42 protein-coding genes and 1 pseudogene are annotated in these 41,264 nt (G+C 71.6%); 16 read left to right on the forward strand and 27 right to left on the reverse strand.

The features are described from left to right. The 3 genes from FJ108_08535 to FJ108_08545 form a co-directional block, all read right to left on the reverse strand. A partial coding sequence (locus tag FJ108_08535) for a sodium/solute symporter (protein ID MBM4335946.1) occupies positions 1-1,474 on the reverse strand: 1,474 nt, incomplete at its 3' end. A 37-nt stretch (positions 1,475-1,511) separates the two neighbouring features. After that, positions 1,512-1,805 carry a DUF485 domain-containing protein gene (locus FJ108_08540; GenBank protein ID MBM4335947.1) on the reverse strand — a complete coding sequence of 98 codons (294 nt, stop codon included), beginning with the start codon at positions 1,803-1,805 and terminating at the stop codon, positions 1,512-1,514. Continuing rightward, entirely contained in the window at positions 1,802-2,164 is a 363-nt protein-coding gene (locus tag FJ108_08545; protein ID MBM4335948.1) for a lactoylglutathione lyase, read from the reverse strand. The genes FJ108_08540 and FJ108_08545 overlap by 4 nt, the downstream gene beginning before the upstream one ends. Positions 2,165-2,190: 26 nt before the next feature. On the opposite strand from FJ108_08545, the gene FJ108_08550 reads away from it, so the two are divergent. Further along, positions 2,191-2,574 (forward strand): RidA family protein, encoded by a 384-nt coding sequence (locus FJ108_08550; GenBank protein ID MBM4335949.1) that lies wholly within the window; start codon positions 2,191-2,193, stop codon positions 2,572-2,574. Further along, positions 2,571-3,428, forward strand: coding sequence for an aminopeptidase (locus FJ108_08555; protein MBM4335950.1), 858 nt, complete (start codon positions 2,571-2,573; stop codon positions 3,426-3,428). The genes FJ108_08550 and FJ108_08555 overlap by 4 nt, the downstream gene beginning before the upstream one ends. 10 nt (positions 3,429-3,438) lie before the next feature. On the opposite strand, the gene FJ108_08560 is transcribed toward FJ108_08555, so the two are convergent. Together FJ108_08560 and FJ108_08565 are read right to left on the reverse strand one after the other, a co-directional pair. After that, entirely contained in the window at positions 3,439-4,212 is a 774-nt protein-coding gene (locus FJ108_08560; protein ID MBM4335951.1) for a glucose 1-dehydrogenase, read from the reverse strand. An 18-nt stretch (positions 4,213-4,230) separates the two neighbouring features. Next, a complete protein-coding gene (locus FJ108_08565; GenBank protein MBM4335952.1) occupies positions 4,231-6,063 on the reverse strand; it encodes a response regulator in 1,833 nt (610 codons plus the stop codon). 96 nt (positions 6,064-6,159) lie between these two features. Between FJ108_08565 and FJ108_08570 the strand changes: the two genes are divergently transcribed. After that, positions 6,160-7,734: a peptide chain release factor 3 gene (locus tag FJ108_08570; protein MBM4335953.1), complete on the forward strand. Its 1,575-nt coding sequence runs from the start codon at positions 6,160-6,162 to the stop codon at positions 7,732-7,734. On the opposite strand, the gene FJ108_08575 is transcribed toward FJ108_08570, so the two are convergent. Genes FJ108_08575 through FJ108_08585 form a run of 3 tightly spaced genes read right to left on the reverse strand, consistent with a single transcriptional unit; the run spans position 7,727 to position 11,471 of the window. Then, positions 7,727-8,911, reverse strand: a complete 1,185-nt coding sequence (locus FJ108_08575) for an MFS transporter (GenBank protein MBM4335954.1) — start codon at positions 8,909-8,911, stop codon at positions 7,727-7,729. The two genes, FJ108_08570 and FJ108_08575, sit on opposite strands and share 8 nt — an antisense overlap. Next, on the reverse strand, positions 8,908-10,683 hold the full coding sequence (locus FJ108_08580; protein ID MBM4335955.1) for an MFS transporter: 1,776 nt from the start codon (positions 10,681-10,683) through the stop codon (positions 8,908-8,910). Before FJ108_08580 ends, FJ108_08575 begins: the two co-directional genes overlap by 4 nt. Beyond that, entirely contained in the window at positions 10,680-11,471 is a 792-nt protein-coding gene (locus FJ108_08585) for a hypothetical protein (protein MBM4335956.1), read from the reverse strand. The genes FJ108_08580 and FJ108_08585 overlap by 4 nt, the downstream gene beginning before the upstream one ends. On the opposite strand from FJ108_08585, the gene FJ108_08590 reads away from it, so the two are divergent. Continuing rightward, positions 11,412-12,722 (forward strand): GNAT family N-acetyltransferase, encoded by a 1,311-nt coding sequence (locus FJ108_08590; GenBank protein ID MBM4335957.1) that lies wholly within the window; start codon positions 11,412-11,414, stop codon positions 12,720-12,722. The two genes, FJ108_08585 and FJ108_08590, sit on opposite strands and share 60 nt — an antisense overlap. Positions 12,723-12,730: 8 nt before the next feature. Here FJ108_08590 and FJ108_08595 read toward each other — a convergent pair whose 3' ends face one another. Next, positions 12,731-13,171, reverse strand: a complete 441-nt coding sequence (locus FJ108_08595) for a nitroreductase family deazaflavin-dependent oxidoreductase (GenBank protein ID MBM4335958.1) — start codon at positions 13,169-13,171, stop codon at positions 12,731-12,733. Positions 13,172-13,260: 89 nt separating this feature from the next. On the opposite strand from FJ108_08595, the gene FJ108_08600 reads away from it, so the two are divergent. Next, a complete protein-coding gene (locus FJ108_08600) occupies positions 13,261-14,451 on the forward strand; it encodes a thiolase family protein (protein ID MBM4335959.1) in 1,191 nt (396 codons plus the stop codon). Here the strand turns inward: FJ108_08600 and FJ108_08605 are convergent. Continuing rightward, positions 14,418-15,695, reverse strand: coding sequence for an alkaline phosphatase family protein (locus FJ108_08605; GenBank protein MBM4335960.1), 1,278 nt, complete (start codon positions 15,693-15,695; stop codon positions 14,418-14,420). The genes FJ108_08600 and FJ108_08605 overlap by 34 nt on opposite strands. Then, positions 15,676-16,542: a hypothetical protein gene (locus tag FJ108_08610; GenBank protein MBM4335961.1), complete on the reverse strand. Its 867-nt coding sequence runs from the start codon at positions 16,540-16,542 to the stop codon at positions 15,676-15,678. Before FJ108_08610 ends, FJ108_08605 begins: the two co-directional genes overlap by 20 nt. A 114-nt stretch (positions 16,543-16,656) precedes the next feature. On the opposite strand from FJ108_08610, the gene FJ108_08615 reads away from it, so the two are divergent. Further along, on the forward strand, positions 16,657-17,028 hold the full coding sequence (locus tag FJ108_08615; GenBank protein MBM4335962.1) for a PPOX class F420-dependent oxidoreductase: 372 nt from the start codon (positions 16,657-16,659) through the stop codon (positions 17,026-17,028). 7 nt (positions 17,029-17,035) lie between these two features. On the opposite strand, the gene FJ108_08620 is transcribed toward FJ108_08615, so the two are convergent. Then, positions 17,036-19,120 carry a hypothetical protein gene (locus tag FJ108_08620; GenBank protein MBM4335963.1) on the reverse strand — a complete coding sequence of 695 codons (2,085 nt, stop codon included), beginning with the start codon at positions 19,118-19,120 and terminating at the stop codon, positions 17,036-17,038. A gap of 155 nt (positions 19,121-19,275) precedes the next feature. Between FJ108_08620 and FJ108_08625 the strand changes: the two genes are divergently transcribed. Then, positions 19,276-19,827, forward strand: coding sequence for a gamma-glutamylcyclotransferase (locus tag FJ108_08625; protein MBM4335964.1), 552 nt, complete (start codon positions 19,276-19,278; stop codon positions 19,825-19,827). Here FJ108_08625 and FJ108_08630 read toward each other — a convergent pair. Next, complete coding sequence (locus FJ108_08630) at positions 19,824-20,243, reverse strand: aminoacyl-tRNA hydrolase (protein ID MBM4335965.1); 420 nt, start codon at positions 20,241-20,243, stop codon at positions 19,824-19,826. The genes FJ108_08625 and FJ108_08630 overlap by 4 nt on opposite strands. A 50-nt stretch (positions 20,244-20,293) precedes the next feature. Between FJ108_08630 and FJ108_08635 the strand changes: the two genes are divergently transcribed. After that, positions 20,294-20,731: an acyl-CoA thioesterase gene (locus tag FJ108_08635; protein MBM4335966.1), complete on the forward strand. Its 438-nt coding sequence runs from the start codon at positions 20,294-20,296 to the stop codon at positions 20,729-20,731. On the opposite strand, the gene FJ108_08640 is transcribed toward FJ108_08635, so the two are convergent. The 5 genes from FJ108_08640 to FJ108_08660 all read right to left on the reverse strand — a co-directional run bounded on the left by FJ108_08640 (position 20,728) and on the right by FJ108_08660 (position 25,741). Then, entirely contained in the window at positions 20,728-21,933 is a 1,206-nt protein-coding gene (locus tag FJ108_08640) for an FAD-dependent oxidoreductase (GenBank protein ID MBM4335967.1), read from the reverse strand. The genes FJ108_08635 and FJ108_08640 overlap by 4 nt on opposite strands. Positions 21,934-21,950: 17 nt before the next feature. Beyond that, entirely contained in the window at positions 21,951-22,625 is a 675-nt protein-coding gene (locus tag FJ108_08645; protein ID MBM4335968.1) for a peptidylprolyl isomerase, read from the reverse strand. Positions 22,626-22,639: 14 nt separating this feature from the next. Further along, entirely contained in the window at positions 22,640-23,797 is a 1,158-nt protein-coding gene (locus FJ108_08650) for an acyl-CoA dehydrogenase (protein MBM4335969.1), read from the reverse strand. Positions 23,798-23,882: 85 nt separating this feature from the next. Then, entirely contained in the window at positions 23,883-24,812 is a 930-nt protein-coding gene (locus tag FJ108_08655) for a zinc-binding dehydrogenase (GenBank protein ID MBM4335970.1), read from the reverse strand. Positions 24,813-24,859: 47 nt separating this feature from the next. Continuing rightward, the gene (locus FJ108_08660) at positions 24,860-25,741 is read right to left on the reverse strand and encodes an aldo/keto reductase (GenBank protein ID MBM4335971.1); all 882 of its coding nucleotides are present in this window, start codon (positions 25,739-25,741) and stop codon (positions 24,860-24,862) included. A gap of 109 nt (positions 25,742-25,850) precedes the next feature. Between FJ108_08660 and FJ108_08665 the strand changes: the two genes are divergently transcribed. Continuing rightward, positions 25,851-26,660 carry an SDR family oxidoreductase gene (locus tag FJ108_08665; protein ID MBM4335972.1) on the forward strand — a complete coding sequence of 270 codons (810 nt, stop codon included), beginning with the start codon at positions 25,851-25,853 and terminating at the stop codon, positions 26,658-26,660. Positions 26,661-26,673: 13 nt separating this feature from the next. Further along, on the forward strand, positions 26,674-27,996 hold the full coding sequence (locus tag FJ108_08670) for an FAD-dependent oxidoreductase (GenBank protein MBM4335973.1): 1,323 nt from the start codon (positions 26,674-26,676) through the stop codon (positions 27,994-27,996). Between the two features lie 11 nt (positions 27,997-28,007). Here FJ108_08670 and FJ108_08675 read toward each other — a convergent pair whose 3' ends face one another. Together FJ108_08675 and FJ108_08680 are read right to left on the reverse strand one after the other, a co-directional pair. After that, the gene (locus FJ108_08675) at positions 28,008-28,508 is read right to left on the reverse strand and encodes an N-acetyltransferase family protein (protein MBM4335974.1); all 501 of its coding nucleotides are present in this window, start codon (positions 28,506-28,508) and stop codon (positions 28,008-28,010) included. A gap of 36 nt (positions 28,509-28,544) precedes the next feature. Next, positions 28,545-30,571, reverse strand: a pseudogene (locus tag FJ108_08680) (APC family permease). Between the two features lie 324 nt (positions 30,572-30,895). Between FJ108_08680 and FJ108_08685 the strand changes: the two are divergent. Beyond that, positions 30,896-31,456 carry a hypothetical protein gene (locus FJ108_08685; GenBank protein MBM4335975.1) on the forward strand — a complete coding sequence of 187 codons (561 nt, stop codon included), beginning with the start codon at positions 30,896-30,898 and terminating at the stop codon, positions 31,454-31,456. Further along, on the forward strand, positions 31,216-32,538 hold the full coding sequence (locus FJ108_08690) for an acyl-CoA desaturase (protein ID MBM4335976.1): 1,323 nt from the start codon (positions 31,216-31,218) through the stop codon (positions 32,536-32,538). Before FJ108_08685 ends, FJ108_08690 begins: the two co-directional genes overlap by 241 nt. Here the strand turns inward: FJ108_08690 and FJ108_08695 are convergent. Further along, positions 32,535-34,220, reverse strand: coding sequence for a SulP family inorganic anion transporter (locus FJ108_08695; GenBank protein MBM4335977.1), 1,686 nt, complete (start codon positions 34,218-34,220; stop codon positions 32,535-32,537). The genes FJ108_08690 and FJ108_08695 overlap by 4 nt on opposite strands. Positions 34,221-34,314: 94 nt before the next feature. Here FJ108_08695 and FJ108_08700 point away from each other — a divergent pair, with 94 nt between their 5' ends. Both FJ108_08700 and FJ108_08705 read left to right on the forward strand, forming a co-directional pair. Beyond that, a complete protein-coding gene (locus FJ108_08700; GenBank protein ID MBM4335978.1) occupies positions 34,315-35,040 on the forward strand; it encodes a hypothetical protein in 726 nt (241 codons plus the stop codon). Positions 35,041-35,078: 38 nt separating this feature from the next. Next, positions 35,079-35,663, forward strand: a complete 585-nt coding sequence (locus tag FJ108_08705; GenBank protein MBM4335979.1) for a carboxymuconolactone decarboxylase family protein — start codon at positions 35,079-35,081, stop codon at positions 35,661-35,663. On the opposite strand, the gene FJ108_08710 is transcribed toward FJ108_08705, so the two are convergent. The 3 genes from FJ108_08710 to FJ108_08720 are packed head-to-tail and all read right to left on the reverse strand — an operon-like array spanning position 35,660 to position 38,147. Further along, entirely contained in the window at positions 35,660-36,118 is a 459-nt protein-coding gene (locus FJ108_08710) for a DUF4281 domain-containing protein (protein ID MBM4335980.1), read from the reverse strand. The genes FJ108_08705 and FJ108_08710 overlap by 4 nt on opposite strands. After that, a complete protein-coding gene (locus tag FJ108_08715) occupies positions 36,115-37,293 on the reverse strand; it encodes a hypothetical protein (protein ID MBM4335981.1) in 1,179 nt (392 codons plus the stop codon). Before FJ108_08715 ends, FJ108_08710 begins: the two co-directional genes overlap by 4 nt. Next, a complete protein-coding gene (locus FJ108_08720) occupies positions 37,290-38,147 on the reverse strand; it encodes a ferritin-like domain-containing protein (GenBank protein MBM4335982.1) in 858 nt (285 codons plus the stop codon). The genes FJ108_08715 and FJ108_08720 overlap by 4 nt, the downstream gene beginning before the upstream one ends. Positions 38,148-38,269: 122 nt before the next feature. Here FJ108_08720 and FJ108_08725 point away from each other — a divergent pair, with 122 nt between their 5' ends. Beyond that, complete coding sequence (locus FJ108_08725; protein MBM4335983.1) at positions 38,270-39,205, forward strand: hypothetical protein; 936 nt, start codon at positions 38,270-38,272, stop codon at positions 39,203-39,205. Here FJ108_08725 and FJ108_08730 read toward each other — a convergent pair. Continuing rightward, positions 39,202-39,948 carry a glycosyltransferase family 2 protein gene (locus FJ108_08730; GenBank protein ID MBM4335984.1) on the reverse strand — a complete coding sequence of 249 codons (747 nt, stop codon included), beginning with the start codon at positions 39,946-39,948 and terminating at the stop codon, positions 39,202-39,204. The genes FJ108_08725 and FJ108_08730 overlap by 4 nt on opposite strands. A gap of 58 nt (positions 39,949-40,006) precedes the next feature. On the opposite strand from FJ108_08730, the gene yhbY reads away from it, so the two are divergent. Continuing rightward, complete coding sequence (gene yhbY / locus FJ108_08735) at positions 40,007-40,360, forward strand: ribosome assembly RNA-binding protein YhbY (protein MBM4335985.1); 354 nt, start codon at positions 40,007-40,009, stop codon at positions 40,358-40,360. On the opposite strand, the gene FJ108_08740 is transcribed toward yhbY, so the two are convergent. Together FJ108_08740 and FJ108_08745 are read right to left on the reverse strand one after the other, a co-directional pair. After that, the gene (locus FJ108_08740; protein ID MBM4335986.1) at positions 40,318-40,602 is read right to left on the reverse strand and encodes a hypothetical protein; all 285 of its coding nucleotides are present in this window, start codon (positions 40,600-40,602) and stop codon (positions 40,318-40,320) included. The genes yhbY and FJ108_08740 overlap by 43 nt on opposite strands. Positions 40,603-40,605: 3 nt before the next feature. Continuing rightward, entirely contained in the window at positions 40,606-41,166 is a 561-nt protein-coding gene (locus FJ108_08745) for a hypothetical protein (GenBank protein MBM4335987.1), read from the reverse strand. Positions 41,167-41,264: the final 98 nt, after the last annotated feature.

A 41,264-nucleotide genomic window follows, 5' to 3' on the forward strand; every position in this document is an offset into this window, starting at 1 on the left:
GCTCGACCTCGGCGAAGCGCGCGGCGGTCTCCGATTCCCGCGCGCCGAGGAGCGAGACGGCGATCGCGGTCAGGAACGACAGAGGGATCGTGACCAGCGCCGGGTTCTTCAGCGGGAACCAAGCCGACTCCGCGTGCAGGATGTCGACCTGCACCGTCGGCGAGAGCCAGATCAGCAGCGCCGTCGATAGCGCCCCCACCACCATGCTCGAAACCGCGCCCGCGGTGCTGAGCCCGCCCCAGAAGATCGAGAGCAGAAGGGCCGGGAAGTTCGCGCTGGCCGCGATCGCGAACGCGAGCGAGACCATGAACGCCACGTTCTGGCCCTTGAACGTGATGCCGAGCGCGATGGCGAGCAGGCCGAGCAGGATGGTCGAGACGCGCGCCACGAAGAGCTGCTCGCGCGAATCGGCGTGGCCCGCGCGCACGACGCTCACCCACAGGTCGTGCGAGAGCGCGGCCGCGCCCGAGAGCGTGAGCCCGGCCACCACCGCGAGGATGGTCGCGAACGCGACCGCCGAGATGAAGCCGAGGAACGGCGTGCCGCCCAGCAGCTCGGCCAGAAGCGGCGCTGCCATGTTCCCGCCCGCGTCGACGGCGCGGATCGCGTCGGGCCCGACCAGCACCATGGCGCCGAAGCCGAGCACGAAGGTCATCAGGTAGAAGAAGCCGATCAGTCCGGTCGCGTAGAACACGCTGGTGCGCGCCGCGCGCGCGTCGGGGACGGTGTAGAAGCGCATCAGGATGTGCGGCAGGCCCGCGGTGCCGAACATCAGCGCCATGCCGAGCGAGATCGCGTCCCACGGGTTCGAGACGAGCTTTCCCGGCGCGAGCACCGCCTCGCCGTAGCGCTCGGCCGCGGCGGCGAAGAGCGCGAGCGGGTTCATCTGGAAGCGCGCCAGCACCAGGACCGCGAGCAGGCTCGCGCCCAGGAGCAGCAGCACCGCCTTCACGATCTGCACCCAGGTGGTCGCGATCATGCCGCCGAAGAGCACGTACGCGAGCATGGCGACACCGACCAGGATCACCGCGGTCTCGTACGAAATGCCGAAGAGCAGCCGGATCAGCGAGCCCGCGCCGACCATCTGCGCGATCAGGTAGAAGACCACGGTCGAGAGCGTCCCGATCGCGGCGCCGATCCGGATCGGCGTCTGGCGGAAGCGCAGCGCCAGCACGTCGGCGAAGGTGTAGCGGCCCAGGTTTCGCAGCGGCTCCGCGATCAGGAACAGCACGATCGGCCAGCCGACCAGCCAGCCGGTCGAGTAGATCAGCCCGTCGAAGCCCGACGTCGAGACCAGCCCCGCGATGCCCAGGAACGAAGCCGCGCTCATGTAGTCGCCCGCGAGCGCGAAGCCGTTCTGCCCGGCGCTGACGCTGCGCCCGGCCACGTAGAACTGCTCGGTGGTCTTGGTGCGCCGCGCGGCCCAGTACGTGATGCCGAGCGTGATGGCGATGAACGCGAAGAAGAAGCCCATCGCGACCGCGTTCGGCTCGCCGATCCGAGTCTCCACGCTAGCCCCGCAGCCGCGAGAGCGCGCCGTCGTAGTTGCGGTTCATCCAGCGCACGTAGAGCCAGGTCGAGAGCCACGACAGCACGATCACGAGCGCCCCGAGCAGGATGCCGAGTGAGAGCCCGGGCGCGACGAGCCCGGCCAGCCGCGGCTTGTCGAACGCGACCAGCAGGATGAAGCCGAAGTACGCGACCATGACCGCGGCCGTGAGCCAGAGCGCGATTCGCAGGCGCAGCGCGGACAGGTCGCGGAGCTTTCGGGCCGCGCCGGCCGCCGCTTCGTCGCCTTGGCTCACGCGCCCGGACCCGGCTGGTTCAGCTCGATCAGGTTTCCCGACGGGTCGCGGAAGAACGCCTGGCGCCCTGCTCCGGGGAGGGTCCGCGGCGGGCTCACCGTGACGCCGCGAGCGGCGAGCGCGGCGCAGATCGACTCGATGTCGTCGACTTCGAACGCGAAGTGCTGGCCCTCGGGAGCCACGTGACCGGCGACCTCGATCAGGTGGATCTGCTGGCCGCCCGCGCGCAGCCACAGGCCCTTGAACGGGAAGTCCGGGCGCGGGAGAGTCTCGAGCCCGAGCACGTCGGTGTAGAAGCGCCCGACCAGATCCGCGTCGTGGACGTTGATCGACACGTGGTGGACGCCGCCGAGCTTCATGCGCGCGATGGTATCATCGCGCTCCCATGACGGACATCCGCAAGATCGACGTTCCCGAGCTCGGCAAGCTTCCCGCCTTCTCGCACGCCACGCGCGCCGGCGGCTTCATCTTCGTCTCTGGCACGCTCGGCACGAAGGCCGGCTCGTTCGAGCTCGTGGCCGGCGGCGCGAAGGCCGAGACGCGCCAGACGCTCGAGAACATCCGAGCGATCCTGCGCGGCGCGGGCGCGGACCTTTCGGACGTGGTGAAGGTGAACGTCTTCGTCACCGACATGGCGCGCTTCGCCGAGATGAACGAGGCCTACCGCGAGTTCTTCCCCAGCGATCCGCCGGCGCGAATCACCGTCGGCTGCTCGGCGCTGGCGCTCGGCGCGTTCGTCGAGATCGACTGCGTCGCCTACAAGCCGTGAGGGTCTGGATCTCGGTCGACATGGAGGGCATCTCGGGCCTGGTGCGCTGGGCCGACGTGATCTCGACCGGGATGGACTTCCAGCGCAACCGCCGGCTGATGACGCAGGACGCCAGCGCGGCGATCGCGGGCGCGTTCGACGGCGGCGCGACCGAGGTCGTGGTCGAGGAGAACCACGGCGTCGAGGAGCTCTGCGACCTGGTGCTCGACGAGATCGACCCGCGCGGCCGCGTGATCCGCGGCCCGGGCCGGCCCGGCGCGACCACCATGGCGGGGCTCGATTCGTCCGTGGGCGTGGCGCTCTTCGTCGGCCACCACGCGCGCGCGGGATCGTTTCCGGGGATCATGGCGCACACGGTCTCGTACGAGCGCTTCAAGAGCGTGCGCGTGGCCGGAGCTGCGGTGGGCGAGTCCGAGATCATGACGATCCGCGCGGGCGAGCTCGGCGTGCCGGTGGGGCTGGCCAGCGGCGACCAGGTGCTGATCGCGGAGCTCTCCAAGCGCGCGCCGTGGGTCGAGCGCGTCGAGGTGAAGCGCGCGCTCTCGAACGCGGCCGCCGACGTGATCCCGCCCGCGCGCACGGCCGCGCTGATCCGCGCCGGCGCGCGGCGCGCGGTCGAGCGGGCGCGGGCCGGCGAGCTTCCCGTGTACCGCGACCAGCCCGCGCCGCACGAGATCGAGGTCGAGCTGCGCGCGCCGATCGAGGACGCGCTGCGCGAGAACCTGTCGAAGCTCCCCGAGTTCGAGATCGCCGACGCGCACACCGTGCGGACCCTGGCCGACGACATGGAGCTCGGCTTCCGGCGCATCGCGTTCCTGGGCTACGCGAACCGCCCAGGTGTCGTTCGGTACTAGCCAGACGTCGCTAGCTCGGCGTCACGTACGCGGCGGTGATCCCGCCGTCGACCAGGAAGGTCGCGCCGGTGGTGAACGAGGACTCGTCGCTCGCCAGCCAGAGCGCCGCGCGCGCGATCTCCTCGGCCTCGCCGAAACGGCCCATCGGCACGTGCACGAGCCGGCGCTGGCGTTTTTCTTCCGTGTCCAGGTACTTCATCAAGAGCTCCGTGCGCAGCGGCCCCGGGCAGAGCGCGTTCACGCGGATCTTCTCGCGCGCGTGGATCACGGCGAGCTCGCGCGACATCGCGAGCACCCCGCCCTTGCTCGCAGTGTAGGCGAGCTGCGGCGTGGCCGCGCCGAGCACCGCGACGAACGACGCGACGTTGATGATCGAGCCGCCGCCCGCGCGGCGCAGCGCGGGAATGCCGAACTTGCAGCCGAGGAACGGCCCCTTCAGGTTGACGCGCATGGTCAGGTCCCAGACCGACTCCTCGGTGTCGACCGCGCCGTTGTCGTCGATGTGCGAGATGCCGGCGTTGTTCATCAGCACGTCGAGCCGGCCGAACTCGCGCTCGGCCGCCGCGACCATCCCGCGCGCGTCGTCGGGCTTGGAGACGTCGGCGCGCGCGAAGTGCGCCCGGCCGCCGGAGTCCCGCACCTCGCTCGCCACGCGCTCGCCCGCATCCGCGTCGAGGTCGGCGATCACGACGCTCGCGCCCTCGCTCGCGAAGAGCTTCGCGGTCTCGCGGCCGATGCCGCTTCCCGCGCCCGTGATCAGCGCGACCTTGCCCGATAGACGCATGCGCCCTGCCCCCCCGCTCTAGTCGGACGGCGAGGATACGGGTTTGGACAGCTGCTCCGCGAGCAGCTCGAGCAGCGCGCGCCGGTCGATCGGTTTGGGCGCGAACGCGTCGCAGCCGACCTCGAGGCAGCGCTCGCGGTCCTCGCGCATCGCGTGCGCGGAGAGCGCGATGATCGGCCGCGCGTAACCGCCGTCGCGCAGCGCGCGCGTCGCGGCGTAGCCGTCGAGCTCGGGCATCTGCATGTCCATCAGCACCGCGTCGAAGGGCGCGCCGCTGCGCTCCGCTTCGAGTGCGCGCTCCAGCGCCCGCCGGCCGTCGGCGGCGATCTCGACCTCGAGCCCGGCGCGGCCGAGAAGCCGCGCGATCAGGCGCTGGTTGTCCGGGCCGTCCTCGGCCACGAGCACGCGGCCGCGGAGCACCGGAAGCGGTCCGAGCGAAGCCGCCGGCGCGTCGCCCGTCTCGGGACGCGCGAGCGCGCCCGCGCCCGCTTCGCGCTCCGCCTCGCTCGGAGCGCCGATGGGAAGGACCAGGCTGAACGTCGAGCCCACACCCTGGGCGCTCGCTACGGTCAGGTCTCCGCCCAGGCTGCGCGCGAGCCGCAGCGAGATCGCAAGCCCCAGCCCCGTGCCCCCGTAGCGCCGCGCCTCGCTGGCGTCGACCTGCGAGAACGGCTCGAAGATTCGCGCGCGGTCGGCGTCCGCGATGCCGATGCCCGAGTCGATCACGTCGAAGCGGATCCGCGGCGCGGGCGGGCCCGGCTCGAGCGACACGGAAACGCGTATGCCACCCTGCTCGGTGAACTTGATCGCGTTCCCGATCAGGTTCACCAGGATCTGCTGCAGCCGGACCGGATCGGTCCAGATGGCCTGCGGCAGGTCCTGCGCGAACTCCGCGTCGAGCGGGTTCCCCCGCACGCGCGAGCGATCGCGGAGCAGCGCCACCACTTGGCGCACCAGCGCGGTCGGCGAGACCTCGCGCTTGCGCAGCTCCAGCGCGCCGGCCTCGATCTTCGACAGGTCGAGCATGTCGTTGATCAGCGCCAGGAGCTGGCGGCCATTCCGGCGCAGGGTCTCGATCGCCTCGGCGCGCTCGGCCTCGCCCAGGCCCGGCTCGGCGAGCACGTCGGTGTAGCCGAGGATCGCGGTCATCGGCGTGCGGATCTCGTGCGACACGTTCGCCACGAACACGCTCTTCGCGCGGCTCGCCTGGGTCGCGGCGTCCCGCGTCGCGACCAGCGCCGCCTGCGCCTCCTGCTCGACGACCCCGTTCATGTACACCAGGCCCGAGCACAGGATCGTGGCCGCGCAGATCGCGACGATCTGCTTCACGACCAGCGCCGCGCCGGTCGGCGCGGGCGGAACCGGCAGCCCGTAGGTCGAGAGCAGCACGAAGCCCAGCACCACGATCAGTGATGCCGCCGCGAAGATCAGCGCGGCGCGGCTGCCGATCAGCGCGCGCGCCACCACGGGCAGGACCACGAACCAGGGCAGCCCGGGCGCGTGCTGTCCGCCTTTGGTGTAGGTGATCGCGGTGATCACACAGAAGAGCGTGATCATGGCGGTCCAGGCCGCGGCGTGGCTGTCCGCGCGCCGGCGCAGCCAGACGATCGCGCCCAGCCCGAAGGCGCTCGCGACCACCAGCAGGCCGATGGTGAAGATCGCGCGCTCCCGCGACTCCACCGCGATCTCCATCGCGCCTTGGAACACCCCATAGGCGAGGAAGACGCTGGTGTTGAAGACGACCATTCGCGCACGCCGGCGCTCGATCGGGTCCGCATGGTGGAGCGACGCAGGGACGACGCGGTCGACCAGCCCGAGCCCGCCGCGCACCCAGCGCGAGATCGCCGACATCTGCCGTCCTTCGCGACCGGAACGCCGCGTCCGTTCCGATCGGCGCCCCCGGGAAAGACCTTGATGATCCGGGGGTTTCGGTTAGAAACACGCCGCATGGAAGCCAGCCCGCGGCGGATTCGCAGCGAAGTCGAGCGCCGCCGCACGTTCGCGATCATCTCGCACCCGGACGCCGGCAAGACCACGCTGACCGAGAAGCTGCTGCTCTTCGGAGGCGCGCTTCGAGAGGCGGGCGCGGTGCGCGCCCAGCGCGCCGCGCGCCACGCGACCAGCGACTGGCTGGAGCTCGAGAAGCAGCGCGGCATCTCGGTCTCGAGCTCGGTGATGCACTTCGACTGGGAGGGCTACCGCGTCAACATCCTCGACACGCCCGGCCACAAGGACTTCAGCGAGGACACCTACCGCACCGTGATGGCGGCCGACGCGGCGGTGATGCTGATCGACGCCGCGAAGGGCGTCGAGGCGCAGACGCGCAAGCTCTTCGAGGTCTGCCGGCTGCGGCACATCCCGATCTTCACGTTCGTGAACAAGATGGACCGGCAGGGCCGCGACCCGCTCGACCTGATGGGCGAGATCGAAGAGGTGCTCGGCATCGACGCGGTGCCGGTGAACTGGCCGATCGGCGCGGGCCACGAGTTCCGCGGCGTCTACGACCGGATCGGCGCGCGCTCGCTCTACTTCGCGGGCGGCAAGCACGGCACGCAGAAGGTCGAGCAGCGCGAGGTCGCCGGACCGCCCGAGGAAGCCGCCGTTCGCGACGCGCTCGCGCTCCTCGACGGCGCGGGCGCCGTCTTCGCCGCCGACGCGGTGCGCGCGCAGGCGCAGACGCCGATGTTCTTCGGCAGCGCGCTCACGAACTTCGGCGTGCTGCCGTTCCTGGAGCGCTTCCTCGAGCTCGCGCCCTGCCCCGGCCCGCGCGAGTCGAGCGCGGGCGTGATCGATCCGATCGAGGACGGCTTCTCGGGCTTCGTGTTCAAGATCCAGGCGAACATGGACCCCGACCACCGCGATCGCGTCGCGTTCCTGCGCATCTGCTCGGGGCGCTTCGAGCGCGGCGCGACGGCGATCCTGGCGCGGACCGGAAAGCCGGTGCGGCTCGCGAACTCGACGCTGCTCATGGGCCAGGGCCGCGAGGAGGTCGAGGAGGCTTTCGCCGGCGACGTGGTCGGCCTGTTCGATCCCGGCCTGTTCCGGATCGGCGACACGCTCGCGGAGCGCGCGGGCGTGGAGTACGCGGGGATTCCGATCTTCTCGCCCGAGCACTTCCGGCGTGTCGAGCTCGCGGGCGTGGAGCGGCGCAAGGCGCTCGCGAAGGGGCTCGAGCAGCTCGCGCAGGAGGGCGCGGTGCAGCTCTTCAGCGACGCCGGCGCGGGAACCGCGGCGCAGATCCTCGGCGTGGTCGGCCCGCTGCAGTTCGACGTGATCGTGGCGCGGCTCGCGTCCGAGTACGGCGTGGAGCTTCGGCTCGCGCCGCTCCCCTACAAGGTCGCGCGCTGGATCCACGGCGCGGTCGCCGCGGATCTGCTGCGCTACTCGGAGAGCATGAAGCTCGTCAGCGATCGGGACGGAAAGCCGGTGCTCCTGGCCGAGAGCCCCTGGCACGTCGAGCGCGCCGTCGCGCGCCACCCCGAGCTCGTGCTCAGCGAGACCTCGGACCCGCGGCTCAAGTAGGCCGCGGCGGCACGGCGCGGAACTGCCAGAGCAGGAGCCCGTCGTAGACGAGCTTCGCGGCGCCCGCGAGCACCAGCGGCCAGCCGAACGACGAGAGCTCGAGCAGCGCGCCGGCCAGCAGCGGAGCGATCGCGGACGCGAGGCTGCGCGGAACGTTGGTGACGCTCGCCGCCGCCGCGCGCTCCTCGGGCGGGACCACGGCCATCACGTAGGACTGCCGCGCCGCCACGTCCATCTGCGAGAGCGCCGAGCGCAGCAACAGGAAGGTCAGCGCAAGCGGAGCGCTGGGCATGAACGCGGCCGCGATCAGGAACAGGTTCGCGGGGACGTGCGTGAAGACCATCGTCTCGATCAGGCCGATCCGCGCCGAGAGCCACGCGGACGCGAGCTGCGAGAAGGCGGACAGCGTGCCCGCCACGGCGAAGAACGCGCCCGCCTCGGCGAGCGAGAGCCCGAAGCGTCGGAACAGCCAGAGCGCGAGCAGCGACTGCACCGCGAAGCCGCCGCCGAACGAGTCCAGGCTGAACAGCGCCGTGAGTCGCAGCACGATGCGCCGCGAGCGCAGCAGCGGCGAGCGAGACGAGGCCCGCGGCGCCTCCGCGAGCGGGCCACGCAATCCCGTGTAGAGCGCCAGGGTCACGAGCCCGCAGAGCGCGTAGAGCGCGAAGACCGAGCGCAGCGCCGACTGGAGCGGAACGCCGAGACGAGCGACGGCGAGCTCCGGCAGCCCGGTCGCGAGACCGCCGAGCGCGCCGAGCAGCGCGCCGGCCAGGTTGTAGCGCGCGAACAGCGCGGTGCGCGCGCGGGTGTCGCTCTCGCGGCCGAGCAGCGCCTGCTCGGTCGGCAGGAACACCGACACGTCGCCGGCCGTCGGGTTCAGCGTGCCGACGAACGCGATCGCGACCAGCAGCGCGAGCGACTCCGCGCTCGCGAAGCCGATCCCCGTCGCGATCATCAGCGCGCAGGCGCCGAGCAGCACCTGACGGGACGTGAAGCGGCTCCCGAACAGACCGACGCCGAGCGTGAGCAGCGCGCTCCCGAGCAGCGCGCTGGTCGCGAGCGCGCCGATCTCGAGCGCCGAGAAGCCGAGCAGCGCCAGGTAGCTCGGCAGCACGACGCTCACGAACCCGTCGGCGAATCCGCGCAGGCCGCGCGCGGCGACGATGCGCCCGTTCATCCCATGGACGCGGCGACCACGCCCGAACCGTTCGCATCGCCGAGGTGCGCGCGAAGAGTCTCGGCCGGGACCGCGGCCTTGCGCAGCCGCAGCGCGGGCGCGACGCGCATCAGGTGGAAGGCGAACGCGGTGAACGAGAATCCGGCGGTCACGATCGCGAGCACGGCGAACGGGCCGGGATTGCCGCTGGTGGCGGCGAGGTCGTAGACCACCCAGACCGCGACCCCGACCGAGAGCGCAAGCGACGCGAGCGCGACGCGAAGGACGTCGGCGAGCGCGCGCTGCGGGCCGTGGCGCAGCACGCGCAGCAGCTCGCCGCGCGAGAAGTTGTCGAGGAACCATCCGGTGCGCTCGTCCACGCGCTTCTCACCGGGCGGCATCACGAGTTGGTTCGTGAGCGGATCGAGCGCCGGCTCGCCGCGCCGGTGCGCCTGCACGCCGAGCAGGATCTGGCGGTGCACCTCCTCGCTGATCGGGAAGCGCCAGGCGATGAAGAACGCGGCCGCGGAGAAGACCGCCGGCGTGAGCGCGAAGATCGCCTTGATCGCCAGGATCACCTCGGGCGTCTGCGGCTGGTTCGGGGTGTAGCCGAGCCAGGCGAGCACCGAGAGCGGCACCGACGCGCTCGGGATCACGATGAACTTCGGCACCAGGCCCCAGAACGCGAGGTACTGCGCCTCGCGACGCTTTCCGGTGTGGAGCTCGTCGTAGTCGGTGACGTCGGCCTGGATCGCGGGCGGCAGGAACATCCCCGCGCCGAAGGCCGAGCCCGACCACGCGATCAGGAACAGCAGACCGACCGTGTCGCCTTTTCCCAGGAAGAACATCGCCGACCCGCCGGTGATGCCCATGACGAAGCTCGCGAGCCACGCGTTCAGCTTTCCGAAGCGCCGCGCGGCCACGAGCCAGAGAGGCAGGCAGAGCAGGCCCGAGCCGAAGTACGTCAGCAGGAACACGCCGAGCCAGCGCTCCGGGTGCTCGGGCTGGATCACGTACTCGTTGAAGTACGGCATCAAGAGGCCGGGGATCGCGCCCGGGATGCTCGAAACGATGTAGCAGGCGAAGAGGATGAAGAACGGCCGGTTGCGCAGCGCGCGGCGCACGCCGGGCACGAGCGGATTCGACTCGCGCCGCGCGAAATCCGGCCGCTCGCGGATCACGCCGACCAGAAGCCAGTAGAGCGCGATCATCAGCGCGGCGTAGGCGATCGCCATCAGCGCGAACTCGCGACGCGGATCGCCGAAGACCTCGTGCAGCAGCGAGGGCGCGACCGCGGCCAGAATCGTCCCGATCAGCGCGAAGCCCTCGCGCACCGAGAACAGCGTCGAGCGCTCGTGGTAGTCGAGCGTGAGCTCCGGCCCGAGCGCCCCGTGGGGCAGGCCGTAGATCATCTGCAGCGTGAAGAAGAGCATGAGCGCCGTGCCGAACCAGACCGCGGCCTCGGTCGAATCGAGCGACGCGGGCGGCGTGAAGAGCGCCACGAACGCGAGCGCCGCGAGCGGCGCCGCGACCGCGATCCAGGGGCGGCGGCGTCCCCAACGCGAATGCGTGTGGTCGCTCATCCAGCCCACGAACGGGTCGAGGATCGCGTCGAGCACGCGCGCGAGCGCCATCGCCAGGGCCACCCAGCCCAGCGGCACCAGCACCTCGTCGGTGTAGAACTTCGGCATGTGCACGGCGACGGGAATCGCCATCGCCGCGCCCGCGAAGCTCGGCGCTCCGTAGACGAGCTTCACGCCGAGCGAGAGCTTCTCGCTGCCGGGCTCGCTCACGGAAACCGCGCGCGCAGCCAGGAAGCCGTGAGCTCCATCGCCTCTGGCCGGCGCCCTTCCAAGTAGTGCGGCGCGCCCGCGAGCTCGTGGTACTCGACGTCGGGCGAGCCGCACGCGGCGCGGATCGCGCGCGCCTGTGAGAGGCGGATCTCCGTGTCGGCAGTCGGGTGGAGGATCAGCGCGGGCACCTTCACGCGCGGCATCGTGTCCTCGAGCTTCGCGTGCGACGAGAGGCCCGACCAGGTCGAGAGCCAGCCGCGCGCAGTCATCACGCGGCCGAGCCCGAAGCGACCGTAGTTGCCGTCGAACGGGTCGGGGAACGCGAAGAGCGAGCCCATCGGCCGGTCGTCGGGGTCGATCGTGAGATCGAGGTACGCCGGATCGGCGAGCGTGCGGTAGATGACCAGGTGCTTCGCGTGCACCGCGCGCTGTCGCCAGTAGCGCCACGCCTTCGGGTCTTCGCGCTTTTCGATCGGCTTGCAGACCCGCGCCGCCTGCTCGGCGTCCGCGATCGCGCTCCTCGCGATCGCGTCGATCCGCGCGACGCGCGCGATCTGCGCCGCGCGGTAGCGCGAGAGCCAGCCGCGATCGTATCGGCAGGGCTCGGGCCAGGGACGCCAGCCGTTGTCCGGGTCGTACATGTCGAGCTCGGCGATCACCGATTCCGGATCGTTCTCGTCGGCGACCGACGGATCGATCACCTGGTTCATGAACACGCCCTCGCCCGGATGAGCGGCGATCGCGATCCAGCCGTCGCCGACCTGCTTCTCCACGTGCGCGAGCGCCATCAGCGAGCCGCCGCCGCTGTTGCCGAGCAGCACCACCGCCTGCGCGCCGCGCCGGCGCATCTCGGCGACGGCCGCCTCGACGTCGATCGTGCAGCTCTCGTGCAGGCAGTCCATGTCGTTGTTGATGTAGCGGGTCGCGAAGCCGAGCACGGCGTAGCCCGCGGCCGCGAGCAGCGGGCAGGCGTAGTGCACCGAGAAATCGCCGCGCGGGTGCGAGAGCACGACCGCGGTCTTCCACGGCTGCCCCAGCGGCGGCGTCCAGACGATGCCGCGCACCAGCGCGCCGTCGGGCGTCACGATCCGCACGTCCTCGCGGCGGATCGCGACCTTCGGGTCGTCTTCGGGCAGCGGCCAGAACGAGAGGCCCAGCGGCCGTCGGGCTCCCATCGCGTGCGGCATCTCGGCGTCTCCCTGGCTCGAGGCGGGAGAATAACCGTTCGGCTCTGCGTTAGGCTGATCGGAATGTCGGAGCTCGTCACGCGCGCGTACCAGACGCTCGAGCGCTGGCTCGCGCTCGGCCACGAGTCGATCGAGGCCAGCGGGGCACGCTTCGTGCGCCAGCCTCGGACGCCGCAGATCTACGACGCGAACTTCGCAGCTGGCGTTCGCGCGGAGTCCCCGGACGAGATCGACGCGCTGCTCGAGACCGCGGACCGCGTCTTCGCGGGCCTCGGCCACCGGCACTTCCTCTGGGATCCCGAGACCCCCCTGCCCTTCGAGGCTCGGCTGCATCTCGACGGCTACGAGGCCGAGGATCAGGTCGTGCTCGTGCTCGAGGGACCGCTGCGCGCGCGCCCGCCGGCCATCGAGCTCCGCGCCGTGGAATCCGACGCCGACTGGGACTCCCTAACCGAGCTGTGTTGGCTCGACCACCAGGAGGAGGCGGTCAAGGGCTTCCACGAGCCGTGGCCGCGCTCGATCACGGAGCAGCTCGTCGCCACCAAGCGCATGAAGGCGCCCGCCGTGCGCTACTTCCTGGCGCGCGCCGACGGAGCCGACGGCGCGTTCTTCTCCTCCTTCCCCGGCGAGAACGGCGTGGGAAAGGTCGAGGACCTGTTCACGCGCGCGAACCTGCGCGGCCGCGGGATCGCGACCGCGCTGATCCACGCCTGTGTCGAGGATGCGCGCTCACGCGGCGCGGGCCCGGTCCTGATCGGCGCGCGCCTCGACGACACGCCGAAGCAGATGTACGCGGCGCTCGGCTTCCGGCCGCTCTGCTACCAGCGGAACTACCTGCGCACCGGCCTCTGAGGCGCGCCCTACGACCGGGCCGGCTCGTCCGACAGAAGCACGACCGGGATCTCGCGGCTCGTCTTGCGCTCGTAGCCGGCGTAGAAGGCGTTCTCCTGCTTGATCCGCGGCCAGAGCCGCTCGCGCTCGGCGGGCGACGCGAGGCGCGCGCGAACGCTTCGGATCCGTGAGCCGACCTGCACCTGTGCGAGCGGCGTGGCCTTCAGGTTCTCCCACCAGAGAGGGTCGCGGGGATCGCCGCCCTTCGAGCCGATGACCACGAGCCGATCGCCGTCCTCGAAGTACACCAGCGGCACCGTGCGCGGCTGCCCGGATCTCCGCCCGGTCGTGGTGAGCAGGAGCACGCGCAGGCTCCCCATCGTCCCGCCGATCCAGCCGCCCGTCGCCCGGTAGAGCGCGAGATGCGCGCCGATGAATGCACGCCCCAGGAGTCGCTGGATCGGGGTCATCGAGGCCCTCCTTGCGCTCGCGTCGCGCCTGCCTGCCCAGTCTAGTATGATGGCTCGCGTTCGATTCCCTGATAGCCGGAGGACTGCCCATGTCTCGTGAAGCCGTGATCGTCGACAGCGTCCGCACCGCCCTCGCCAAGGCGCACCGCGGCTCGTTCAACCTGACGCGTCCGGACGATCAGCTCGCGCACTGCCTGTCGCAGCTCTTCGTGCGCAACAAGAACGTGGACAAGGCGGAGGTCGGCGACGTCGTCGCCGGCTGCGGCATCCCCGAGGGGGCGCAGGGCATGAACGTCGCGAGGATCGCGACGATCGTGGCGGGGCTGCCGACCTCGGTCGCGGCGACCACCGTGAACCGCTTCTGCTCGTCCGGCTCGCAGGCGATCATGATGGCCGCGCACCAGATCATCCACGAGGGCGTGGACGTCGCGATCGGCGCAGGCGTCGAGACGATCACGATGATCCAGGACGGAACCCAGAACACGAAGCGCCTGGTGAATCCGGTCGCGATCAAGAAGGCGCCCGGGCTGTACATGGCGATGGGCGCCACCGCCGAGGTCGTCGCCGAGCGCTACAAGGTCTCGCGCGAGGACCAGGACAAGTACGCGCTGATGAGCCAGCAGCGCACCGCCCGCGGCCAGGAGCTCGGCTACTTCGACGACGAGATCGTGCCCATGAAGACGCGCCGGCTGGTGCAGAAGAAGGGCGAGGAGCCGCGCGAGGAGGACTGCGTCGTCGACAAGGACGAGTGCAACCGCCCCGACACGACCATCGAGGGCCTGCGCAAGCTGCCGCCCGCGTTCAAGCCCGAGGGCGGTACGGTCACGGCGGGAAACGCCAGCCAGCTCTCCGACGGTGCGTCGGCGACGCTGCTGATGTCCTCCGGGCGCGCAAACGCCCTGGGCATCGAGCCGATCGGGATCTACCGCGGCTCCGCGGTCGCCGGCTGCGAGCCCGACGAGATGGGCATCGGCCCGATCTACGCGGTGCCGAAGCTTCTGAAGCGCCTCGGCATGAGCCTGGACGACATCGACCTGATCGAGCTCAACGAGGCGTTCGCGTCACAGGTGCTTCGCGTGCAGCGCGTGCTCGGGATTCCCGACGAGAAGCTGAACGTGAACGGCGGAGCGATCTCGATCGGTCACCCGTTCGGAATGACGGGGTCGCGACTCACCGGCACCCTGCTCCGCGAGCTGCGCCGGCGCAAGAAGCGCTACGGGATCGTCACGATGTGCATCGGCGGCGGTCAGGGCTTCGCGTCGCTGTTCGAGTCGGTCTGAAACAGCGCTCGGCCCTCGGACTGCTCCGGGGGCCCGATGCCGAGCAGCGCGGCCGCGGTCGGCGCGACGTCGATCACGCGGATCGCGCCGAGCTTCGCGCCCGCGGGAACGCCGCGCCCGAGCGCGAAGAAGATCGCCCCCATGTCGGGGTGCTCGGGGTCGTAGCCGTGCGCGCCGCGTGATCCGCCGCGCAGGCGGCGAAGCGCCGCGAGCGCCTTCTGCCCGAACGTCGGCCGGGCGAAGACCCGCGGCGGCTCCGCGACGAGCGTGAGATCGCCGCTGCGCCCGGGGAAGTGACTCCGGTACGAGAGCGGCAGGGTCTCTGCGCGGTAGGCGCGGATCCCCTCGACCCGCGCGAGCGCGGCGAGCGCGGCATCGCTCTGTGAGGCGTCGCCCAGGTAGACCTGCGCGTCTCCGCCGCCCGACGCGACGCGCGCCGGAATCCCGCTCGCCGCGAGCGGGGCGTCCGCGTCGGCCAGCGCCTCGAGCGCGGTCATGCCGTGATCGCTCGCGACCATCACGGTGGTGTGATCCCATGCCTTGCGCGAATCGAGCCCTGCGAGCAGCCGCAGCAGCTCGGCGTCCTGGGCGAGAAGCTGGGCGGCGATCCCGGGACTGTCGGGTCCCTCCTCGTGGCCCAGGTGATCGCAGCCGTGCCACCAGGCCATGATCAGCCCCGGACGCTCTTCGGGCGGCAGATCGAGCCACGCGAGGATCTGATCGACCTTGGCCGCCTCGCCGATCGATTCGTCGAAGGGCGTGATCCGGTAGCTCGCTCCACGCCCGCGCCAGTCGGTCTCGGACCCGACCCAGAAGAACGTCGCCGCGCGCACGCCCTGCCGTTCGGCCGCGACCCAGAGCGGCTCGGCCTCGATCCAGCTCGCGTCGTTGCTGTAGTCGAAGCGGCGGCCGGCGCGGTCGGTGAAGCGATTGCCGATGATCCCGTGGCGGTCGACGTAGGTTCCCGTCGCCAGCGAAACGTGATTGGGAAACGTGCTCGACGGGAACACCGGGATCAGCCGCTCGGCGCGCGCTCCCTCGCGCTGCATCCGCGCCAGCGCCCGCGTCTGCGCCCGCTCCGGATAGTCGTGCCGCACGCCGTCCCAGGAGAGCAGGATCACGACCGGGCGCTCGGCCGCGAGCACGGAGGCGAGCGGCGCGACGGCGAGCAGGAGCGCCAGAGCGAGACGCCGGAGCGGATCGAGCCGGAGCGACGTCACGGCGCTACAGCCCCTCGTACGGATCGGTCGGCAGGTCGGGGCTGTGCCGGAAGCGGCGGTGGCTCCACATCCACTGCTCGGGGCTCTCGCGGATGAACGCCTCGAGCGCGGCGTTGCCGCTCGCGGTCAGGAGCTCCGCATCCCGCCGCCGGTCGCCGGTGTCGGGAACGTCGAGCGCGGGCCTGAACACCATGCGGTGTCGATCGGGGCCGATCCGCACGAAGGCCCCCGGGATGATCGGCGCGCCGGCGCGAAGCGCGATCAGCGCGGGTCCGGGCGAGGTCGAGACCCGCACGCCGAAGAACGGCACGAAGACCCCCTTCGAGCGGCGCGTGTACTGGTCGTTCAGCACCGTGACCACGCGCCCCTTGTGCAGCGCGCGGAGCATCTGCGGCGCGACGTTCCGGTGCAGGAGCAGCTCGGCGCCCGTGCTCGTGCGCTGCGCGAGCATGGCTCGGCGCAGCAGCCGGTTCGTGAGCGGTCGTCCGATCACCGTGACCGGGAGCCCGATCGCGGGAGCGAGCCGCATCGACATCTCGAAGCTGCCGAGGTGCAGCGTGAGTCCGATCACGCCGTGGCCCTTCGCGCGGGCGGCGTCGACGTGCTCGCGGCCCTCGACCTCGACGCGCGCGATCAGCTGCTCCGGTCCCCAGCTCGCGCTGCGCGCGACGTCGATCAGGTTCCAGGCGAAGTGCACGTAGCTCTCGCGCCCGATCTGGCTGCGCGCGGCCTCCGAGAGCTCCGGAAACGCCACGCGCAGGTTCGCGATCACGTAGGCCACGCGCTTTCCGCCGAGATCGAAGAGCCGGCGCGCGGCCGCTGCGCCGAGCTTCTGCGCCTGAGCCAGCGGCAGGGCGCGAAGCGCGGCCATGCCGCTGCGGAACGCGGCGTATTCGGCAAGCTCCCGCGCTGTGTACACGCGACCTCCCGGGCGGGCGCGAGAATAACGCAAGGCCGCGCGCGCGCACCGCCGGACTGGCGTAGACTGCGCGACGTGCTCGAAGGCGAGAGCTACGTGAGTCTTGCGACCTTCCGCCGCGACGGGCGCGCGGTCGCGACCCCCGTCTGGTTCGCCGAGGGCGATGGAGCCGTCTGGGTCTTCACCGCCGGCGACTCCGGAAAGGTGAAGCGCCTGCGGAACTCGCCAAGAGCACGACTCGCCGCCTGCGACGCGCGGGGCAAGGTCCACGGCCCCTGGCACGAGGCGCAGGCGCGGATCGTCTCGGCGCCCGACGCGATCGCGCGCGCCAACGAGCTCCTGCTCGCGAAGTACGGCTGGCAGGTGCGCCTGCTCGACCTGTTCTCGCGCCTCTCCGGCCGCTACTCCCGACGCGCCTACCTGGAGATCCGCGTCTAGAGTCGGCTTAGCGCGTCGGGCCGAGCGACACTTCCGCGCGTAGAGGGACGCGCGCGCGGAAGTACCGTCCCCGGCTGGCGCGAACGAGCGGGGGCAGCAGCGCGAGAACGCACGCCGCAGAGATCAGCGGGGTGGCCGCGGCGACGACGCCGGCTCCGACGGGCTCGGACCAGAAGGCCGCGAGGGCCGCGACGAGCGACGCGGCCGCGAGCGACGCGCTCGCGAGCGCCGTCCCCGCCTCGCGCTGCGCGAGCGGGAGCGCGACCTCGAGCTGGGTTCCGGCTTCGAGCAGGCCGCGCGTCCGGTCCAGAAGGACCAGGCCCAGGCCGGAAGCGAGCGAGGCGCAGAGCGGCGCGAGCGCGGCCGCGTCGCTCTGCGGACCCGCGCCGACGCTGCTTGCCAGTACGAGCGCGATCGCGCCCGCGGTAGCCGCCGGCGCGGCGCAGAGCGCAAGCGCGCGCGCGCTGCGGAACACCGCCGCGCCGAGCAGGGCCACGAGCGCGACGGCGAGCGCCGTGCTCGCGAGGGCGGCGGGCGTCCTGGGCGCGACGGCCGCGGCGCTCGGGTCCACGAGAAGCTCGACGCGGACCCGCCGGCGCTCGGGATCGATCTCGCGCGCGAGGCTCTCGCGCGCGGTCCGCTCCCACGGGCGAAGCGCGCGCACGACCTCCGCCCGCGTGAGCGGGACGGTCGCGAAGAGCGAGTCCCCGTCGTGGAGCGCGCGGTTGGCCGGTGCGATCGCGGTGTCGACGATCGAGCTCGACCAGAGCACGCCCGGGCGCGCCTCCGCCTCGCGCTGGAACGCGCGCACGCGCTCTAGGAAGGCCGGCTCGAGCGCCCCGCCCTCGGTCCCTGAATCGAATACCACGGCTCGAAGCTCCGAGACGCCGGTCGCGGGCGCGAGCGCAGCGAGCGCGACGGTGACGAGAGCGAGCGCCGCAAGCGCAACGCACGCGACCCGGCGCGGGCGGGCGAGAACGCGCTCCACGCGCCGCGAAAGCGCGGCCGCGAGCTCGCCGGGAGGACGTGCCAGGAGCATCGGCCAGGCGATCAGTCCCGGGAGCGTGACGCCGACCGGGTAGGCGACGAGCGCCGCCGCGAGCGCCGCGCCCGCGGCAAGCCCCTGCGAGAGCGACGCCCCGGGAGCGAGCGCGAGGAGCGCTGCGAATCCGGCCGAGGACGCGAGAGCGGAGAGCGCGAGCGCGGGCCCGAGCGCAGCGAGCGCTGCGGCGACCGAAGCGCGCGCCGACGCCTCGCGACGCTGCTCGAGGCGGGCGCGCGAGATCAGCGCGAGGCTCGAGGCGAGCGCGGCCGCGGCGAGCGTGCCGGGGAGCCAGCCACCCGACGCGCGCGCTGGCTCGCCGAGCAGGCCCACGAGCGCGTGCGCGAACACGCCGAGCACGAGCGCGCCCGTGCCTGCCAGCGCCGCCGCTCGAGGTCCACCCGGCGCGAGCGCGAACGCGAGGGCCGCGAGCGCGAGTGCAGCGAAGAGCCACGGCGCGCGCGATCTCTCGATCGGATCGACACCGACGAGCGTCACGCCGAGCAGCGGCGGGCGCTCGAACGAGGCGCGAAGCGACTCGGCGAGCGCGCGCGAGTCCCGCGCTCCACGCTCGCGCGCGAGCTCTGCGTACACCCAGGTGGTGCGCCCGTCGGGAGCGACGAAGCGGCGCTCGAGCGCGGCCTCGCCGCGCAGCCGAGCGCGAAGCTCGCGCAGCGCGGCCTCGCTCTCGGGCAGCGGCCGCGCGAGCGCGTCGAGCCGGAGCGCGCCGTACTGCGCGCGCACCCGCCGGGCACGGACGAGCGACTCGACCGGCCCGGTGACCTCGGCTCGGCCCTCGAGCGCTTCGGTCACGCGCGAGACCAGCCGCAGGCAGGCTTTGGTGAGGACGCCCTCGCGGCAGTGCAGCGCGAAGACCGCGACGCCGCGCTCGGCGAAGCCGGTCGCCGTGCGGAGCGGCTCGAGGCCGTGATCGGACCGCTTGGAGACCCCGACGAATCCCGGCGAGACCAGAAGCGAGAGCCCGACCAGAGCGATCACGACGAAGCGTGGTGCGTCGACCATGCGCCGCGCGAGCCGCTCGATCCGCAACACGGTCCTCCTGGTGGCCGGGGGCTACAGGCTCGCGCCGGCCGTTCCGAAACCGTTCGTGTCGAGAGACTCTTCGGCCCGCGCAGGCCGCGCGCTTTACGCCGCGCGGCGCTCGTCTACCCTTCGCGCGCCGATCTCGGGAGCTGGCAGAAACGATGCGAACCGCGCTCTGGATCTTCGGATACGGCTCACTGGTGTGGCGGCCGGCCTTCGCTTTCGCAGAGCGCCGGACCGCCTGGATCGGCGGCTTCGCGCGGCGCTTCTGGCAGGGATCGACGGACCACCGCGGCGTTCCGGGCGCGCCGGGCCGGGTGGTGACGCTGCTGCCCGAGGCCGGGTCGCGCTGCTTCGGCGTCGCCTATCGCGTGCCGGAGTCGGACTCCGCGTGCGTGCTGGCCGACCTCGATCACCGCGAGCGCGAGGGCTACGAGCGCCATCCGGTCGAGCTGCGCTTCGCCGACGGCGGTGCAACGACCGGGCTGGTCTACATCGCCACGCCCTCGAACCCGAACTACCTCGGGCCCGCGCCGCTCGATGCGATCGCCGCGCAGATCGCGCGCGCGCGCGGGCCGAGCGGCCCGAACACCGAGTACGTGCGCGAGCTCGCGCGCTCGCTCCGCGAGATGCCCGCCGACGACGAGCACGTCTTCGCGCTCGACGGACTTCTTCGCGAGCACGGCGCCGGTCCCGAAGCGATGCGCCCCTAGTCCTCCGCGGGTCGGCGTCGCTCGCGCTTCGCGCCGCCGCGGCGCTTCTTCTCGACGATTCGCCGCTCGACCGCGCCGCGGCTGGGGCGGGTCGGCCGGCGCTTCAATCGCGGCTTTGCGACCTGGCGCAGCATGGACTGGAGCTTCTCGAGGCAGTCGTCGATGTTCCGGAGCCGATCGCGGTGGCGCTGGGACGAGATCACGAGCTCCCCGTCCGTGGTGATCCGGGTCGCGAACGTGCGCACGAAGCGCGCTCGCACGTCGGCGGGGATCGACGGGCTGCGCGACACGTCCCAGCGCAGCGTCGCCTTGGTCTCGGTCTTGTTCACGTTCTGCCCGCCCGGGCCGGAGCTTCGCGCGAAGCTGAAGACCAGCTCGCGCTCGGGAATCTCGAAGACCGGGGCCGCCGGAGCCATCGCCCGAGGATAGCCTTGACCCGACCCGCATCGCCCGGAACACTGCGCGCGTGCCACGCCCTCCGAGTGATCCGCCGCCCGGCGCGAAGACCGCGACGATCGCCTACCGGGTGCCGTTCTACGACACCGATGCGATGCGCGTGGTCCACCACGCGCGCTACGTGCACTACCTGGAGCTCGCGCGGATCGAGTATCTCGACCTGCACGACCGCCCCTACCGCGAGTACGTCGCCGAAGGGCTGCACTTCGCCGTGACCGGCCTCGAGGTGCGCTACCAGCAGGCGGCCCGCTACGACGACCGGCTGCAGGTCACCTGCTGGCTCTCCTGGCTGAAGCGCGTGTCGCTGGCGATCGGCTACGCGGTCCGTCGCGGCGACGAGCTGATCGCCACCGCGACGACCGAGCACGCGCTGGTCAGCGACGACGGCAAGCTCGTGGCGATTCCGCCCGCGCGCCGGGCGAAGTTCGCGGCCGCGCTCGCGCCCTAGTCGGAGGCGGCGGCGATCGCGTCATCGAGCGAGGCCCGCGCGGCGATCAGCCGCCGGTACTTCGCGAGGTCGCGCGGCCGGCTGAAGCAGAGCGCCCCGGTGAGCCGCCCCGCGCGACCGTAGAGCGCGGTGAACCTGCGCTCGGCCGGCGAGCCGGCGACGATGCGGATCTCGTCGTCGCCGCGCATCCGGCCGGCGAACTGGATCTTCACGCCGAACTGATCCGACCAGAAGAACGGAACCGGCGCGAACGGCTCCGCGCCGGCCGCGCTGCCCGCCAGGCGCTCGGCCACGTACACGCCCTGCTCCACCGCGTTGCTCCAGTGCTCGACGCGCATCGTCTCGTCGAAGAGCGGATTGCGCCAGCGCGCGACGTCGCCGGCGGCGAACACGCCCGGCGGGCCGGCCGCGCAGTGCTGGTCGCAGACCACCCCGTCGTCGAGGCGCAGACCCGAGCCACTGAGCCAGCCCGTCTCGGGAACGGCGCCGATCCCGACCACGACCACGTCCGCCGGGACGCGCGTCCCGTCGCTGAGCACCACGCGCTCGACTCGCCCGTCGCCCTCGATCGCCGCCACGCCGACGCCGCAGCGCAGGTCCACGCCGTTCTCGCGCTGCAGCTCCGCGCAGAGCGCGCCCATGCGCAGACCGAGCCCGCGCAGGAGCGGCACCGCGAGCGGCTCGATCGCAATCACTTCGAGGCCGCGACTCCGGCACGCGGCCGCGACCTCCGCGCCGATGAATCCGGCCCCGACCACGAGCACGCGCGGCGAGCGCTCCAGCGCTGCGCGCAGGGCGAGCGCATCATCGAGCGTGCGCAACAGGTGCACGCCGGCGAGATCGGGCTGATTCGGGAGCCTTCGCGCGGCGGATCCGGTCGCGATCACGAGCGCGTCGTAGCGCTCGCGACGGCCGTCGGCGAAGGCGACCGTTCGCGCGGCGACGTCGAGCGCGGTGGCGCGGAGCCCGAGGCGCAGGTCGAGGCGCAGGTCGGCGAACGGCTGCCTTCGCAGCGGCAGCTTGTCCGCGTCCCAGCGCCCTTGAAGGATCTCCTTCGAGAGCGGCGGGCGATCGTACGGAAGGTGTTTCTCGGCGCCGGCCAGCAGGATCTCGCCGCCGAAGCCGAGCCGCCGCAGCGACTCGACCGCGCGAAGCCCCGCGAGCGACGCGCCGACGACGACGATCCTGTCGAGCCCGGACATCGCGCCGAGCGTAGCGGCTAGTCGACCCGGATGGTCGCCTTCTTGATCTCGAGCTTCTCCTTGGTCGTGCCGCTGGGCGAGCCCGCCTTCTCGAGCGCCCCGACGGTGTCCATGCCCTTCACGACCTCGCCGAAGACGGTGTGCTTGCCGTCGAGATAGTTCGTCGGGACGAAGGTCAGGAAGAACTGGCTGCCGTCGGTGCCGGGGCCCGCGTTCGCCATCGAGAGCATGCCGGGCTTGGAGTGCGACGCGCCGCCGAACTCGCCGTCGTAGCGGTAGCCGGGTCCCCCGCGTCCCGAGCCGGTGGGATCGCCGCCCTGCGCCATGAAGCCGGGAATCACGCGGTGGAAGATCACGCCGTCGTAGAAGCCGAGGTTCGTCAGGTAGATCGTGCTGGTCACGTGCATCGGCGCCGAGTCGGCGAAGAGCTGCACCTCGATCGGACCCTTGTTGGTGTCGAGCACCCAGACGTACTTCTTGCCCTTGGTGAAGCTCACCTGCGCGGGCTTGGGCAGGCGCTCCTTCCAGCGGTCGGCGTTCTTGTCGATCTTGGCGCTCGCGATCTGTGCGTCGACTGCGGCGATCGCCGGGTCCGTTGCGGCCATGGGCTTCTCCTCTGCGGCGATTGCCGGCGTGATGGATCCGAACAGGCTGAGTGCCGCGACGATCGCGGCGAGAATCGATCGGTGCATGCGTAGCGTCTCCTTCAGGTGAGGTCGAGCCCGAGATTTCGCGCGATGATGCGCTTCATGATCTCGTTGGTGCCGGCGTAGATCGACTGCACGGCCGCGTCGGCGTAGTCGGTCGAGATCGGGTACTCGAGCATGAAGCCGTATCCGCCGTGCAGCTGAAGGCACTCGGAGGTGAGGCGCTTCTGCAGATCCGTGGTCCACCACTTCGCCATCGAGACCTCGGTCACGATGTTCTCCTTGCGCACGTGCGCGGCGAGGAGCTTGTCGGTGAAGGCCTGGCCGACCTCGACCTCGGTGGCGAGCTCGGCCAGCCGGAACTGGATGTGCTGGAAGCCCGCGATCGGCTGGCCGAACGCGCGACGCTGCTTCACGTACTCCATGGTGTCGTCGAGCGCGCGCCGGCACGAGGCGATCGACGCGACCGCGATGCAGAGCCGCTCCTGCTGCAGCTTCTGCATCAGCTGCTTGAATCCGCGGCCTTCGTGGCCGCCGAGCAGGTTCGCCACGGGCACGCGGCAGTCCTGGAAGAACAGCTCGCTGGTGTCCTGGCCGCGCAGGCCGAGCTTGTCGAGCTTGCGCCCGCGCACGAAGCCGGGCGTCTTCGCCTCGACGAGGAGCAGGCTGATGCCGCGGTGCGGCGGGTCGGACGCGGGGTCGGTCTTGGCGACCACGACGAACAGGTCGCCGATCTGTCCGTTCGAGATGAAAGTCTTGGAGCCGTTCAGGACGTAGGCGTCGCCGTCGCGGATCGCGGTCGTCTGCACGTTGGCCAGGTCCGAGCCCGTGCCCGGCTCGGTCATCGCGATGCCGAGGATGATCTCGCCGCGGATCGCGCCGGGCAGGTACTTCGCCTTCTGCTCGGGAGTTCCGAACTCGGTGATGTACGGCATGCAGATGTCGGCGTGCAGCGACGCCATCAGCGCGTGCGCGCGCAGGTACGAGAGCTCCTCCATCACGATCGCGTCGAAGAGGAAATCGCCCCCGGCCCCGCCGTACTCCTCGGGCGCGTCGCCGCCGAAGAAACCCTCTTCGCCCATGCGCCGCCAGCTCTCGCGGTCGCTCATGCCCTTCTCGTTCCAGCCCGCGATCTTCGGCTCGATCTCGCTCTTGGCAAAGCGTTTGAACTGCTCCCGGAACAGCTCGTGCTCGTCGCTGAAGATGTCTCGCTTCATGGGGGTGGCCTCCGGACGGGTGGCGCGATTTTGGGAGAATTCCGCCGTGGCCGCTAGTCGGCGCGGGCATGCGCGACCGCGGCGACTACGGCTCGAGCACGACCTTGATCGCCCCCGAGGCTCGGCTCGCGGCGGTGGCAAAGGCCTCGGCCGCGGCGTCGAGCGGGAAGCGGTGCGTGATGATCGCGCGCGGCAGCTCGGGCGTGGCCGCGAGCGTGGCGGCCGCAGCGTCGATGTCGCGGCTCACCGCGCCGCGCGAGTAGAGGAAGGCCGGCATCAGCGTGACTTCCTTCATGCCCATCGCGAGGCCCGGCATGCCGACCGGCTGCCAGTAGATTCCCGGGATCGAGACCTTGCCGCCGGGCTTTGCGAGCTCGACCGCCTGCGCGAGCGCACTCTCGCTGCCCGCGGCCTCCACCACCAGGTCGTACTGCCCGCTGACCTGTGTCGCGCCGAGCCGCTCGCCCGCCGCACGCTGCGCGTCGTAGCGGGCCACGAGCGCGACTTCGGCGCCGCTCGCGCGCACCGCCGCGACGGCGCAGAGCCCGATCGTTCCGCCTCCGACCACCGCGACGCGCTGGCTCGCGCGCAGCCCAGCGCGGCGCAGCGCGTACACCATCACCGCGAGCGGCTCGACCAGCGACGCGTCGCGAAGCGGCAACCCGCTCGGGAGCGGCACCAGCGCGCGCGCAGGAACGAGCATCTCGTCGGCCATTCCGCCGTCTCGCCCCACGCCGTGGAACATCGCAGCGCCTTCGACGCAGAGGTTGTAGTCCCCGGCCCGGCACGGCTCGCAGCGCCCGCAGGGCGACATCGGCTCGACGGCCACGGGCTTTCCGTCGTCGGTGACTCCTGCGATCTCGTGTCCGAGCGTGACCCCCTGCACCTGCCCGAGCATGTGCAGGTCCGAGCCGCACACCCCCGCCGTCGCAACGCGCACTCGCACGCCCGGCCCCGACGGCTCCGGCAGCACGACGACCCGGACTTCACGTCCCGTGCAACGCACCGCGCGCATCGCGACTCCCCTCTCGTGCGAAGCGTACACGAGTCCTGCCCGGCGGCTCAGATCGAATCGGAGACCCCGCGAACGAAGAGCGGCTCGACGCCGAGCGCGCGGGCGTCCGCGCGCATCTCCGCGTCGGCTGGCAGCGCGATCGGCTGCGACGCCGCTTCGAGCACCGCGTCGAGCAACGTCGCGTCACTCGAGGTGTCGAGGAAGAGTCCCGGACGCGCGAGCACGTAGTGGACCGCCCGCCGCAGCGCCTCGCGATCCCGGATCGGCATGTACCAGCTGAAGCGCTTTTCGGCGTCGGCCTCGGTCCAGCGACGGCGCGCGATCGACTTGATGGTCTGCAATGCGACGCCGTTCTCGCGGCAGAGCACGTACAGCGCCTCGAAGTCCCGCGCGTACTCGGCCTGCTCCATCATGGAGTGGTTGTAGGGGGCCAGCACGGAGTCGAAGGGGAACCGCTCGAGGCTCTTCAGGTGCATCGCGGCGGCGCGCGTGCCGTGGCCCGTCACGCCGATGAAGCGGACGAGCCCTTCGGCGCGCGCCTCCACCAGCGCGTCCAGCGCGCCGCCCGGCCCGAGCGCCGTCTCCCACTCGACCTCGTCGACCAGGTTGTGCATCTGGATCAGGTCGACGGAGCGGACGTCGAGGCGCGCGAGCGAACGCATCAGCTCGTTGCGGGCGGCGTCGGCGGTGCGCTGCCCCGTCTTGGTCGCGAGGAAGAACGCGCTTCGGTGACGCTTCAGGAACGCTGCGAGGCGCAGCTCCGAGTCGCCGTAGCTCGCCGCCGTGTCGATGTGATTCACGCCGAACGCGAGCAGCTTCTCGAGCACCGCGTCGGCACGCGCCTGACTCATTCCGCCGAGCGCCGCTGCGCCGAACAGCGTCCGGCTCGAGAGGTGGCCGGTGCGGCCGAAGGGAATCCGTTCGATCATGGCAGCGCCTTCCCCGGAGGTCGACCCAAGCAAGCCTACTCGATCGAGAGCTCCGCTGGTGGAATCCCCCTCGTGCGTCGTATCCTCGATTCCAAAGAGGAGGGGTTCCATGCCAATGCCAAAGGTCGTCCTCGTCACCGGCGCGTCGTCCGGGTTCGGCCGTTGCATCGCGCGAACGCTCGCCGCGCGCGGGCACCACGTGTACGGCACGAGCCGTGCGCCTGCGGGTGACGACGGCGCGGTCCGAGTGCTGCCGCTCGACGTCGCCTCCGACGACTCCACGCGAAGCTGTGTCGAGGCGCTGCTCGCCGCCGAGGGCCGCATCGACGTTCTGGTCAACAACGCCGGCGTCGGCCTGTGCGGCTCGGTCGAGGACACCGGACTCGACGAGGTCCGCTGGCAGATGGAGACGAACTTCTTCGGCGCCGTGCGAATGATTCGCGCCGTGCTTCCGCAGATGCGCGCGCAGCGGGCCGGACGACTGATCGCGATCGGCTCGCTGGGAGGCCTGGTCGGCATGCCGTACCAGCCGTTCTACAGCGCCAGCAAGTTCGCCCTCGAGGGTCTGAACGAGGCGCTGCGACTGGAGCTCGCGGGAAGCGGAATCGACGCCACCTCGATCACGCCGGGCGACTTCAAGACGGGCTTCACCGCCGCTCGCGTCTTCGCGCGCGAGTCGCGCTCGCCCGCGCACCGGGAGCGCATGGAGCGGGTCGTCTCGATCTACGAGCGCGACGAGCGAAACGGCGCGGATCCGCAGCGCGTCGCCGATCTGGTGGCGAAGCTCGTGGCGGCGCCGCGCGTCGGCGTCCGCTACTCGGTCGGGCGCTGGGACCAGCGCGCCGCGGTGTTCGCGAAGCGGCTGCTGCCCGCGGCGCTCTTCGAACGAGTCCTCGCATCCACCTACTCGATCCGCTGAGGGGCGAACGCAGATGCAGCTCCCATTCACCGAAGGCAGCTTCTGGCTCGAGCCGCCCGTGCAGCTCGCGCCCCGGCTCGAAGGCGATCTGCGCTGCGACGTGGCCGTGGTCGGTGGCGGCATCACGGGGATGTGCGCCGCCCTGCGGCTCGCCGAGCGCGGAGTCGACGTGGCGCTCGTGGAGGCGGAGTTCTGCGGCGCGGGCGCGAGCGGCCGGAACGCGGGGCACGTCACGCCGACGATCGGCAAGGACATCGTGAGCGTGATCCGGCAGGCCGGCCGCGAGCGCGGCGCACGCCTGATCCGCTTCGCCGAGCGCGCCGTCGAGTTCTGGGAGGAGACGATCGCCAGCCGCGGCATCGAATGCGAGTACGTGCGCAGCGGGAACGTGGTCGCCGGCGTGCATCCGCGCCACCGCGAGCCGCTGCGCAAGAGCGCCGAGCTGGCGCGCGAGCTCGGCGTGAAGGCGAGCTTCCTCGACGAGGCCGCCATGCGCGCGCGCGGACTTCCGCCCGCGTTCCGCTTCGGCGTGCTGGAAGGCTGTGGCGGGCACATGCACCCGGGCAAGTACGGGCTCGGCCTGCGGCGCGCGCTGCTCGCGTCCGGCGCGCGCGTGTTCGAGCAGACACCCGTGCAGACCTTGCAGCTGCGAAGCGAGCCGCGCGTCGAGACGGCAGGCGGATCGCTTCGCGCGCGCAAGCTGCTGCTCTGCACGAACGCCTACACGCCCGTGGCGTTTCGCCTGCTGCGCCACAAGATGGTTCCTGCGCGGGTGCACCAGTTCATCACAAGGCCACTCACCTCCGCCGAGCGCGACTCACTCGGCTGGCGCGGCGGGGAGGCGATCTACACCGCGCACGAGATCCTCGAGAACTACCGGATCACGGCGGACGGCCGCGTGGTCGGCGGGTCGAAGGACGTGAACGTCGCGTTCGGAAACCGCCTTCCGGAAGCCTGCCAGCCGGATTCGTTCCGTCTGATCGAGCGCGCCTTCCGCGAGCGCTTCCCCACCCTCTCCGGCGTTCCGATCGAGCGCTACTGGGGCGGCTACATCGCGATCACCCTGGATTTCCTTCCCGTCCACGGCGCGCTCGCCGGCGGCCAGGCCCTCTACTACGGCGGCTGCAACGGGCACGGCGTTCCGACCTGCACGCTGATGGGCGCAACGCTCGCGGACGAGGCGCTCGGCGAGAAGGCGGAGATCGCCCGCGCGCTCGACCGCTTCGAGCTGCCGTGGCCACCCGAGCCACTGCGCTGGCTCGGCGGCCAGGCGCTGCTCTGGTATCTGCGGCGCGCCGACCGGCGCGTCGACGACGAGCTGCGCGCCGGCGCCTGAACGGCAGAGTTTCAGGGAACGAGCGGCTTCTCGAGCTGCCACGATCCGACGTCGATCCAGCGCTCGTGCTTCCAGCCGACCCGGCGCAGATGGCCGACCTTCTCGAAGCCGAGCGATTCGTGCAGGCGCACGCTCGCGTCGTTGGGCAGCGCGATCGCGCCGATCAGGCTCGTGTACCCGAGCGCGAAGATGCGCGAGATCGTCTCTCGGTAGAGCGGCTTGCCGAGCCCCTGCCCCTGCAATCCGTTGCGCAGGTAGATCGTCGACTCAGTGGCGAAGCGGTACGCCGCGCGCTCGCGGAACCGACCCGCACAGGCGTAGCCGAGAATCTCTCCGCCGCGCGCGTGGACGAGCCACTCGTGCTGCGACAGCGTGCTCGCGATGCGCTGCGCCATCTCGGAGTCCGAGACCGGATCGACCTCGAAGGTGATCACGGTGTTCTCGACGTACCAGTTGTAGATGCGCGAGATCGCGGGAGCGTCCGCGAGCGTCGCGCGGCGGATTTCGTCCATCGCTCCATGTTACGCGATCGACACCTTCGCGGGCCGCTAGCGGGCGAGCTTCGCGGGCAGGATCACCATGGTCTGGCCCTCGAACTGCAGACGCTTCTGGATCGCAAACGCGGTCTCGTTGTGCAGGAGTCGCTGGTACCAGCGCTCCCGCTCGAAGACGACCTTGCCTGCGAAGACGGTGGTGTGGGGAAACTCGCGCGCGACCTGCAGACAGAGCTTCTCGGCCTCCTCGACGGCGTCGGTGCCGATCGCGAAGCGGTAGCTCGCGGCGACGCCCAGGCCGTGGGCCAGATCCACGTAGCGGCCGAGCATGTGCTCCGTCTCGGCGCGAAGCGCCTCGAGCGCGTCCTCGCCCTTGAACGCGCCGGAGTCGATCACGCCGACGGACAGGAAGACGATGTTCCGGAAGTGATCCGGAAAGCTGCGCAGGATTCCGTACGTGGTGTGGATGCCGAGCCCGCCGTACGACGCGACGAGCACCGCCGCCGTGGGCGCTGCCGGGTCGAGGCCGTGCGCGAGCGCGCTCGCGATGCGCGCGGCCCGGTCGGGCTCGGCGGGCAGATCCCCGAGCTGCGCGTACAGGGCGGAGAGCGCCGCGCCGACGCGCCGGTAGTGCCGGCGCACGACGAAGCAGAGCGCGACGACCGCGGCGGTCACCGACAGAGTCAGCCATCCGCCATCCTCGAACTTCTCGAACACGGTGATCGCGAGCACCGTCGCGCAGAGCGCGAGGCCCGTGCCGAAGAGCGCGAGCCGGCGCCGGACCGTGGCCCGCTGCGACGAGCCCCTGCGGCGCAGCCAGGCGAGAAGCATCGCCAGCATCGAGAGCGAGAAGGTCAGGAACACGTTGATGCTGTACATCACGACGAGCGCGCGCACGTCGCCCGCGGTGTAGATCAGCGCGGCGAGCGCCGCCCCGCCCATCAGGAGGATGCCGTTCTGCGTCGTGAGCCGGTCGGAGAGCGCTGCGAAGCGGCGCGGCAGCCACGAGTCACTGGCCATGTTGGCGAGCACGCGCGGGCCGTCGAGGAAGCCCGCCTGCGCGGCCACGACCAGAAGCGCGCCCTCGGAGAGCAGCGTGATCACCGCGAAGCCCCGGCCGAGGGACGATCCGAAGCTCCCGCCCCCGGCGCCGAAGTACGGCAGCGCGGCGACGACCTGCTCGACCAGCACCGCGTTCAGCGTCTTGCCCGGAGCGAAGACGACCTTCCAGAGCAGGTAGGAGAGCAGCAGTCCCGTGGAGGTGAAGGCGAGCGAGCTCGCCATGTACACCATGGTGCGTTGCGCCGTACGCACCCGCGGCTCGCGCATGATCGGCACGCCGTTCGAGACCGCCTCGATCCCGGTGTAGGTGCCGCCTCCGAGCGAGAACGCGTGGACGAGGAGCGCGAGCATGCCCGCCGTGCCGAGAAGCGCATGGCCGCCGCGAAAGCCCGCCCCGAGCTCTTGTGCGGTGTTCGGCAACTCCGACGCTCGCAACAACAGTCCGCCGCCGATCACGGCGACGTGCGTGACCAGGAAGACCAGGAAGATCGGCGCCAGGGCGAGCACGGACTCGCGCGCGCCGCGCAGGTTCAGCGTAGTGAGCGCGAGGATCAGCGCGATCTCGATCGGCAGCTTCGCTACGTGCCAGGCCAGCGGCGCGAAGCTGAACAGCGCATCACCCGCGGCCGCGATCGAGACGGTGATCGTGAGCACGTAGTCGACCAGGAGCGCGGACCCGGACAGAACGCCGGCTCGCGGACCGAGCAGCTTCGTCGCCACCACGTACCCGCCGCCTCCGTGGGGGAACTCCTCGATGATCCGGCTGTACGCCGCCGAGATCACGAGCACCGTCGCGACCATCGCCGCCGCGAGCGCGACGGCCAGATAGGCGTGCTCGCCCAGGCTTCGGAACGCCTCCTCCGGGCCGTAGGCGAGGACGAGAGGCCGTCCGCGCCGAGACCCACCCACGCCAGGAACGGCACCAGCGACAGGCGGTGGAAGATCGATCGATCCGCCAGGCTGCGCGGCGCGCCGATCAGCAGGCGCCACGCGCGCACGGGGAACGGCTCGTCGGCCATTTCTGGAACCTCCGCGTTGATCTCGAGGAGATCGACGACGGAGGCTCCGGCGGGGTCTCCTCTCCGACGCCTACGGGGTTAGCTGACGGGCTCGGGCCGAAGAGATTGCCCTACACCGGACGGCGAACCGGCCGGTGATACGCCCCAATGAGTTGGGTCCCCCGTTCCCACCGCATTTCTCCGCGGCGTGGACTCGGCGATTGCGGCGCGAAGAGATATCGCCGCTCCTCCCCCTGCGCAATGAGTCGATCCTCGACCGCGCCCGAGCGGGTATGATCGAGCCGCAAACCGTCACGAGAATGACCGACCGAAGCGGAGGAGCGGATGACAGGAGTCGTCGCGGCGCTCGTGCTGGGCGCGCTCACCTGGTCGTTCCTGGAGTACGTGATCCACCGCTGGCTGGGACACGACACGCGCACCCGTCCCAACCCCTTCGCAACCGAGCACGTGCGGCACCACGGCGAGGGCGACTACTTCGCGCCGAGCTGGAAGAAGGCGCTGGCGGCGCTCGCCGTGGTCGGCCTGCTCAGCGGACCTGCGGTCTGGCTCGCGGGAGCGAGCGCCGGGCTGGCGTTCGTCGTGTCGTTCGCGGGCACGTATCTCGGATACGAGGCGATGCACCGGCGCGAGCACACCCACGCGGGATTCGGGGCCTACGGTCGCTTCGCGCGCCGCCACCACTTCTACCACCACTTCGCGGATCCGAAGACGAATCACGGCGTCACGTCACCGCTCTGGGACTGGGTCTTCGGAACGCTGCGCCCGCCAGGCGTGATTCGCGTACCCGAGCGGCTCGCGATGCGCTGGCTGATCGACCCCGAGACGCGCGCCATGCGACCGGAGCACGCCGAGCACTACGAGCTGATCCCGGCACGGCGCGGGTAGGCGCGCGGAATCTCGGGCTTCACGCGCGAGCGAGAGCGGGTACAATCGCGCGCATCACTCCAAACCTCTCCCATGAGCGCGCAGCGAACCAAGCCGAGCGCGACGACGTCCGAGCCGGCGAACCGACTTCATTTCGGCAGTTGAGGAGCGAGCTCGAGGCGCTCGGCTGCTTCGAGCCGGCGCCGCTCGCGCCGCTGGTCGACGCCGCGCTCACCTTCGCCGGCGCGCTGGCCCTGTTCGTGCTCGCGGCGCGGTCTCCGCTCTGGGCCGGCATTCCCCTATTCGCGATCGCGTCGGTGCTTCACGCGCGGATCGGCTGGGCGATGCACGACGCCGCCCACGGCAACCTGTTCGGGAATCGCCCGATCGACGAGGTTCTCACCTGGGTCTTCTGCTTCATCCTGGGCGAGTTTCCGTCGGGCTGGAGGCACGGTCACAACGCGCACCATCGCGCGCCCAACGTTCGCAGCATCGACCGCGACAAGCGAGAGCGCTGGGAGCCCGATCGGCGCTATCGCTCGCGCGTGTGGGCGGCCATCGACGTGCTGGTCCTCGTGCGGCGCAACGGCCTCACGCTGCCGCGACTGCTGGCGCTGCTGGGCGTGCGCGACGCGTTCTACACGAAGGACCACCGACCGGATCGGTTTCGCGGTGAGCTCGCGAACTCGCTCGCGGGTACGGCCGTCATCCTGGCGATCTTCGTGTTCCTCTATGGTCCCTGGGGCGTCGCCTTGTACATCCCCTACAGCTGGATCGCGGGCGTCTACCTGAACTGGATCTTTGCCGGAAACCACTACGAGAAGCCGGCCTGGGACGAGCCGCCCGCGCTCGACTTCGCCGCGCTGCAGATCGTGACGACGAGCAACTACACCGGCGGCGCCGCGATCCGCGCGCTCTGCGGCGGCCTCGAGAACCACATCGAGCACCACCTGTTCACGAGCATGCCCCGCCGCCACCTGCGGCGGGCGGCGCCGGTCGTGCGGCGCTACTGCGCTTCGCGCGGCCTGCCCTACATGGAGCGAACGCTCACCGCCGCGACCCGCAGCGTGCTCGACTTCCACACGGTGGGCGTCCGCCGCTAGGACTCGAGCGATCGGTCAGGATTCGAATGGCGCGCGATCGCCTCGCGCGCGTTGAAGAGCAGGCGCTCGCGGCCGAGGCGCTCGGCCAGGCCGGAGCGACGCACCACCTCGAGCACGCCCGGATTCAGTCCGACCAGCCAGAGCTCGAAGCCGCGCGTCTGTGCGCGTCGTTCGGCCTCGATCAACAGCTGCAGCCCGGAGTATTCGATGTCGGGCACCCGAGAGAGGTCGAGCGCGAACACGCGCGGCTGGTACCGGGCGACCAGCTCGTTGAGCTTCTCCGCGACACTCTGCGCGTTCAGAAAGTAGATGCGGCCCTCGGGCCGCGCGATCAGCAGGCCGGGGAACGTCTCGTCGTCCGGATGCTCCGGGGAAAGCGGGCGCAGCACGTCGGCGCCCCGTTTGCGCCCGATCACGTACACCTGCGGCCGGACGGTCTGACTGGCCAGGCCGATCAGCGACACGATGATCGCGACGACGATGCCCTTCAGCGTGCCGAACACCAGCACGCCGAGGCAGGCGATCAGCGCCCAGCGGAACTCCATCGTGCGCACCTTTCGGATCGCCACGAACTCCGCGGGCGCGATCAGTCCGACCGAGTACACGATCACGACCGCGGCCAGCGTCGCGTGGGGCATCAGGCCGATCAGGGGCGCGAGCAGAAGCATGGTCAGCCCCGCGGCCGCGGCCGTGACGAGCGATGCTTTCTGCGAGCGGCCGTCCGCCGCGCGGACCACCGCGGTCTGCGAGGTGCCGCCGCCGGCCGGCATGCCGCCGGTGAACGCGCCGCCCAGGTTCGCTGCGCCGGTCGCGATCAGCTCACGGTTGGCGTCGATCGGGGGATCGCTTCGGTCGGCGAAGGCGCGCCCGGCCGCGATCGTCTCGGTGAAGCTCATGAGCGCAATGCCGAGCGCACCGGGAATCATCTGCTGCGCGAGCGCGAGGTCGGGAAGCGTGAGTGTCGGAAGCCCCGTCGGTATCCGTCCGACCGTCGCGACACCGAGGTCGTGCAGACCGAGATACCACGAGGCCGCGATGCCGCCCCCGATCGCGACCAGCGGCGCCGGCAGCTGCGGCCGGAGGCGCTCGATCCCGATCAGCACCAGCAGCGTCGCACCCGCCACGGCGGCCGTGATGAGCGATGTCTCGGGCACGTGCTGCGCGAACGTCCCCACGTCGCGGAAGAAACCCGCCTTCGCGACGTGGACGCCCAGAAGCTTCGGCGCCTGGTCGAGCACGATCACCAGGCCGATCCCCGCCTTGAAGCCGGTCAGGACCGGCGCCGAGATGAAGTTCGCGACGAAGCCGAGCCGAAGCGCGGCGGCCAGGATCAGCGCGACACCGACCAACGCGCCAAGCGTGGCGACGGCGACGAGCAGACGGCCCGGATCTCCATCCGGCACGGCCAACCCCAGCTGTGTGCCGGCCAGGATCGCCACCGTCGTGGTGGAGCTGACGCTCAGCACCCGCGAGGACCCGAGCAGCGCATAGATCACCATCGGCAGGAAGGCGGTGTAGAGACCCACTTCGACCGGCAGCCCGGCCACGCTCGCGTACGCCATCGCCTTGGGCAGCACCACCGCGGCGGCCGTGAGGCCTGCGACGAGATCGAAGCGCAGCGAGCTCCCGTTCGCGCTTCGCTCGGTCACGACGGCTTCGGATCTCTCGTCGGATCGGAGCATTGCACCCGGCGCATCATCGCACTCCGCCCGGTCGCGCGCTCGACGGCGCCCGGCCCGCATGGCGGACGGGAGACGACCTGACTAGTCTGCGCGAGTGAGCTGGCTGGCACGAGAGGCCGTGATCCGGCGCGTCGTGGACGGCGCGCTGCGCGGCAGCGCGCCCGTCGTCTTCGGCGGGCCGGGAATGGGAAAGACGACGCTCGTCGAGGCGGCCGCCGCGCGGCTGCGCGAGAGCGGAGCCGACGTGGTCGTGCACGAGCACGCCGACGACGACGACCAGCCGCGCGAAGCGCCCGGCGTGGTCTGTCTGCGGTCGGGAGGGATCGCGCTGCACCGCGCGCTCGTGCGCGCGCGCGGCGAGCGCGAGCTCGACGGGCGTCGGGTTCAGCGGGTGCCGCTCGTTCTGCTCCAGCGCCGCGATCTGCGCGCCTGGGCCGCGGCCGCGGGCTATCTCTTCGCGGAGAGCGAGCTCGAGCGGGCCTTCCGCGGCAACGGCGGTCACCCGTTCGTGTTCGCGGCCTGGCTCGAGGCCTGCCGCTACACGCGCGTGCCGGAGCTGCTCGAGGCGCGCGTGGTCGAGGCCTGCGCGCCGGTCTTTGCGCGCATCGATCGGGAGCTCGCGCACCCCGAGCTCGCGCCGCTCTGGACCTGGCTCGAGCAGGCGCGAAGTTCGGGCGTGGACGACATGCAGCGCGCAATCGGAGCCACCAAGCCCGCGCTCGACCGGCTCGCGATCGCAGGCCCGGTCTCGCGCACGCTCGGCGCGAAGGCCGAGATCTCGGTCGCCTGCGAGCTCTACCTGCTCCACCGCACGCGGTAGGATGGCGGCCGCTCCGCGGATGGAGCGGGAGGAACGAGATGCCGCGTCTACGCCAGGTTTCGCGCGCCGAAGCCGCTCCGTCGGTGCTGAAGATCTACGACCTGCTCTTCGGGTCGCGCGATCCCGTCGCTCAGCCGGGCACCGCGACCGGCACGCCGGGGAACTGGTGGACCGTCTTCGCGCTCGTGCCCGACGTCTTCGATCACGCCGTCGCCGGATTCGGGCTGTACCGGAGCCCCAAGCGCCTGATCGATCCGAAGATCCGAGAGCTCGCGATGATGCGCGCCGGCTACGCGCGCGGCAGCCAGTTCGTGTTCTCACAGCATTGCAAGGCCGCGCGCGCGCTCGGCATGCCCGAGGCGCAGATCCACGACATCCCCGCCTGGCCGACCTCGAACGCCTACTCCGCGCTCGAGCGCGCGGTGCTCGCGTACACCGACGATCTGGTGCTGCAGGGCGGACGCGTCTCCGACGACACGTTCGCGGCGCTGCGCGCGGGCCTCTCCGACGAGCAGGTGCTCGAGCTCACCTACATCACCTGCACCTATGAGCTGCACGCGACGATGTCGCGCGCGCTCCGGCTCGAGTACGACGATCGCGACGACCCGATCGTCGAGGCCTAGGCGGAGGCGGCCCCGCGGGCGCTGCCGCGGAAGAATCCGCGCGCAGACAGGTAGAGCAGCAGACCCACCGGCCCCGCCATCAGCGTGAGGAACAGGACCGGCGCCAGGCGATGCCCCCCGCCCGGCGCGTCGCCCATGATCCAGCGCGCGACGAACAGATCGAAGCACAGGTAGTGCACCCAGCCGGCGAGCGTGCCCCACTCGCTGTCGAAGAACGCCATGACTCCGGCCAGGCTGTTGAAGCTCGGCGCGGCGCCGCCATCGGCCACCGGGGCGGCGCCCGCGCCGGAGAACGCGATGCAGATGAAGACCAGGTAGAGCGCGGCCAGGATCTGCCACGGCCAGAGTGACTCGACCAGACGACGAGAGACACTGGAGCGCGGCGCGATCAGCCAGATCAGCCAGATCGGCAGCGGAAGCACGTTCGCGAGCGTGAACAGGGTCGCAGGATTCATTCGGACCTCCGGATGGTTGGAAGCGCGTCGGCGAGCGCGAGCTCGTCGGTGGCCAGACAGAGACGGGCCGAGGGATCGCCGTCGAGAATCGGCTCGAGACGCGCACCGCGGCGCGCTTCGGACGGCCAGGCGCCGGCTCCGGGCGCGAAGCCGAAGTAGAACGCGCCGGCGCCGCGCGCGAGCCCGGCTCGGACCGCCCGAGCCAAATGGCCGAGCGCGACCGTGCCCATGGTGAAGCGCGCGTTCAGCTCCACGACGGGGCGCAGGGTCCGCGCGCCGTCGCTGCCGCGGAATACGAAGGCGTCGACCCCGCAGGCGCCGCGGAAGCCCTCGCGCGCCGCAGCCCGCCCGATCGCGAGCGCGGCTTCGCGAAGCGCTGCGTCCCACGCCGTGCCCGAGTCGACCTCGCCTTCGCGATCGATCCGACCGACGTGGCCGGTCGGCGCGCCGCGCGCGGAGACGACTTGCCGAAGCGTCCCGAGCACGCGGACCTCGTCGGGCCCCGAGACGAGAAGCTGTGCCGAGAGATCCAGCATTCGCTCGAGCCAGGGCTCGATCAGCGCGCCGCCGCGATCGCGCAGGCGCGACAGCGACCGGGAGAGAAGCTCGGCGTCGATGCGACCGTCCGCCCCGTCGAGCCGGCCGCGGCCGCTCGTCCCGAGCCGGGGCTTCACGGTGAAGCGCGCTCGGAGCTCGAGCGGCCAGCGCGCGACCGCGGATTCGATCCGACACCGAACGGCGTCGGCTTCGACGAGCTCCTCGGGCCCGAGCGCAAGCGTCGCTCCCACGAGCGGCGGCGGAACCAGGCCCGACGCCAGCGCCGCTTCCTGCGCGAACGCCTTGTCGTGCACGCGCGTCACGACTTCGGCCGGGGGCGGGGCGAACGGAACGCCCTCTTCGCGCGCGAGCCGCTCGGCCTGCTCGGTCGCGAGCCAGGGCACGAGTGACTCGCCCGGCGCGCAGAACGGCAGCGCGGGCCGCTCGGCATCGCAGGCGAAGGCCGCGGCGAGGCGCGGCGCTTCCGGCGCGCCTGGCCCGACCAGCCGCGCGCCGGCCGGAAACAGCGCCGCCCACAGGCGCGCGGCCGTGCGCACGCGGGGGTGCGCGCTCATGCGCTGCCACGCGTCCGGCTCCTCCGCGCCGAGGTTCGCGAACAGCCGCGTCGGGCCGCTCACGGCCGCGCTGCCGGCTTCCCCGGCGGTCGCTCGTTCTCGGGCCGCGCCGCGCGCACGTGCTCGATCAGCGCCTCCGAGAGCCCCGAGGCGCGGCGCGCCTCGACGCTGAACGTGCGGCCCTTCGCGCGCGCGGCGCCGAGCGGAAACGGCACGGAACGGCGATAGGCGGTGAGCTCGTCCTCGTCGTCGGGCGAGAGCGGACCGAGCCATTCGGCGGCGAGCCGCACGTGGCGCCGCTCGTCCGCGTGGATCACCTCGGAGACGCGCGCGCTCTCCTCGTCCCCGCCGCGCCGGAAGCCGTCGGCGAAGATAAGTGTGAAGTCGAGACTCGCCTGCTCGAGCGTGAGGCCGATCCCCGCGAGGAACGCCGCCGGCCCGCGCTCGTGCGCGCGAATCGCGGCCGCGTGCTTCCAGAAGTAGTCGGAGAGCGGCTCGCCGCCGAGCGCGGCGCCGTGCGCGCGAAGCCGCTCGAGGTACATGCGGCAGTGTCGCTGCTCGTCGGCGAGCGCCAGGCACCAGCCGCGGCGCAGCTCCGGCGGGGCGTCCGGCCAGAGCAGGAGCGCCCAGGCGAAGAGCTCCACGGCCATCAGCTCGTGGTGCGCGAAGCGCCGCAGGCAGACGATCCGAGCCAGCGGATCGGAGAGCACGCCCGGTCGCGGCAGTTTTTGCGCTCCGCCCCGCATCTCGAGCTCCCGCGCGCGCGCGGGCCGGTCGAAGACGAGCGGCGGCCCGGGCTCGAAGTCCGGAAGCCAGCTCCCGTCCGCGCGCACGACCGGCGCGAGCTTTGCCTCGAGCTCCCCGCAGGCGAGGATCTGGATGCAGAGCTCACGGACGCTGGCCGGCGAGTCGGGCATTCGCACTCGATGCGCGCAAGCGCGAGCTGCAGACTACAGCTCGGCCGCGGATTTCGGTAAGGTCGCTCCACCCCCCGAGGCTCGGGTCACCGGATTCGCCGGTCGATCCCGTGTGAGGGGCGATGGTCGAGACCTTTCGCGAGTTCGGGATCTCGGACGCGCTCGACGTCGGGATCGTCGCGGTGCTGCTCTACGCCGGAATCTCCTGGCTGCGCCGCTCGCAGGCGGCGTTGGTGGCGCTGGGCATGGGGCTGCTGGGCCTGGTGTACCTGGCGGCGCGGCTCTTCGACCTGCAGCTCACGACCTGGGTCTTCCACGGCTTCTTCGCCGCGGCCGCTCTCGTGCTCGTGGTGATCTTCCAGGAGGAGCTGCGGCAGGGCTTCGAGGAGCTCGCGGCCGTCGCGATGGGCCGGCGCGAGGACCCGCGTCCGCGACTCGACTCGACCGAGGTGCTGGCGCGCGCGCTCGCGCGGCTGGCCCGCGAGAAGCACGGGGCGCTGGTCGTGATCGCGGGACTGCAGAAGCTCGACCGCCACCTTTCGGGCGGCGAGCTGCTCGGCGGGCGCGTCTCGGAGGCGCTGATCGAGAGCCTGTTCGACCCTCACTCGCCCGGTCACGACGGCGCGGTGGTGATCTCGGACCGCGACGTCGCTCGCTTCGGCGTGCACCTGCCGCTGGCGCGCGGCGCGAACCTGCCGCACGGGCTCGGCACGCGGCACAGCGCCGCGCTCGGACTGTCGGAGCGCACCGATGCGCTCTGTCTGGTGGTCTCCGAGGAGCGCGGCGCGATCTCGGCCGCGCGGCACGGAGCACTGCAGGCGGTCGAGAGCGCGGCGGACCTGGAGCGCCTGATCGCCGCGTTCCACCGCGAGCGACGCGCGCTGCGCGGCTCGCGCCCGAGCCTGCGCGGCGCGCTGCAGGGACACCGGCTGGAGAAGGCCGCGGCGCTCGTGCTCGCGCTCGCGCTCTGGCTGGTCGTGGCGGGCGCGGGACCGGAGCGCGCGGTCGCGGCCGGCCAGGCCGAAGGCGCGCGCAGCAGCGCGAGCGCGAAGCGCTAGGCGGGAAAGCGCGCGGACGCGCGCAGGCCCAGACGGGCGAGCCGGAACTCGACGCCGGTCGCCAGACAGCCGAGCCCGTAGCGCACGCTGCGCGAGAAGTTGATCGACGAGGCCTCGGGAAAGTACAGCGTCGGGCAGGTGATCTCGGCGATCTCGGAGCCGCGCCAGAGGATCTCGGCCAGCATCTGGTTGTCGAAGAGGAAGTCGTCGGAGTTCTCGTCGAGCGGAAGCGCGCGCAGCAGCTCCGCCGAGAACGCGCGGTAGCCGGTGTGGAACTCCGAGAGCTTCGAGCCGAGCAGCCAGTTCTCGGCGAGCGTGAGCACGCGGTTCGAGACGTACTTCCAGATCGGCATCCCGCCGCGCAGCGCGCCGCCGCCGAGGATGCGCGAGCCGAGCACGCACGGATAGACGTCGCCGCCGACCAGCGCCACCATCGCGGGCAGCAGCTTCGGCGTGTACTGGTAGTCGGGGTGCACCATCACGACCACGTCGGCGCCCGCGGCGAGCGCCGCGCGGTAGCAGGTCTTCTGATTGGCGCCGTAGCCGCTGTTCCTCTCGTGCACGATCAGCTTCGTCTTGGCAAGCGTCGCCGCGATCCGAGCCGTCTCGTCGGTGCTCGCGTCGTCGACGACGATCAGCTCGTCGACGATGCCCTGCGCCATCACCTCTTCATAGGTGCGGCGAAGTGTTCGCGCCGCGTTGTACGCGGGCATCACCACGACCACTCGTCTGTCTCGGTACATCCTCGGCTCCGCGCGCATGATACGGTCTGCGCTCGGTATCGGCTCCGGGGAGACGAGAATGGACGAGCTCGAGGGATTCCAGCGCCGCCACCTGCGGTCGCTCGCGCACCCGCTGAGGCCCGTGGTGATGATCGGCAAGGAGGGCCTCACCGAGGCCGTGCTCGCCAAGACCGACCAGGAGCTTCTCGCGCACGAGCTGATCAAGGTGCGCTTCGGCGACTGGAAGGAAGAGAAGCGCGCGCTTCTGGCCGAGATGGCCGAGAAGCTGCTCGCCGAGGTCGTCGGCGTGGTCGGACACGTGGGCATCCTGTTCCGGCAGAACCGTGAGCCGAAGAAGCGCAAGATCCGCGTGCCGGCGCGGCCGCGAGCTCAGGCGGGCCGGGCCGGCGGCGGCGGCGGCGCGGGCTCGTAGTCGACCAGGAGCGGTCCCCGCTCCGCCGGCGTCTCGAGCAGTCGAAGCGCCGCCTCGATCACCGCGTGCTGGCGCTCGGGCTGGTTCGGCGCGTCGAGCGGGTAGCCGTGCCGGAACGGGAGCGCGAGCGCTCGCGGTGGACGCACGCGCTCGGCAACGCTGCGAAGCAGCACCAGCGCCACCGTCGAGATGCCGTTTCGCTCCAGCTCCGCCGCGGCCAGGCACACGGCCTGGTTGCACATCGGTCAGACGGGGACGAGAAGCGCGGCTTGGACGCCATCGGCCAGCGCGTCTGCGGCCATCCGCGGCAGCGTCTCGGCCACGAAGCGACCCGGCGCGGTGATGCTCCCCATGAAGCTCCAGTGGCGGTGGTTCAGCGAGCCGATCCGACCGCGCAGGGCGAGCTCGCGCGCGCGCTGGAGCGGAAACGCCAGGTTCGGGTCGCTTTGCATCCCCGCATGGTCGAACGACTCGCTGCGGTGCGTGTCGACGAGCGCGGCGGGATCGGCGTCGCTCGGGATCTCGCGGAAGCTCGGGTCGCCGCCGCGAATCCCCTCGTCGAAGGCCGGCTGCCCCGGCATCACGAAGCCCGCGCTCGAGAAGAGCGCCAGCCGCGCGCGCGCGAGCGGCACGCGCAGCGGAGCCCAGGGGACGGGATCGACGACCCGCCAGCGGTAGCCGCGCAGGAACATCCGGATCGGCAGCGAGAACTCGGAGAGATCGCCCACGGCGCGGCCTCCTGGCGAGAGGGTCGACGAGCACGCGACCGGCCGCAAGCCCGACTTGCTGTGGTAGCGTAGGCGCATGCTGCTCCAACGCGCGTCCCAGCTCTGGCGCTTCGCGAAGTTCGGCCTGCCCCTGTCGCGGATGCGGCCGGAGACCCCGCGCACGATCGCGGCCGTGA

Source organism: Deltaproteobacteria bacterium, assembly GCA_016875225.1.
GTDB lineage: Bacteria > Myxococcota_A > UBA9160 > SZUA-336 > SZUA-336 > VGRW01.

Coding starts and splice junctions, on each gene's coding strand:
- FJ108_08740 (MBM4335986.1), bottom strand. CDS start 40,602: ATGTGCAACCAGGCCGTGTGCCTGGCCGCGGCGGAGCTGGAGCGAAAC.
- FJ108_08685 (MBM4335975.1), top strand. CDS start 30,896: ATGACAGGAGTCGTCGCGGCGCTCGTGCTGGGCGCGCTCACCTGGTCG.
- FJ108_08650 (MBM4335969.1), bottom strand. CDS start 23,797: ATGAAGCGAGACATCTTCAGCGACGAGCACGAGCTGTTCCGGGAGCAG.
- FJ108_08595 (MBM4335958.1), bottom strand. CDS start 13,171: ATGACCCCGATCCAGCGACTCCTGGGGCGTGCATTCATCGGCGCGCAT.
- FJ108_08660 (MBM4335971.1), bottom strand. CDS start 25,741: ATGATCGAACGGATTCCCTTCGGCCGCACCGGCCACCTCTCGAGCCGG.
- FJ108_08610 (MBM4335961.1), bottom strand. CDS start 16,542: ATGGCCGCGCTTCGCGCCCTGCCGCTGGCTCAGGCGCAGAAGCTCGGC.
- FJ108_08625 (MBM4335964.1), top strand. CDS start 19,276: ATGCGAACCGCGCTCTGGATCTTCGGATACGGCTCACTGGTGTGGCGG.
- FJ108_08640 (MBM4335967.1), bottom strand. CDS start 21,933: ATGTCCGGGCTCGACAGGATCGTCGTCGTCGGCGCGTCGCTCGCGGGG.
- FJ108_08575 (MBM4335954.1), bottom strand. CDS start 8,911: ATGAACGGGCGCATCGTCGCCGCGCGCGGCCTGCGCGGATTCGCCGAC.
- FJ108_08745 (MBM4335987.1), bottom strand. CDS start 41,166: ATGCGCCTACGCTACCACAGCAAGTCGGGCTTGCGGCCGGTCGCGTGC.
- FJ108_08725 (MBM4335983.1), top strand. CDS start 38,270: ATGGTCGAGACCTTTCGCGAGTTCGGGATCTCGGACGCGCTCGACGTC.
- FJ108_08695 (MBM4335977.1), bottom strand. CDS start 34,220: ATGCTCCGATCCGACGAGAGATCCGAAGCCGTCGTGACCGAGCGAAGC.
- FJ108_08675 (MBM4335974.1), bottom strand. CDS start 28,508: ATGGACGAAATCCGCCGCGCGACGCTCGCGGACGCTCCCGCGATCTCG.
- yhbY (MBM4335985.1), top strand. CDS start 40,007: ATGGACGAGCTCGAGGGATTCCAGCGCCGCCACCTGCGGTCGCTCGCG.
- FJ108_08630 (MBM4335965.1), bottom strand. CDS start 20,243: ATGGCTCCGGCGGCCCCGGTCTTCGAGATTCCCGAGCGCGAGCTGGTC.
- FJ108_08600 (MBM4335959.1), top strand. CDS start 13,261: ATGTCTCGTGAAGCCGTGATCGTCGACAGCGTCCGCACCGCCCTCGCC.
- FJ108_08545 (MBM4335948.1), bottom strand. CDS start 2,164: ATGAAGCTCGGCGGCGTCCACCACGTGTCGATCAACGTCCACGACGCG.
- FJ108_08550 (MBM4335949.1), top strand. CDS start 2,191: ATGACGGACATCCGCAAGATCGACGTTCCCGAGCTCGGCAAGCTTCCC.
- FJ108_08730 (MBM4335984.1), bottom strand. CDS start 39,948: ATGTACCGAGACAGACGAGTGGTCGTGGTGATGCCCGCGTACAACGCG.
- FJ108_08585 (MBM4335956.1), bottom strand. CDS start 11,471: ATGGCGCTCGCGCACGTGGAGAAGCAGGTCGGCGACGGCTGGATCGCG.
- FJ108_08570 (MBM4335953.1), top strand. CDS start 6,160: ATGGAAGCCAGCCCGCGGCGGATTCGCAGCGAAGTCGAGCGCCGCCGC.
- FJ108_08560 (MBM4335951.1), bottom strand. CDS start 4,212: ATGCGTCTATCGGGCAAGGTCGCGCTGATCACGGGCGCGGGAAGCGGC.
- FJ108_08720 (MBM4335982.1), bottom strand. CDS start 38,147: ATGCCCGACTCGCCGGCCAGCGTCCGTGAGCTCTGCATCCAGATCCTC.
- FJ108_08645 (MBM4335968.1), bottom strand. CDS start 22,625: ATGCACCGATCGATTCTCGCCGCGATCGTCGCGGCACTCAGCCTGTTC.
- FJ108_08670 (MBM4335973.1), top strand. CDS start 26,674: ATGCAGCTCCCATTCACCGAAGGCAGCTTCTGGCTCGAGCCGCCCGTG.
- FJ108_08710 (MBM4335980.1), bottom strand. CDS start 36,118: ATGAATCCTGCGACCCTGTTCACGCTCGCGAACGTGCTTCCGCTGCCG.
- FJ108_08565 (MBM4335952.1), bottom strand. CDS start 6,063: ATGTCGGCGATCTCGCGCTGGGTGCGCGGCGGGCTCGGGCTGGTCGAC.
- FJ108_08655 (MBM4335970.1), bottom strand. CDS start 24,812: ATGCGCGCGGTGCGTTGCACGGGACGTGAAGTCCGGGTCGTCGTGCTG.
- FJ108_08705 (MBM4335979.1), top strand. CDS start 35,079: ATGCCGCGTCTACGCCAGGTTTCGCGCGCCGAAGCCGCTCCGTCGGTG.
- FJ108_08665 (MBM4335972.1), top strand. CDS start 25,851: ATGCCAATGCCAAAGGTCGTCCTCGTCACCGGCGCGTCGTCCGGGTTC.
- FJ108_08590 (MBM4335957.1), top strand. CDS start 11,412: ATGAGCGGCGATCGCGATCCAGCCGTCGCCGACCTGCTTCTCCACGTG.